The organism is Rothia sp. P4278 (genome assembly GCF_048512945.1).
GTDB lineage: Bacteria > Actinomycetota > Actinomycetes > Actinomycetales > Micrococcaceae > Rothia.
This window is the reverse complement of sequence record NZ_JBLXXU010000001.1, coordinates 749729-807399: the sequence shown is the minus strand read 5'-3', so window position 1 is coordinate 807399 and position 57671 is coordinate 749729. Positions and strand designations below refer to the sequence as shown.

The 57671-nt window shown below is 53.7% G+C and carries 51 protein-coding genes and 1 other RNA gene (1 of these 52 cut by a window edge); 34 read left to right on the top strand and 18 right to left on the bottom strand.

Annotated elements, in window-relative coordinates:
- Both ppgK and map read right to left on the bottom strand, forming a co-directional pair.
- Positions 1–238, bottom strand: partial view of a polyphosphate--glucose phosphotransferase gene (ppgK, locus tag ACN085_RS03650; protein ID WP_419110634.1) — the start only. The gene continues 605 nt to the left of window position 1, outside the view; the window shows 238 of its 843 coding nt (coding positions 1–238); it begins with the start codon at positions 236–238; its stop codon lies off the left edge, out of view.
- A gap of 25 nt (positions 239–263) precedes the next feature.
- Positions 264–1169: a type I methionyl aminopeptidase gene (map, locus tag ACN085_RS03645; RefSeq protein ID WP_419110633.1), complete on the bottom strand. Its 906-nt coding sequence runs from the start codon at positions 1167–1169 to the stop codon at positions 264–266.
- Between the two features lie 266 nt (positions 1170–1435).
- On the opposite strand from map, the gene ACN085_RS03640 reads away from it, so the two are divergent.
- Complete coding sequence (locus tag ACN085_RS03640; RefSeq protein WP_419100079.1) at positions 1436–1642, top strand: SPOR domain-containing protein; 207 nt, start codon at positions 1436–1438, stop codon at positions 1640–1642.
- Between the two features lie 57 nt (positions 1643–1699).
- On the opposite strand, the gene panB is transcribed toward ACN085_RS03640, so the two are convergent.
- On the bottom strand, positions 1700–2590 hold the full coding sequence (panB, locus tag ACN085_RS03635) for a 3-methyl-2-oxobutanoate hydroxymethyltransferase (RefSeq protein WP_419100080.1): 891 nt from the start codon (positions 2588–2590) through the stop codon (positions 1700–1702).
- Between the two features lie 216 nt (positions 2591–2806).
- On the opposite strand from panB, the gene glnA (ACN085_RS03630) reads away from it, so the two are divergent.
- From glnA (ACN085_RS03630) to ACN085_RS03620, 3 genes are all read left to right on the top strand, one after another.
- The gene (glnA, locus tag ACN085_RS03630) at positions 2807–4150 is read left to right on the top strand and encodes a type I glutamate--ammonia ligase (protein ID WP_419100081.1); all 1344 of its coding nucleotides are present in this window, start codon (positions 2807–2809) and stop codon (positions 4148–4150) included.
- A gap of 89 nt (positions 4151–4239) precedes the next feature.
- Entirely contained in the window at positions 4240–7413 is a 3174-nt protein-coding gene (locus tag ACN085_RS03625) for a bifunctional [glutamine synthetase] adenylyltransferase/[glutamine synthetase]-adenylyl-L-tyrosine phosphorylase (RefSeq protein WP_419110632.1), read from the top strand.
- Between the two features lie 157 nt (positions 7414–7570).
- Positions 7571–7777, top strand: coding sequence for a hypothetical protein (locus ACN085_RS03620; RefSeq protein WP_419110631.1), 207 nt, complete (start codon positions 7571–7573; stop codon positions 7775–7777).
- On the opposite strand, the gene budA is transcribed toward ACN085_RS03620, so the two are convergent.
- Together budA and glnA (ACN085_RS03610) are read right to left on the bottom strand one after the other, a co-directional pair.
- Positions 7778–8530, bottom strand: a complete 753-nt coding sequence (gene budA / locus ACN085_RS03615; RefSeq protein ID WP_419100084.1) for an acetolactate decarboxylase — start codon at positions 8528–8530, stop codon at positions 7778–7780.
- Between the two features lie 115 nt (positions 8531–8645).
- On the bottom strand, positions 8646–10070 hold the full coding sequence (glnA, locus tag ACN085_RS03610; protein ID WP_419110630.1) for a type I glutamate--ammonia ligase: 1425 nt from the start codon (positions 10068–10070) through the stop codon (positions 8646–8648).
- A gap of 281 nt (positions 10071–10351) precedes the next feature.
- Between glnA (ACN085_RS03610) and ACN085_RS03605 the strand changes: the two genes are divergently transcribed.
- Together ACN085_RS03605 and ACN085_RS03600 are read left to right on the top strand one after the other, a co-directional pair.
- Positions 10352–10813 carry an RDD family protein gene (locus ACN085_RS03605; RefSeq protein WP_419100086.1) on the top strand — a complete coding sequence of 154 codons (462 nt, stop codon included), beginning with the start codon at positions 10352–10354 and terminating at the stop codon, positions 10811–10813.
- 50 nt (positions 10814–10863) lie between these two features.
- Entirely contained in the window at positions 10864–11544 is a 681-nt protein-coding gene (locus ACN085_RS03600; RefSeq protein ID WP_419110629.1) for a hypothetical protein, read from the top strand.
- 58 nt (positions 11545–11602) lie between these two features.
- Here the strand turns inward: ACN085_RS03600 and ACN085_RS03595 are convergent, their stop codons facing one another.
- From ACN085_RS03595 to lipB, 3 genes are all read right to left on the bottom strand, one after another.
- Positions 11603–12340 carry a DUF4191 domain-containing protein gene (locus ACN085_RS03595; protein WP_419110628.1) on the bottom strand — a complete coding sequence of 246 codons (738 nt, stop codon included), beginning with the start codon at positions 12338–12340 and terminating at the stop codon, positions 11603–11605.
- Positions 12341–12499: 159 nt separating this feature from the next.
- Entirely contained in the window at positions 12500–13507 is a 1008-nt protein-coding gene (gene lipA, locus ACN085_RS03590; RefSeq protein WP_419100089.1) for a lipoyl synthase, read from the bottom strand.
- Between the two features lie 82 nt (positions 13508–13589).
- Positions 13590–14261: a lipoyl(octanoyl) transferase LipB gene (gene lipB, locus ACN085_RS03585; protein ID WP_419110627.1), complete on the bottom strand. Its 672-nt coding sequence runs from the start codon at positions 14259–14261 to the stop codon at positions 13590–13592.
- A 182-nt stretch (positions 14262–14443) separates the two neighbouring features.
- Between lipB and ACN085_RS03580 the strand changes: the two genes are divergently transcribed.
- Complete coding sequence (locus tag ACN085_RS03580; protein WP_419110626.1) at positions 14444–16069, top strand: protein kinase domain-containing protein; 1626 nt, start codon at positions 14444–14446, stop codon at positions 16067–16069.
- Positions 16070–16169: 100 nt separating this feature from the next.
- On the opposite strand, the gene ACN085_RS03575 is transcribed toward ACN085_RS03580, so the two are convergent.
- The 4 genes from ACN085_RS03575 to ACN085_RS03560 all read right to left on the bottom strand — a co-directional run bounded on the left by ACN085_RS03575 (position 16170) and on the right by ACN085_RS03560 (position 21797).
- Positions 16170–16553, bottom strand: coding sequence for a hypothetical protein (locus tag ACN085_RS03575; RefSeq protein WP_419100092.1), 384 nt, complete (start codon positions 16551–16553; stop codon positions 16170–16172).
- 203 nt (positions 16554–16756) lie between these two features.
- Entirely contained in the window at positions 16757–18463 is a 1707-nt protein-coding gene (gene sucB / locus ACN085_RS03570; RefSeq protein WP_419110625.1) for a 2-oxoglutarate dehydrogenase, E2 component, dihydrolipoamide succinyltransferase, read from the bottom strand.
- 90 nt (positions 18464–18553) lie between these two features.
- Positions 18554–19930 (bottom strand): dihydrolipoyl dehydrogenase, encoded by a 1377-nt coding sequence (lpdA, locus tag ACN085_RS03565; protein WP_419100094.1) that lies wholly within the window; start codon positions 19928–19930, stop codon positions 18554–18556.
- 352 nt (positions 19931–20282) lie between these two features.
- Complete coding sequence (locus ACN085_RS03560; protein ID WP_419110624.1) at positions 20283–21797, bottom strand: leucyl aminopeptidase; 1515 nt, start codon at positions 21795–21797, stop codon at positions 20283–20285.
- Between the two features lie 320 nt (positions 21798–22117).
- Between ACN085_RS03560 and ACN085_RS03555 the strand changes: the two genes are divergently transcribed.
- From ACN085_RS03555 to ACN085_RS03545, 3 genes are all read left to right on the top strand, one after another.
- A complete protein-coding gene (locus ACN085_RS03555; protein WP_419100096.1) occupies positions 22118–23071 on the top strand; it encodes a proteasome assembly chaperone family protein in 954 nt (317 codons plus the stop codon).
- Positions 23072–23265: 194 nt separating this feature from the next.
- Positions 23266–24684 (top strand): DUF4192 family protein, encoded by a 1419-nt coding sequence (locus ACN085_RS03550; protein WP_419110623.1) that lies wholly within the window; start codon positions 23266–23268, stop codon positions 24682–24684.
- A gap of 196 nt (positions 24685–24880) precedes the next feature.
- Positions 24881–26272, top strand: a complete 1392-nt coding sequence (locus ACN085_RS03545) for an RNA polymerase sigma factor (protein ID WP_419110622.1) — start codon at positions 24881–24883, stop codon at positions 26270–26272.
- A gap of 68 nt (positions 26273–26340) precedes the next feature.
- Here the strand turns inward: ACN085_RS03545 and ACN085_RS03540 are convergent, their stop codons facing one another.
- On the bottom strand, positions 26341–26841 hold the full coding sequence (locus ACN085_RS03540) for an Rv3235 family protein (RefSeq protein WP_419100099.1): 501 nt from the start codon (positions 26839–26841) through the stop codon (positions 26341–26343).
- 22 nt (positions 26842–26863) lie between these two features.
- Positions 26864–27736 (bottom strand): LysM peptidoglycan-binding domain-containing protein, encoded by an 873-nt coding sequence (locus ACN085_RS03535; protein WP_419110621.1) that lies wholly within the window; start codon positions 27734–27736, stop codon positions 26864–26866.
- A gap of 141 nt (positions 27737–27877) precedes the next feature.
- On the opposite strand from ACN085_RS03535, the gene ACN085_RS03530 reads away from it, so the two are divergent.
- Positions 27878–28435, top strand: coding sequence for a hypothetical protein (locus ACN085_RS03530; protein WP_419110620.1), 558 nt, complete (start codon positions 27878–27880; stop codon positions 28433–28435).
- Between the two features lie 16 nt (positions 28436–28451).
- On the opposite strand, the gene ACN085_RS03525 is transcribed toward ACN085_RS03530, so the two are convergent.
- On the bottom strand, positions 28452–28685 hold the full coding sequence (locus ACN085_RS03525) for a helix-turn-helix domain-containing protein (protein WP_419100102.1): 234 nt from the start codon (positions 28683–28685) through the stop codon (positions 28452–28454).
- A gap of 218 nt (positions 28686–28903) precedes the next feature.
- On the opposite strand from ACN085_RS03525, the gene ACN085_RS03520 reads away from it, so the two are divergent.
- Genes ACN085_RS03520 through ACN085_RS03510 form a run of 3 tightly spaced genes read left to right on the top strand, consistent with a single transcriptional unit; the run spans position 28904 to position 32496 of the window.
- On the top strand, positions 28904–29548 hold the full coding sequence (locus tag ACN085_RS03520; RefSeq protein WP_419100103.1) for an SAF domain-containing protein: 645 nt from the start codon (positions 28904–28906) through the stop codon (positions 29546–29548).
- Complete coding sequence (locus tag ACN085_RS03515; RefSeq protein WP_419110619.1) at positions 29545–30924, top strand: AAA family ATPase; 1380 nt, start codon at positions 29545–29547, stop codon at positions 30922–30924. The genes ACN085_RS03520 and ACN085_RS03515 overlap by 4 nt, the downstream gene beginning before the upstream one ends.
- 30 nt (positions 30925–30954) lie before the next feature.
- Positions 30955–32496: a sensor histidine kinase gene (locus ACN085_RS03510; protein WP_419110618.1), complete on the top strand. Its 1542-nt coding sequence runs from the start codon at positions 30955–30957 to the stop codon at positions 32494–32496.
- A 68-nt stretch (positions 32497–32564) separates the two neighbouring features.
- On the opposite strand, the gene ACN085_RS03505 is transcribed toward ACN085_RS03510, so the two are convergent.
- Positions 32565–32813, bottom strand: a complete 249-nt coding sequence (locus tag ACN085_RS03505) for a WhiB family transcriptional regulator (protein ID WP_135013289.1) — start codon at positions 32811–32813, stop codon at positions 32565–32567.
- A gap of 385 nt (positions 32814–33198) precedes the next feature.
- Between ACN085_RS03505 and ACN085_RS03500 the strand changes: the two genes are divergently transcribed.
- Positions 33199–33477, top strand: a complete 279-nt coding sequence (locus ACN085_RS03500) for a hypothetical protein (RefSeq protein WP_419104279.1) — start codon at positions 33199–33201, stop codon at positions 33475–33477.
- Here the strand turns inward: ACN085_RS03500 and ACN085_RS03495 are convergent.
- Positions 33464–36721, bottom strand: coding sequence for an FtsK/SpoIIIE domain-containing protein (locus tag ACN085_RS03495; RefSeq protein WP_419110617.1), 3258 nt, complete (start codon positions 36719–36721; stop codon positions 33464–33466). The genes ACN085_RS03500 and ACN085_RS03495 overlap by 14 nt on opposite strands.
- Before the next feature lie 730 nt (positions 36722–37451).
- On the opposite strand from ACN085_RS03495, the gene glf reads away from it, so the two are divergent.
- From glf to ACN085_RS03400, 19 genes are all read left to right on the top strand, one after another.
- On the top strand, positions 37452–38639 hold the full coding sequence (gene glf / locus ACN085_RS03490; RefSeq protein WP_419110616.1) for a UDP-galactopyranose mutase: 1188 nt from the start codon (positions 37452–37454) through the stop codon (positions 38637–38639).
- 9 nt (positions 38640–38648) lie between these two features.
- On the top strand, positions 38649–40679 hold the full coding sequence (locus tag ACN085_RS03485; protein WP_419110615.1) for a glycosyltransferase: 2031 nt from the start codon (positions 38649–38651) through the stop codon (positions 40677–40679).
- Positions 40676–41557, top strand: coding sequence for an ABC transporter permease (locus ACN085_RS03480; RefSeq protein WP_419110614.1), 882 nt, complete (start codon positions 40676–40678; stop codon positions 41555–41557). Before ACN085_RS03485 ends, ACN085_RS03480 begins: the two co-directional genes overlap by 4 nt.
- A gap of 5 nt (positions 41558–41562) precedes the next feature.
- Positions 41563–42339: an ABC transporter ATP-binding protein gene (locus ACN085_RS03475; RefSeq protein WP_419110613.1), complete on the top strand. Its 777-nt coding sequence runs from the start codon at positions 41563–41565 to the stop codon at positions 42337–42339.
- Positions 42340–42657: 318 nt separating this feature from the next.
- Entirely contained in the window at positions 42658–43899 is a 1242-nt protein-coding gene (locus ACN085_RS03470; RefSeq protein ID WP_419110612.1) for a CpaF family protein, read from the top strand.
- On the top strand, positions 43899–44753 hold the full coding sequence (locus ACN085_RS03465) for a type II secretion system F family protein (protein WP_419110611.1): 855 nt from the start codon (positions 43899–43901) through the stop codon (positions 44751–44753). Before ACN085_RS03470 ends, ACN085_RS03465 begins: the two co-directional genes overlap by 1 nt.
- Positions 44750–45685 (top strand): type II secretion system F family protein, encoded by a 936-nt coding sequence (locus ACN085_RS03460; RefSeq protein ID WP_419110610.1) that lies wholly within the window; start codon positions 44750–44752, stop codon positions 45683–45685. The genes ACN085_RS03465 and ACN085_RS03460 overlap by 4 nt, the downstream gene beginning before the upstream one ends.
- 50 nt (positions 45686–45735) lie before the next feature.
- Positions 45736–45945, top strand: a complete 210-nt coding sequence (locus ACN085_RS03455) for a hypothetical protein (protein WP_419110609.1) — start codon at positions 45736–45738, stop codon at positions 45943–45945.
- Positions 45946–45958: 13 nt separating this feature from the next.
- Positions 45959–46348, top strand: a complete 390-nt coding sequence (locus ACN085_RS03450; RefSeq protein WP_419110608.1) for a TadE/TadG family type IV pilus assembly protein — start codon at positions 45959–45961, stop codon at positions 46346–46348.
- Positions 46326–46820 carry a hypothetical protein gene (locus tag ACN085_RS03445; RefSeq protein WP_419110607.1) on the top strand — a complete coding sequence of 165 codons (495 nt, stop codon included), beginning with the start codon at positions 46326–46328 and terminating at the stop codon, positions 46818–46820. Before ACN085_RS03450 ends, ACN085_RS03445 begins: the two co-directional genes overlap by 23 nt.
- Positions 46817–47377: a pilus assembly protein TadG-related protein gene (locus ACN085_RS03440; protein WP_419110606.1), complete on the top strand. Its 561-nt coding sequence runs from the start codon at positions 46817–46819 to the stop codon at positions 47375–47377. Before ACN085_RS03445 ends, ACN085_RS03440 begins: the two co-directional genes overlap by 4 nt.
- A 589-nt stretch (positions 47378–47966) precedes the next feature.
- Positions 47967–49091 carry a peptide chain release factor 2 gene (prfB, locus tag ACN085_RS03435; RefSeq protein WP_419110605.1) on the top strand — a complete coding sequence of 375 codons (1125 nt, stop codon included), beginning with the start codon at positions 47967–47969 and terminating at the stop codon, positions 49089–49091.
- A gap of 3 nt (positions 49092–49094) precedes the next feature.
- Complete coding sequence (smpB, locus tag ACN085_RS03430) at positions 49095–49586, top strand: SsrA-binding protein SmpB (RefSeq protein ID WP_419100518.1); 492 nt, start codon at positions 49095–49097, stop codon at positions 49584–49586.
- 24 nt (positions 49587–49610) lie between these two features.
- Complete coding sequence (locus ACN085_RS03425; RefSeq protein WP_419104292.1) at positions 49611–50306, top strand: DUF4190 domain-containing protein; 696 nt, start codon at positions 49611–49613, stop codon at positions 50304–50306.
- A gap of 141 nt (positions 50307–50447) precedes the next feature.
- Positions 50448–50823, top strand: a transfer-messenger RNA (tmRNA) gene (gene ssrA, locus ACN085_RS03420).
- Between the two features lie 336 nt (positions 50824–51159).
- Positions 51160–51615, top strand: coding sequence for a hypothetical protein (locus tag ACN085_RS03415; RefSeq protein WP_419110604.1), 456 nt, complete (start codon positions 51160–51162; stop codon positions 51613–51615).
- Between the two features lie 163 nt (positions 51616–51778).
- Entirely contained in the window at positions 51779–54565 is a 2787-nt protein-coding gene (locus tag ACN085_RS03410; protein ID WP_419110603.1) for a GNAT family N-acetyltransferase, read from the top strand.
- A gap of 95 nt (positions 54566–54660) precedes the next feature.
- Positions 54661–55242 carry a DUF5998 family protein gene (locus tag ACN085_RS03405; RefSeq protein ID WP_419110701.1) on the top strand — a complete coding sequence of 194 codons (582 nt, stop codon included), beginning with the start codon at positions 54661–54663 and terminating at the stop codon, positions 55240–55242.
- A gap of 1 nt (position 55243) precedes the next feature.
- Positions 55244–56467: an alkaline phosphatase family protein gene (locus ACN085_RS03400; protein ID WP_419110602.1), complete on the top strand. Its 1224-nt coding sequence runs from the start codon at positions 55244–55246 to the stop codon at positions 56465–56467.
- 76 nt (positions 56468–56543) lie between these two features.
- On the opposite strand, the gene ACN085_RS03395 is transcribed toward ACN085_RS03400, so the two are convergent.
- Positions 56544–57560: a hypothetical protein gene (locus ACN085_RS03395; RefSeq protein WP_419104296.1), complete on the bottom strand. Its 1017-nt coding sequence runs from the start codon at positions 57558–57560 to the stop codon at positions 56544–56546.
- Between the last annotated feature and the right edge of the window lie 111 nt (positions 57561–57671).

The window sequence follows — 57671 nt, the reverse complement described above, 5'->3', positions numbered from 1 at the left end:
CAGAATCTGAGAGCGGTGCCAGATCGCGCCCCTGTAACTCTTCAACGATCTGGGCTACTACACCTGCACAGGCCTCTGGTGTTGCTGGCTGGGGAGTCGGGATCCGGAAACGGTCACCGACCAGTAAACCGGTACGAATGTCTACAATCCCGCCTTTCATACCGGTACCACCGATATCGATACCGATGACCAGGTCAGCCGGGGTGGGCTCGGGAATCTGGTGGCCTGCTTCTGCCATGTCCTACTCCTTGAAGGTGATGAGGCTAGGGAAGAGTTAGAATGTCGATACCGTCGGCGGTAACAACCATGGTGTGCTCAAACTGGGCGGTGCGCTTGCGGTCTTTGGTGACGACGGTCCAGTCGTCATCCCACATATCCCACTCGATGGTGCCTAAAGTCAGCATGGGTTCGATTGTGAAAATCATGCCTTCTTCGATAAGGGTGTTGTATGCGGGGGCGGCATCGTAGTGGGGAATGATTAGGCCAGAATGGAACTCACGGCCCACACCGTGGCCTGTAAAGTCCCGGACTACACCGTAGCCAAAGCGGGCTGCGTATTTCTCAATCACTCGCCCAATAACATTGATTTCTCGTCCCGGGCGGACAGCCTTCATGGCACGGTTGAGGGCTTCTTCGGTGCGTTCAACAAGCAGACGCGATTCTTCATCAACATTTCCGACCAAGAGTGTACGGTTGGTGTCGCCGTGCATGCCATCGAGGTAAGCGGTGACATCGAGGTTAAGGATGTCTCCGTCTTCAAGAACGGTTGAATCGGGGATTCCGTGGCAGATGACCTCATTTAATGAGGTGCAGACACTCTTGGTGTAACCACGGTAGTCAACGGTTGAGGGGTAGGCACCGTGGTCGCAGATGTACTCGTGCACTAAAACATCGATGTGGTCTGTGGTGGTTCCGGGAACCGCAATTTTTTCGGCTTCTACGATTGCCCCGGCGGCAATCTTGCCAGCGGCTCGCACCCGCTCAATTTCTTCGGGCGTGTAGAAGTTGGAGCCTTTACCTTCATCGGCTTCAGGCTTGCCTACATATTCAGGGCGTTCAATGCCTGCCGGTACCGGGCGCATGGGGGTAACTGTGCCGGGCACCAGGCAACCAAGAGGTGCTTTGCCGGGCTGAGCGGGAAGATTATGGCTAGAAGAATTTGTCGACATGTTATAAATCGTAGCCCCTCTCCTGATGCTCGATGGGGTCTGATGGGTGCCAGGCAAGGAAACTTTTGCCACACTAGGTCGCGTCCAAGCTTTTCTCTTCACTCTTGGAGGGTTTACTGGCATTCCTTGCTTTCTCTTAAACCGCTTTGGTGGCTTACTCCATGGTGTTTCAAAGAAGTGTGACTCTTGCCAAGGGGCCAGGGCCTTCATAGGATGGTTGGGAAGCAGAACGATGCTCTCGTCTGTCACTACATGTAGAGGAAGACATGTCACTTGAGAATGTAACACCTGGTCCCCATGCCACGGAGTTTTACTACAATCTGCGTACCGGGCAAGTAGAAGAGGGCCAGCAGTCAAAAATCACTGAGCTGTGGGGCCCCTTTGCTACACGCGAAGAAGCCGAGCACGCTATGGAAACAGCTAAAAAACGTAACGAAGCCTGGGATGAAGGCAAAAATTCTTGGGGCAAGTAAAACCATAAAAGTCGGGGCCGGTAGCCTGTGCTACCGGCCCCTACACTTTAAGTAAAATCACTGGTCGAATCTGTGCTCGGGTGCGGGATAGGCCCCTGAGCGCACGTCCTGGCGGTAGGCCTGGGCACCTTCCAACAGAGTGTCGTACAGGTTGGCGTACTGCTTAACAAACCGAGCCATCTTGCCCTGGCGTAGCCCGAAAGCATCCTGCCAGACCAGAACCTGACCTGTTACATCAGATCCTGCACCGATGCCGATGACCGGAATATGGACTGCGCGGTCAATCTGTGCCGCTATGTCTGACCGCGTCATCTCAATGAGTAAGCAGAAGGCACCGGCCTCAGTAAGCGCAAGCGCGCTCTCTATGAGCGCTTCTGCGCTATCACCACGCCCTTGCACTCGATAGCCACCCAGGGCATGCTCAGACTGGGGCGTAAAACCGATGTGCGCCATGACAGGGATACCCGCCGCAACCAGGGCCTTAACATGCTCGGTGTGATAGCTAGTTGCCTCCATCTTGATGGCGTGCGCACCGCCTTCTTTCATAAAACGCACTGCGCTAGCAACCGCCTGTTGCGGTGACTGTTCATAGGAGCCAAAGGGCAAATCAGCTACCACCAGGGCGCGCTGGGCGGCTGACGATACAGCCTTCACCAGTGGGAGCATTTCATCAACAGTGATAGTGAGCGTGGAATCATGCCCCAGGACGTTACTGCCAGCGGAGTCTCCCACCAGCAAAACCTCAATACCGGCGCGGTCAAAGATAGTAGCGGTGAGCGTATCGTAGCTGGTGAGCATAGCGAACTTTTCACCAGCTTCTTTGGCCTGGCGCAGGTGAACAGTCCGCACCTTTTTAACATCGAGGACACTACCTGCTGAATTCTGCTGAGCAGATGCGGCCGGGGCGGAAGCCTGTGAGCCGTAGGGAGAACTTTCTTCGTTGAGCATACCCCTAACTTTAGTGGCAGGATCGACCGCGCAAACGACCTGAGGGCGCGTATTCTCAGTCGGTGAAAGAAATGTTTAAAACTGGTTACGGTTCCTTAGTTTGTGCGCGTGCCAGGTAGGCAGAGGGAAACACAAAGTTCTAGAGTTGGAAGGTAGCGAATAAGAACCTGCCCACCGGGGTGCAGGTAGCGCTAGCGACACGAACGGATAGGTTACATGGATCGTCAGCAAGAGTTTGTTCTGCGCACTATTGAGGAACGCAACGTGCGTTTCGTTCGTCTTTGGTTCACCGATGTTGTAGGCCAGCTCAAGTCGGTGGCGATTGCCCCGGCTGAGGTTGAGAGCGCTTTTGATGAGGGAATCGGCTTTGACGGTTCATCCATTGAGGGCCTTTCCCGTGTCTACGAGTCAGACATGCTCTTACAGCCTGACCCCTCAACCTTCCAGGTGCTGCCCTGGCGCGGTGACGACGAACCCACCTCACGCATGTTCTGCGACATTCTCACCCCCGACGGCGAACCCAGTGCTTCGGACACCCGCGGTGTCCTTAAGAAAATTCTTTCCAAAGCCGCAGGCATGGGCTTTACCTGCTACACCTCCCCGGAAATCGAATTCTACCTTCTCAAATCCAAGGAACTGGGACCCAATGGCTTCCCCGAGCCTGTGGACTCTGAAAGCTACTTCGACCACACCCCCGGGGGAGTCGTGCAGGACTTCCGCCGCAAAGCGGTCAGCACCCTTGAAGAAATTGGGATTTCAGTAGAGTTCTCCCACCACGAGACCGGGCCGGGGCAGAATGAAATTGATTTGCGCCATGCCGATGCTCTGCAAACCGCAGATAACATCATGAGTTTCCGCACCGTCATCAAGGAAGTCGCCCTGTCCCAGGGTATCTATGCGACCTTCATGCCCAAGCCTTTTACCGAACACGCCGGTAGCGGCATGCACACCCACTTCTCCCTGTTTGAAGGTGATACCAACGCTTTCTTTGAGGCAGGAGCCGAGTACCAGCTTTCACGCACCGCCAAGCACTTCATCGCCGGTGTCTTGCAGCATGCACCCGAATTCACCTCGGTCACCAACCAATTCGTCAACTCCTACAAGAGGCTGTGGGGCGGCGGTGAAGCACCCTCCTATGTCTCTTGGGGCCATAACAACCGCTCGGCCCTGGTCCGTGTGCCGCTCTACAAGCCCAACAAGATGCAGTCAGCCCGTATGGAATACCGCGGTATCGACTCGGCGACCAACCCCTACCTGGCCTACGCCGTTATCCTGGCGGCTGGCCTGAAGGGAATCGAGAACGAGTACGAGCTACCCTCGGCAGCGGTTACGGAAGATATCTCCGCAATGACCAGCGCGGAGCGCCGTGCCATGGGCTACCACGCCTTGCCCTCATCTCTCTACGATGCAATCCACCGCACCGAAGAATCAGAATTTATGGCCGAAACACTGGGCGAGCAGGTTTTTGAGCAGTTCCTGCGTAACAAGCGCCGTGACTGGAACGCTTTCCGTGCCGAAGTAACCCCCTACGAGCTTAAGACCAGCCTCGGTATCCTCTAACAAGGCTGTGCAGGCGTAGCCCCTACTAGGGCGCTACGCCTGCCTTGTTGTATCTAGCAGAACCCCAACAGCCCAAGGAGCAAGACACGGTGACAGCCCCAAAAACTACCTCAGCGCACCCCGATGACGTTACCCGCCGCGCAGAAGAAGAACGCAAGGCACATGTGCGCCTCATCAGTGAGATGGCAGCACTGGGTTTCTACGATGCTGCCAAGAGCGCTCGCTGGCTGGATTCACCCGAACTGGCAAGGGTCGACCGTAATAAACTTTTTGAGGGTCTGAGGTTGGCACCTTCACCTGACATTGCTCTGCCTGCGCTGGTGAGGCTGATTGAGAGAGCGCCGAAGGTAGCAGAACTTGCAGGGCGAGGTGCTGATGCCCCCGCTCTCTACCGCTTACTTGGCGGCTCAGAAGCACTGGGGGAGTTTCTTATTCGACGCCCAGAGCACACAGACCTGCTAGAGATTGAGGATAAGCAGCTAGCCTATGAAGATTTCCCCCGGTCGCTGCTACCGGAAACTGATAATGAGTTCCTGACCCCCATTGCCCCGCTTGACACCGTGTACCGGGCGGACCTGCTCAAGGCCGTAGGAGCGGACCCTGATTCTGATACACCCAAAGCAAGCTTGACGGGAAAAGAGGCTTACACCGCGCTTCGCATAGCCTACCGCCGGCACATCACCGAGCTAGCTATCCACGACCTCACCAGCTACGCGCCGGTCAAATTTATGCCTACTGTGGGGCATGTCTTAGCTGACCTGGCAGCGGGCGCTCTTGAAGCAGCACTGGCCGTTGCTCGCGCCGAGGTTTCGGCAGCGCGAGGAGAGGACACTGTTGCCGCAGTTGAACTGGCGATCATCGGTATGGGTAAGTGCGGTGCACGGGAACTCAACTACATCTCGGATGTTGATGTGGTCTATGCAGTGGCACACGCACCGCTTTCAGACCTTCCAGAGGGATTCACCCCCCTAGATGAGAACACCCTGACACAGGTGGGCCTTGAGCTCGTTCAGGCTCTATCCAAAGCAATTATGGCACCAGCGCCAGAACCGGCCCTATGGGAGGTCGACGCCAACCTCCGCCCCGAGGGTAAAGACGGGGCGCTTGTCCGTACCGTAGAGTCCTATACCAGCTACTACAAACGGTGGGCGGATAACTGGGAATTCCAGGCCCTCCTGAAAGCCCGCCCCATAGCGGGCAACCCTGCCCTGGGGGTACGGTGGGCGAGGGCTATGCGCCCCTTCGTCTGGGAGTCAGCGGCCAGGGACTCCTTCGTGGAATCCGTCCAGGCCATGAGACACAGGGTGACAGATAATATCCCTGCCGCTGAAGTTGACCGTCAGATTAAGCTTGGCCCCGGAGGGCTGCGCGACGTAGAGTTCACGGTTCAACTACTCCAGCTAGTCCACGGTCGAACCGATGAGAGCGTCCGAACTCAGACAACCACCGACTCTCTGAGTGCACTAGCAAAGGCCAGCTATATCAGCCGCAAAGATGCCCTTGACTTCGCCGAAAACTATGCCACCCTCCGGGTCATGGAACACCGTATTCAGCTGCTCTATATGCGCCGGACCCACCTCATGCCCGCCAAAGAAAAGGACCGACGCACCCTAGCTAGGGGTATGAGCTCGCCACTAGCCCCCAACCAGCTGACCGAAGCCGACATGCTCAAACAGTGGGCAAAAATCAAACGGGTGGTTAAGCTACTCCACGAAAGGCTCTTCTTTCGTCCGCTTCTTGCCGCGGTGGCTCACCTATCCAAGGACGAGGTAGCCCTCAGCCCCCAAGCCGCACAAGACCGTTTGGCAGCCCTGGGCTACAAGGACCCCCGCCGCGCTATGGGGCACATCGAGGCCCTGACCAAAGGCCTACGCCGCTCTGCCGAAATTCAGCGAACGCTCATGCCGGTACTCTTGGGGTGGTTCGCCAAGGGAGTAGACCCCGATGCTGGCCTACTGGGTTTCCGCCGTATCAGTGAGTCCCTTGGCGGTACCCCCTGGTATCTGCGTATGCTCCGAGACTCACCCGCCGCAGCAGAGCGTCTATGCACCCTACTCTCCAGCTCACGCTTTATCACTGACCTACTGGAAGATACCCCCGAACCCATTGCTTGGCTTGACCGAGACGAGGACCTCAAACCGCGAGACACCGAGGTCATCATTGGTGAACTACGCTCCCAGCTCACCCGGCACACCGACCCCCTGGATGCCATCCGTGCCGTCCGCATGGCACGACGCCGTGAAATCCTCCGGTTATCTATGGGTGAAGCGCTAGGACTGACCACCACTGAGGAAGTCGCACACGGTCTGTCCGACATCGATCGAGGGGCTATCCAGTCAGCGCTCGCTATTGCCGAACGCGAACTCTACGCTGAGGGCCGAGAACCGCTCACCCATGTAGCAGTCATCGCAATGGGCCGTCAAGGCGGGGCCGAAATTGGCTACGGCTCAGACTCAGACCTCATGTACGTTCATATTCCGTGCCCAGGAGCAGACGAACGTGAAGCCCAAGCAGAAGCCACCGAACTCATTAACCGCATGGTTCAGCTCCTCAAACAGCCGACCAAGCCGCCGATTCGTGCCGAGAAAGTGCTCGAGATTGACGCCGACTTGCGGCCAGAGGGCAAACAGGGGGCTATGGTGCGCTCGCTGGACTCATTCCGGGAGTACTACGAACGTTGGGCCGATACCTGGGAGTTCCAGGCTCTACTGCGTGCCCGCCCCTTTGCTGGTTCTGAGACGGTGGGGCAGGCTTTTGTGGAGCTGATTGCTCCTTACCGTTACCCGTCTACTTTTGGGGCTGCGCAGGTGACTGAGATTCGGCGTATGAAAGCGCGTGTGGAAACCGAACGTATGCCTCGTGGGGCCGATAAAACTCGTCAGCTCAAACTGGGCAGGGGTGGTCTAACCGATGTTGAGTGGCTGGTTCAGCTCCTTCAGCTTCAGCACGCGCACCGGGTTCAGGGTATGCAAACGACCTCAACGTTGGGGGCTTTGGCTGCCGCCGTTGAGGCCGGAATTGTTGAGCAGGACGATGCTCAGCTTCTGAGTTCGGCCTGGAGACTTGCCTCGAAGATCCGTGGTTTGAATGTTTTGAGGACGGGCCGGGCTTCAGATACTTTAACGACAACCCGATCTGATCTTGAGGCCATTGCGCGTTGGTGCGGCTATGAACCGAACTCGGCACGCTTACTCGAAGATGACTACCTGCGTATCACCCGTCAGGCTCGGGCTGTCTATGAGAAGCTGTTCTACCCGGCCTAGACACCACGCGGAAAGAGAAGAAGGTAGTGACTGAGCACAATGGTGTGGCTACTGTACATATCGACCGTCTTGACTCTATGGATGACCGCGTTTTGCGCGCCGGATGGCCGACTGGCAGGCTACACCTTAATGTACCGGCTTCAGGGAAGCGAAACGGTTGAGCAGGATGATGGGCGACTACCGAGGCAAGGGACTGGGCCTTGCTCTAAAGATAGCCAACCACCGTCAGCTTGAGCCTAAGGGCACCGATTTTACGGGGCTGGTGAGTTGGGTTGATCGCAATGATCTTGCAATGCGAGCTATCAACCAGCAACTGGGCTATCAAAGCCTGGAACTATGCCAGATAGTCGAGAAGCAGGGGTAGCTAGTGCTGCTCTGCTTTCGAGATTTGGTCTGCCAAATCTTCGGGGGAGAGATCTGCATTTGAGAAAGCCTCGTTGAGCGGCAGGTGCAGGCGGAGCCCGGTACCCGGGCAGATTTCTACATGCGCACTGCGGAGTTTGAAGTCTACAAGGTGCCCACCCTTATCGCGTTCATCGTTGATAAAGTGTGCATGACACCCGGGCACACCGATACCCTGCTCGTAAATAGGGGTGCGGAACCCAACGATAGTGCCGGTAACATCATCAAACTGGACGATGTCCTCGCCTTCTACCGCATCAACCATCTTGGGGTAGGGCTTGGACTGCTTCTTGACGGTTCGGGTGCGTACCCACTCAAAGTCGCCCACAATTTTGATGGCATACATGTAGTTATCTGAGAGAGTGAAATCATCAAGCACCTGGGCTGCTCGTTGACGGAGAAGATTGCGGGGTAAATCCCGCTTAATTGCCGGAACAAAGTTAGTAATCACCGCAAAGGGTGTCTTCTGGTCCAGGTCCGCTAAGGACACAGAGCCGTCAAAGCGCATCTGGTAGCAGGTTCCATCGAGCACAACCATCTCACCGTCAAGACCGTCAAAGGTGCCCACCCCAAAATTGCCGTGCCCCAGGAGCTCACCGATTGTCATATCGCCGTCGTAGATACCGTCTAATAGCTGGCTCATGAGGCCGGTCTGGAAGACTTCGTTCCGGTAGATGGTGCTACGTCCTTCAAGAATTGAACTCTGCTTGCTCATGTTTTCATCTCTTCTGAACTTATCGGTCTTTACACTCAAAAGCCGCGCCCCACACCCACAGAATCTGTGGATGTGGGAGCGCGACCCTGGGCTTATGGCACCAGTTTACGGCAGATTAGACACCGTAGTACAGCTGGTACTCCAGCGGGTGCGGCACCAGTGAGAGGGGCTCCAGCTCCTTGGTGCGCTTATAGTCAATCCATGCCTGGATGAGGTCCTCGGTGAAAACATCGCCGGCGAGCAGGAAGTCGTGGTCTGCTTCAAGAGCGGCCAGGGCTTCTTCGAGGTTGGCAGGAGCCTTCTTGATATCTGCTGCTTCTTCAGAGGGCAGCTCGTAGAGGTCCTTGTCAATCGGCGCTGGGGGTTCAATGCGGTTGCGGATACCGTCTAGACCAGCCATGAGCTGGGCAGCGAAAGCCAGGTAGGGGTTTGAAGAGGGGTCCGGTGCACGGAACTCTAGACGCTTAGCCTTGGGATTTGAACCGGTGATGGGGATGCGGATACCGGCTGAACGGTTACCCTGCGAGTAGACCATGTTCACGGGTGCTTCGTAACCGGGAACCAGGCGCTTGTAGGAGTTTACGGTGGGGTTGGTGAAAGCCAGAACTGATGAGGAGTGCTCAATCAGACCACCGATGTACCAGCGGGCAAGGTCGGAGAGGCCAGCGTAGCCACGCTCATCGTAGAAGAGGGGCTCGCCGTCGAGCCAGAGTGACTGGTGGCAGTGCATACCTGAACCATTGTCACCGAAGACGGGCTTGGGCATGAAGGTGACGGTCTTGCCCCAGGCATCGGCGGTGTTCTTGATGACGTACTTAAACTTGAGCAGGTCATCTGCAGCCTGGGTCAGGGTGGAGAACTTGTAGTTGATCTCTGCCTGGCCGGGTGCGCCAACCTCGTGGTGAGAACGCTCGACTTCGAGGCCAACTTCATCGAGGGCTACGCACATGGCATCGCGTAGGTCGGCCTGCTTATCGACTGGAGAGACAGGAAAATAGCCGCCCTTGGTCAGTGTCTTGTTACCCAGATTACCGCCATCTTCGGTCCTAGCTGAGTTCCAGGGAGCTTCATCGGAGTCGATCTTGAAGGAAACAGACTGGGGGGTCACCTCGTGCTGGACGTTCTCGAAGACGAAGAATTCAGCTTCTGAGGCGAAGAAAGCGGTATCGGCAATACCTGTTGACTTGAGGTATTCTTCAGCACGCTCAGCAACACCTCGGGGGTCACGGTGATAGGGCTCTCCGGTGCGTGGGTTGACAATGGAGCCGGTGATGATCAGGGTCTTCTCAAGACGGAAGGGATCAACATAGGCACTGGCTACATCGGGAATGAGCTGCATATCGGACTCAGCGATACCCTGAAAGCCCCGAATAGAGGACCCATCAAACATCTGGCCTACTGTGAAGAAATCTTCATCAATGGATTTTGCGGGCATGTTGAAGTGCTGCTGGACACCGGGAAGGTCGGTGAAGCGGATGTCAACAAACTTGACGTCTTCCTTGGTGATGAAGTCTATGACTTCCTGTGAGGTTGTGAACATAATTGGGTGTTCTCCTTGAGATATATCGACCCCGGGGCCCCATGGGTGGGCACCTGGATGTTGTATCTAGCCTAGAGCTAGTTTTTTGCCCTCAAGTGTCGCCTTTGTTTCGCTTGTGTAACAGCCTGAGCACCAAGTTGCAGGCGTGTTAAGGGCTCCTGCAGCTGGCTAAGCTCTCTTTCATTCTAGGAAAGCGGTCAGTGCTCTTGGGTGACCGTGGTATCTCATAGATGACTTTTCTGGGTAGGGGAGTTGCTCTTAAGCCGGTAAGGTTAGATGTTGTGGTATCAAGAAAAGATTTAGGTTCATGGCTTGACGGTGCCCCCACCCATATGGATTACCCGGGGCAGGATATGGGGCGCCCCCGTTCTGGCAGGGGAGCAATTGCCCGCCCTTTGAGCCGCTTGATTGCGTTTTGTATGGATTGGTACCTCATTAAAGGTATTTTCTTCCTCCTGGGGAAGTTTGTTTTCCCCGGTGCGAACCTAGCCTCTCTCGATATTGCCCAGCTCATTTTTTTCTGGCTTTACATGGTTTCTGCCGTTGGTTTCATGGGGCATAGCATAGGTCATTTTGTCATGGGAATGCAGGTTCAGAGCCTTGACGGTAAACCTGCCGGGTGGCTCTCTGCTCTCGTCCGCCAGAGCATGGTGATGCTGGTTCTTCCTGTCCTGATCATGGACGCTGACCAACGGGGGCTTCACGACCGTGCACGTCATACCATTTTGGTTCTTATTCGTTAGATGGTGTAGATATGTCAGATGATTCCATAAGGGAAGACAAAAACCCTAGCATGCAAAGAGAACATGACCCAGCTCTGCCCCCTTTCCTGACTTCCCCAGGCAAGGTCGATAAGATTCTGCTGTCCCTACTGGGATTCATGACGATTTTCTCCCTGGCGATTATACCCACTCGGGCTTTCTTGCTGGTTGAGCATCCCTGGGTTCTGTCGCTCTTGACCGGCTCCGGTTTGGGAGTTCTGATTACCGCCGCCCAGAATCCCCACCAGTACCTTCTATGGGCTGTGTTGGTTACGGTGACAGCTCTGAGCCATATCAAGTTCATGGCCGTTTACTTTTTTATGGGTAAGCATTGGGGCCAAGACTTTATCAATTGGATTTTCGCCAGCCATACACCGCTCTGGTACCGCAAGCTGGAGGGCTTTGTGGAACGGCACCTACTGGTGAGCCTTCTCCTGGGGTTTATCCCTTTTTCGCCTATTCCCGCTACCTTGCTGGTAGCTATAGCCGGTATCCGCAAGATCAAGGGTATGGTCATCGGTGTCTATATCTATATTCTCGCCCTGCTGAATAAGTGCTTCTACCTGTACCTGGGCGTTACCTTTGGTGAGGGAATCCAGCCTATTCTCAAAACCATTGATCGCTACATGATGCAGATAACCCTGGCGCTGTTGCTCTATGTCTTTGTGGTCAACTGGTGGAAGGGCTCCAAGAAGCAGAAAGAAGATCGGTAGGTACGGTAAAGGCCGGGTTCTTAAAGAACCCGGCCTTTATATATCAAGCCAAATGGTGCTAGCGCATGCCCTTACGGCTGGGGCGCATACGCAGGGGATCAACGCCCTTGGGGATCGCACTGAGCATATTGTTGTGCTTGGAGATGGAATCAATGCGGTTAGAAACCTGGTGCATCTCCTGCTGAGTCAGGTGCTTGGGTAGCTTGTTCATTGCCTTAGTGACCTGCTTGAGCTCTACCTGACCCTCCGCGGTACCTGTGTTGATAACGTGAACGGGTACGGTAGGAACAATCTTCTTATAGCGGAGCTTTTCCTTCTGAACCAGGCCGTTGACGCGGTTAGTGGGGCCCTCGGTCACCAGAACGATGCCGGGGCGTCCAATAGCGCGGAAGACAACATCCTGTGACTTATTCACTGCAACGGGCTGCTGCTCAAAAATCCAGCCGCGGCGCAGGGTTGAGAGAGCAGCGCCTGCGCGGCCGGGGCGGTCCTCAAGCTGAGCAAAGGCGGCCTTTTCTGCGCGGCGAGAAAGAACAATCACTGCGAAGAGGATGCCGAAAGGAATACCGATCAGAAGGAAAGTAATCCAGTTCTTCAGCAGAATACCGATGAGCAGGAAAACAAGGACGGTTGCACAGAAAATCAGCGCCAAAATCCAGGGGATATTGGGGTCTTGTTGGCGGGTCACACCATAGACCTGCTTCATCTGGGCAAACATGCCGGGGCCACGCTTAGCGCGGCGCTCTGCGCCTGCCTTTTTCTTTTCTTCGCGGGTGTTGCCACGAGATTCAGCCACTGTGTATCCTTCGTGAGTCGAGAACCGGGCGCCCTAGCTATCTAAGTGATAAGAGCGCCGTAACTTACCCATTCTATACGGCAGGTGCCCGCCGATAAAGCCGGCAGGCACCCAAATGGGATGATAAAGCTAACGGCTGGGGAGACCCTGAAGCCTGGTTTACGCGCCAGCTGCTACCAGTGAGCTTGCTTCTTGCATGGCAAAGCCTTCATCGTCGATGTGCGAGAGGTGCTCAGGTATCTGGCGGCCGTGCTTCTTCATGGCGCGGGCCCAGAGCTTACCGGCACGGTAGGAAGAACGAACCATGGGCCCAGCCATGACACCGGAGAAACCGATTTCCTCGGCCATTTGGGAAAGTTCAAGGAACTCGGTCGGCTTGACCCAACGCTCGATGGGGTGGAAAAGCGGGCCGGGGCGTAGATACTGCGTCAGGGTAATAAGGTCTGTTCCTGCATCGTGTAGGTCACAGAGGGCCTCATAGATTTCCTCGTTAGTTTCCCCCATACCCAAAATCAAGTTGGACTTAGTGATCAGGCCGGCTTCTTTGCCCTGGGTTATGACATCGAGTGAGCGCTCGTAGCGGAAAGCGGGGCGAATCTGCTTGAAAATACGGGGTACTGTCTCAAGGTTGTGAGCAAAGACTTCGGGCTGGGCATCAATGACCTGCTGGACGTCTTCTTCTTTGCCTTTGAAGTCAGGGATCAGTATTTCGACACCTGTAGTGGGCGATACCCTGTGAATCTGCCTGATTGTCTCGGCGTAGAGCCAGGCACCACCGTCTTCAAGGTCATCGCGGGCAACGCCGGTGACGGTTGCGTAGCGCAGGCCCATCTTTTTGACATTGAGGGCTACCTTAATTGGTTCCGTGCGGTCAATAGCAATCGGCTTACCTGTATCAATCATGCAGAAGTCGCAGCGACGGGTGCACTCAGAGCCGCCAATCAGGTAGGTCGCTTCACGATCTTCCCAGCACTCATAGATGTTGGGGCAACCTGCTTCTTCGCATACTGTATGCAGGCCTGAACCGCGGGAGAGGTTAATCATCTCCTGATATTCAGGGCCTACTTTAGCCCTGGTTTTAATCCATGAGGGCTTCTTCTCGATAGGTACTTCTGCATTGCGCGCTTCAACGCGCAGTAGCTTGCGGCCGTCAGGCTGGGCGCTCATGTGGAGGAATCTCCTTTGTAGATTGGTCTCATCGTTAAGTCTATGTGGGGGCTTAAGGTTTTGAGGGGAACCCCTTTGAGGGCTAGGTGGCGGGAACGAAAGATGCCGCTAGCTGGTTGGCGTAGCGGTCGAGTTCCTTTTCAACCTGCTCAACAATATCTGCTGGAGAAATATTCCGCCCGAGCTGTTCACTAATCGTGGTGACCCCGGCATCTGTAATTCCGCAGGGAATGAAAGCCCCGAAAGGGTCAGTGGGGTTATTGCAGTTGATGGAAAAGCCGTGCATGGTGGTGTTTTTTGAGACTCGAATTCCAATGGCGGCTATTTTCTTGTCTGGTAGCAGTGCCCCGTCACCCCGGACCCAGACACCAGAGCGACCTTCCATTTGCTGGCAGGTGATACCGAGCCCGGTAAGGACCTTGATGAGGACCTCTTCTAAGACTCGCACGTACCTGACCACGTCAATGGGTTCGGGCAGCTGGACGATGGGATATCCAACGAGCTGGCCGGGGCCGTGCCAGGTCAGTTTGCCACCACGATCAATTTTGATCACAGGAACTCGATTGTCGCTAGGGTACTCATGGTCTTCGGTTCTTTTCCCAGCGGTAATAACTTCCTGGTGCTCTAGGAGCAGGACGGTGTTTTGTTGTTGGCCGGTAGCGACTTTTTCGTGTGTCTTGCGCTGGTATTGAAGCGCCGTCTCATAGTCAATGTACTGGGGTGCAAAGCCGACCCGCTCAAACAAAAGTGCCATACCCTCTAGGGTAGTCCTTTTAGTCAGACTCTAAAAATAGCTAGCCTAAGTGTGGCTTTAAGTTTTTGGTGACCAACTGTGAATTTTTATCCACAGCCAACTAATGTATCTCTGACTAGTATAAATGTCTGTTCTGTGGATAACTTTTTAATGGGTTCTTGCATGTGAGGTATGTCTAGAACATGAAAAGCCAAGCATCTCTTCACCCACAAGACGCACCATCTCACCCTGAGCAGGAACCCCTTGCATCTGACAGCGCGCTCAAGGGCCTGACCGATGTCATCCTCCGATATCGCCTTGAAAGCGGGCCGACCCACTCTACCTGGATTGCTGACTGTGGCTATCAGACAGCAGGACAGCTTGAGATACAAGCAGGGCCTTACACACTGACTCAATATTCAAAGAGCGCAACCGCCGCAATGAAAGCAGCTGAGCGGCTCTGCTCTTTACCTACCCACCCTGCCGTCCTGAGAGTAGATGCAGTAACCAGCTCACCTAGTGCAGGTCATATCTGGTATGAGGCAGCTGAAGCAGGTACTCTAGCGGATTATTGCAGAGCCCGGGGCCAGCTTCCACTTGCCCAAGTTACCACCGTAGCTAAGGCCCTGACTGCGGCATTAACATATCTCCACCAGCAAGAGCTTGCCTACCGAGACCTTAGGTTAGAGCACTGTGTTTTCACTGTTAAGGGGGAGCTTAAAGTTCTAGCGCCCGACCTTGATCTCAGAACTTCACCCGATACTGCCAAAGAGGCCAAAAAGGCAGAGGATATTGCCGCCTGTGCCGCTATTCTCTGGTTCTGTCTTACGGGCAAGGAACCTAAGGCACAAAGGCTCCGGGCGCCACTTCTATTGAGCCTACCTCAGGCCAGCGACGCTCTTGCTCAAACACTTGAAGATGCTATTGACCTGAGAGCAAATCAGCCGAGCCTGACCGATCTTGCCGCCCTATTTGACCTGACTGCGGATTCTGCCCCCTTAGAGCTCCATCTGAGTGCCAACGAGAGCGTCCTAAGCCGGCTCCCTGCCTACACGGCGACTGAGACTGAGCCGATGACCAACAAGCCTAAAACCCGCATGAGGAGGGCACCGAAAGTCTACGGGCAGCCCCAAACACTGAATAGACGGTCCTCATCAAGGGCTGGTATCACCTTATGGAAATCGGGGAAGCAGGGGGTTGCTATAGCGCTTCTGGCGGCTATCGTTCTTGCGCTGGGGGCGTGTATATCTGTTTTCTTACCGTGGATCCAGGACCGTCTCAGCGCTAGCCCGCAAGAACAAGCCGCAGAGGAAACTCAGTCACAGGAAATGTCACTACCGACTAGCCCATCCACGCTATCACCAACAAAGGAGCCAGAATTACAGAAACCTTCCGAACCGGTGAGTGGTATCAGCGGTGATCGCCAGGAAGTAATTACCCAACAAACAGCCGAACTCATCCGCCTGCGAAGCCAAGTTCTATCTTCTGGCAATAGCGATCGCGTTCAGGACTATGCCTTACCCGGTTCTGAATTAGAACACAATGACCGTAATATGCTGACTCAAGAAGGAGCAAGAGATCTCAGCCAGATGTCGTCCCAAGTAGTGTCCGTTGAGGAAATTTCTGCCGGTCAGGAGGGTAGCTACACAGTAATAGCGGTTCTTGAAGCTCGCGGCTACAACCCTAAGGGGAGCGACGAGGAACTAGCGCGGTTAGGTATGACCCGAGATGGAGAACGCATTATGCAGAAAGTCAGCTTGTCACTACAGCCCTCTAGTCAAGGGCTAAGAATAGAATCAGCAAAACCTATTACTGCCAACGAAGGCTAGGCTTCAAGCACTGTAAGCGAATAAGAAATAGAGCGGTACACAGTTGATGCGTACCGCTCTAGTGGCGAATTCGATATGCCCTTAGATTACAGGCAGTGATTTAGATTTGTGGGTACTGGATAAAAATTGCGATAGCAATATTAATCAGCGCAAGACCGCCAACGGTGTGGGCAAGAGCAATGTTCTTACCTGATTCAGGAGTACCAAGAGCAAGAGCGGCCTTGTACTTCTTCTGACCTACGAATGCAGCGGCAGCGATCACCAGGGCAATCACCATTTTTATGCCAATCATCATGTGGTTGAGTTGCATATTTTCTGCCATCTGCATGAAGTAGAGAGCGAAACCGGTAACAAGCTGCAAGAGCGCGGCATGGAATTGGCCGGGCAGGACGACAGCTTTCTTAAAGTTTGCTACCCAAAGGCCAAACACTAGTGAAGCACCAATAATGTGCAGAAACAGAAGAATTGAAAAAGCAATAGACATGTTCTTTAGTCTACGGAATACCGGGCTCTTTATCGACAGTATGTCACAGCAAGGGGTGTGTTGGTCGGCACCTATGTCAGTTACCCCAGGAAAACAGGGGGTATACAAAAGGTGCTCCCTCATCATGTGATGGGGGAGCACCCTCAAACAATAGCTGGGCGAGTAAAGGGGTTAGATGTCCCTTACTCAGTCACCACCTGTTTTTAGAGGCCGACCTCAGCCTCAAAAGCGGCTTCTTCAAGTCGCTGCTTGAGGAAAGCCAGGAAGCGACCAGCATCTGCACCGTCCACGACGCGGTGGTCGTAGGTGAGTGAGAAGTATGCTAGCGAACGAATTGCGATGACATCGTTACCATCAGCGTCCTGGATCACAGCGGGGCGCTTGTTGGTTGAGCCGATACCCAAGATAGCTACGTTGGGCTGGTTGATGATCGGGGTGAAGAAGACACCGCCGGTTTGGCCGGTTGATGAGATGGTGAAGGTTGAGCCGGAGAGCTCCTCAGGCGCAACCTGACCGTCGCGTGCACGCTTGGCTACATCATTGATCTTCTTTGCGATACCGGCAATGTTGAGGTCACCGGCATCCTTAACAACGGGGACAAGCAGACCCTTGGGGGTGTCAACTGCTAGGCCGATGTTCTCGGATCCGTGGTAGGTAATTTCCTTGAAGTCATCACTCATTGAGGAGTTGAACTGGGGGAACTGCTGCAGAGCTTCGGTAACTGCCTTGGTGAAGAAGGGCAGGAAGGTCAGCTTGGTACCCTCACGAGCCTCAAAACCAGCCTTAGCCTTGTTGCGCAGAGCAACCAGACGGGTGAGGTCAATTTCCTGGACAGTGGTCAGCTGAGCTGAAACTGCCAGCGACTCAACCATGCGCTTGGCAACGGTCTGGCGGATACGAGCTGTCTTCTCGGTGGTGCCACGCTTTGAGGAGACTGCAGGCTTGGGGGCAGCAGGGGCCGTAGGAGCAGCAGCTGGCGCAGCTACGGGAGCGGGTGCTGCGGCGGGGGTTGCAGCAGAGCCCTTCTTAGCCTCGGCAGCAGCCAATACGTCCTGCTTGCGGATGCGGCCACCAACGCCGGTTCCCTTGATGGTTGAAAGGTCGATACCTTCCTGCTTCGCCAGCTTGCGTACAAGGGGAGTGACGTAGGCTTCGCCGTTCTCGCCGGAGGGAATTTCGACAGCAGGAGCCTCAGCAGCCTCATCCTGTGAAGAAACAGCTACAGGTGCTTGCGCCTGATCAGCTACCTTGGCTTCGTCGGCTGCAGGGGCCTGAGGCTCATCAGTTGAGGCGGCGGGGGCAGCAGATGAAGCGCTACCGATGATGGCCAGAACCTGGCCGACCTCGGCATCCTCGTCTTCCTGGATGCGGATTTCAAGCAGGGTACCGGTAACGGGTGAGGGAACTTCGGTATCTACCTTATCGGTGGAAACCTCAACCAGAGCCTCGTCAACGGCTACTTCTTCGCCAACCTCTTTGAGCCAGCGGGTGATGGTGCCTTCGGTAACTGATTCGCCCAGCGCGGGGAGGGTAACCTCAACGCCTTCAGCGGAGCTTGCAGGGGCTTGAGCCGCAGGAGTGGGTGCAGGTGCAGCGGATTCAGCTGCGGGAGCGGATGTTGCTGGAGCTTCCTGGGCAGGTGCAGCTACAGGAGCAGATGCGCTTGCGCCGGAGCCGTCACCAATGACGAGCAGGGGAGCACCTACTTCGACATCCTGGTCTTCTTCAACGAGAATCTGTTCAACAACACCGGCAACGGGTGAGGGAACTTCGGTATCAACCTTGTCAGTTGAAACTTCGACGATAGCTTGGTCGACAGAAACTGTTTCGCCAACTTCAACGAGTAGGCGGGTAACGGTACCCTCGGTTACTGATTCGCCCAGTGCGGGCAGTTCAACGGTAGTGGACATAGTCCTTCGTGGTCTCCTTGTACGTGATGGAATATTGAAAGGGTAGGTGGCGCTTCACGGGTGCGGAGCGACCACCTACCTGAAGCTTATTTAGCCGTGCAACGGTGCGCCAGCCAAGGCCATTGCTGCTTCACCGAGTGATTCGTTCTGAGTGGGGTGAGCATGGATAAACTGTGCAACGTCTTCGGGGAAAGCCTCCCAGACAACCCACATCTGTGCCTCACCAATTTGCTCGCCCATGCGCTTGCCAACAGCGTGAACACCGATGATAGGGCCGTTCTTTTCACGGACAACCTTGACCAGACCGCCGGTACCAAGGATAGAGGACTTACCGTTACCGGCCAGGTTGTACTCTGTAACCTCGATGTTTTCCTTGCCGAACTTCTCTTCAGCCTTGGGCTGTGAGTAGCCGATTGAGGCAATTTCGGGTTCGCAGTAGGTGACCTTGGGGATATGGAGATCCTCAACCACCTGTGGGTTCAGGCCAGCAATCTCTTCAGCAACGAAACGGCCCTGCTGGTAGCCACGGTGCGCTAGCTGGACACCGGGGACGATATCGCCAATAGCGTAGATGTTGCCTACCCCGGTGTGCAGTCGCTCGTTAGTAATGACAAAGCCACGGTCCATGGTCAGGCCCTGTTGGTCGTAACCAAAGCCCTCGGTGTTGGGGCCACGGCCTACAGCAACGAGCACGATATCAGCTTCAAAGGTGGTGCCGTCTTCGAGGGAGACTTTAGCGCCGTTGGCATCCTGCTCAACAGTTTTGAAGAACTTGCCCAGTGAGGATTTGATGCCCCGCTTCTTGAATTCGCGCTCAAGAACCTTAATGATGGAGGGATCTTCGTTGGGTACTAGGTGGGGTAGGCCCTCGATAATGGTGACGTCAACGCCCATTGAGTTCCACATGGAGGCGAATTCACACCCGATAACGCCACCGCCCAGAACGATTGCGCTCTTGGGGAGGTAATCCATCTGCAGCGCTTCGGTTGAGGTCAGAACGCGATCGCGAATCTCAATACCGAAGGTCTTGGAAACAGAACCGGAGGCCAGGATAATGTGCTTACCCTTGTAGGCGGTGCCGTTAACGCTGATGGTGTCTTGGCCGGTGAGCTTACCTTCACCTTCGATGACGGTGACCTTCTTCATCTTGAGAAGACCGGTTAGGCCCTTGAACTTACCGGCAACGATGCCGTCCTTGTAGTCACGAACCTTGGCCATGTCAATGGATTCAAGGGTGGTGTTAACACCGTACTGTGAGGCGTGCTTTGCCTCAGAAGCGAGCTCTGCTGCGTGCAGGTAAGCCTTGGTGGGAATGCAACCGGTGTGCAGGCAGGTGCCACCCAGATTGCTTTTTTCGATGAGACCTACGGAGAAACCGAGCTGTACAGCTCGAAGTGCAGCTGAGTAGCCTGCGCTACCGCCACCGAGGATGAGGATATCGAATTCTGTTGTTGCCGAGTCGGCCACGTTGACGCTCCCTTACATGGGTTTGCGGAGACACAATGCCCCCTTATCTACTGTCATTTTCTAGCTTATCGCTTGTCGGGGCACAGCTCCACTATTGCGCCGATGAGACTTATGTGCCCCGTGACTAAAACTGAGGGTCCTGATGCACCCAGGGAGCTAGCCTTTTGCTCTAGGACCCCTTGTAGATAGCCTTTCGGGCCTCTGCTGAGCCTTTGAATGGGCTATGAATCTCTGGGGGCAGGGGTAAAGGCTCATGTTCATATTATGGTGGACGCCACGTCATGAGGTGTTAACGATTACATCCCGGTTACCTTTGTGAAGGGTAACCGGGATGCTCAACGATACTTACCGCTTAGGCGTAGGCCTCAATAAATTTGATGAGGGTTGCAACGGAATGGCCTGTACCTTCCTTAGGTGTGTACCCATAGGGTGCTTCTTCGTTGAAAGAAGGCCCAGCAAAATCGAGGTGAGCCCAAGGAATCTTGGCGCCATCTTTCTCACCCACGAATTCTTCAAGGAACTGGCCTGCAACAAGCATTCCGCCGTACCTGGAACCGATGTTCTGAAGGTCAGCAACGGGGGACTTGAGGGACTTTCGCAAATGCTCGGGCATGGGCATGGGCCAGTAGTCTTCGCCAGCGGCGCTAGCTGCTTCAACTACCTTGGCCCGGATATTATCGTGGCCCATAACTGCTGCGGTACGCACACCGAGAGCAATAAGCTGGGCGCCGGTTAGGGTGGCAATATCCAGAATGACGTCGGGCTCAGATTCAGATGCCAGGGCAAGGCCATCTGCCATGACCAAGCGTCCTTCGGCATCGGTGTTCATGACTTCAACGGTGTGGCCACTACGCATGGTCAGGACATCCTCGGGGCGGATCGAGTTGCCACCGGGCATGTTCTCGGCCAGACAGAGATAACCGCTGACTGCCACCGGAATGTTGAGTTCTGATGCGGCAGCAACCACGTTGAGGACTGTAGCTGCACCTGCCATATCTGATTTCATAGTGGTCATAGATGTGGGGGGCTTGAGGGAAATACCGCCGGTATCAAAAGTAATACCCTTGCCTACTATTGCTACGGTTTGAGTAGCGCCCTGTGGCACATATTTGACCTCAACCAGGCGAGGCTTGCGTTCTGAGCCCTGACCTACACCTGCGATTCCGCCAAAGCCTTCTGCTACCAGCTGGTCGTAGTCCCAGACCTTTGCGGTGACATTTTCCAGCCCTTCAATACGCTCTAAGGCTCGCTCAACGAAAGTTGCGGGGTAGAGGTGGGATGGGGGAGTATTCACCAGACGGCGGGTATGATCTACAGCTTCGCCTAGAATCAGGGCACGGGTGAGTGCCGGCTCGGCTTCTGCAGGGTCAAGATCGGTGACAATGGTGATGTCCTCTACCGGTGCCTTGACCAATTCTGCTGTTTTTGCTTTCAACTGAGCATCTGAAAAGGCTCCGTAGGCGGCACCTTCAGCCACGGCGGCAACTTCATCAGGGGTGGTGACGCCTAGGGCAAGGGCAATATTCTCGTTGCCAGCTAGCTGGCGAACTGCTGAACCTGCGGCATAGCGGAGGCTGTTCAGCTTTTTAGCGAGCTGGTCGTTTTCTACCCCAAGCCCGATGAGAGCAACAAGGTCTGCTCCAGCTTCATCAAAACCGGGTAGGCGAACGAGTTCGTCCTGGCCCCCGGTCACCCCCAGGTCCTCAAGGATTGCTTCGAGACCCTCAGCGGTTTCTTCGCCAAGAGGGTTGGATGCAAGAACCGGGCCTTCCTCAGAGGAATAGACGCCGAGAACTAGAACATTTGCCTCGAGCGCATCAAGGTCGGTTGAGGAAACGGAAAATGACAAATCATGTGATTGGCTCACAGAATTCTCCTTTAGATATTGGGGTGAGAACATAGAGGCCGCGGGAAAAGCGACTTTTCTTGTGCTCCTTCAGTTAATAAGGGTAGGCAAAAAAACCGTCAATGTGTACCGTGGATAACCCGCTGGAGATACCGTGGAGCCGGCTAACAGCTCTGTCGGTTGGGGCGATTTGTGACATTTTTGTGAAATGCTGGTGTGGATGAGGAATATCTCTTCACCGACAACAGTTATTACTGCAAGATACACAGCCGGTATTAGAGAGGCTGGAGTACTATAGAGTCTCAACACAAGAATGGACCTTTAGGCGAAGGGGGCAGAGCATGAGACACGATGAGCGGCTATACATAGCCCACGCTGGAGTATTTGAGAACCAGCGCCTTAAAGGCCTGCCCCTGGTGGTTGCCCTATCACACCCTCAGGACGCCGGTGGAACAGCGGGGCACCTGGGCGAAGTCCTTCTGCACGAACTTGATAGCCTTCCCGTCATCGAGTTTGACGCTGACAGGCTCCACGACTACCGCTCCCGCAGACCTCGCATCACCTTTAAGAAGGACCACTATACCAACCCTGTTTTGCCCGAGCTCAAGCTCTATGTTGTAGAAGATCGGTTGGGTAAGCCATTCCTGCTGCTGACCGGGACCGAGCCTGATTTTCTCTGGCAGAGGTTTACCTCAAATATCGTTGACCTTGCTCAGCGACTCGATGTTTCGGTCGCGCTATCTGTGACTGCATTCCCTATGCCGGTCCCCCACACACGCCCGATTCCTGTGACAGCCCATGGCTCACGCAAAGATTTGACTGCCGGCATATCCTCCTTCCAGCCTGAAGCTCTCGTCCCGGGTTCGGTGTCAAGTCTGCTCGAGGTAGCCTTGACCGAAGCCGGTATTGGTACAGCAGGTTTCTCTGTGAATGTTCCCCAGTACCTTTCTGAATCTGAGCTTCCCCAGACTGCTCTGGTCGCTATGGAACACCTTTCGCTTGCCGCCAAGCTGAGCCTGCCCTCCGACCGCTTGCGGGAGCTTTCACTTAATGTGCAGGGCCAGATTGATGAACAAGCAAGTGCTAACCCTGAAATTCAAATGATGATTCACCGCCTAGAAGAATCTTACGATGCCAACGCGTCCAGGGGTTTCAGCGCTTTACCTTTGTCTGAGCGAGCGGCCGGGCGCGTTCCTCCCCGGGATGAAATTGGCGCAGAAATCGAGGCCTACCTGGCGCAGCTGAGCAATGATTCTGGTCATGAACCAGGTCAAGGCCAGCTGGGGCCTCTCTAGGGAACTTATGCCAGGTACTGTGCGAGCTGTGGATTGCGATGTCCACGCTCTTCATAGGCGCGACATTGGTTCATTCTTTTTCTGTGGCTTCTCTATTTGCACATCGGGGCAGTGCAGGGGAAACCCTCGATGAGCTTTTCCACAGACTGTTTGAGGCTTCTTCTGTACCATGTATAACACTGACACTGGGGGGCATGAACAGTTTTTCTCACATAAGCAGTTCCTCAGCCTTAACTTCTCGTATTCGGACTGAGAGAGACGTCGTTGCAACCTGTGTTCACCTTCTAGGGTATTGGCCTAAGGACTCCCTGGTTCTCATGGTTGCAGAAAGCTCAGGGGTCGGACCGCTGATAAGGGTCGATATGGCCGACCCGTTTGAAATGCCAGCGGAGGACTATTTAGATACTCTCTTCAGCTCTATTCCAAGGCTGAATGCTCTCAACGAGCGCCTTCAGAGGATCTTTGTTCTGATGTTCGGGGGCTTGCTTAGCACATGCCCAAGCACTCCTTTAACCCAGCCTGCTGGGCCGATAACTGAGAGTGATCAAGAATTATTTGAGCGAGCTATTTACTACCTTGAACCCATTCAGAGCACTGGCTCGAGGCATAATCTTGAGGTGCTTGATGTCATCGCGGTGGGGCGAACTGTCTACTGGTCGGTCAACCCTGAAACCGGTGGCTTGGAGCCTGTAGGGTGGGCAAACGATATCTTTTCTAGCCCGGTCTATGCAGAACTTGTTTCACGAGGATCCCTTGTATCCAGTAGCTCGCATGAAGCTTTTAGCCTCAAAAAATGGAACCCGTTAGATACTCAGCATCCACACACAACAGAACTGTGGCTGGCCTCTGCAGAGGCTGCTGCTGTGCGGTATGTCGAGATGAAGCAAACCCTTAACCCGCTGGAGCCTTTTCAAGCAGAAGCAGAGCTGATGCTCTGGGATAGCCTGCTTGGAACTGTCGCTGATTCTGTCCGCTTAGAGAAAGAGAACAATTTACTTCCCTCCACTTTAGGCGATCGTATTCGAACAACGGTTCCGCCTGATGCAGCCGGCTATCTTGTAGCTTCGCTGACGAACTCAGCCACCTTGCATTACTTGGTCTACCTTGCCTGCACAGATCTATCGCACACTCTCGCAGCACTGGGTCTGATGGAGGGATATATTCAATTCTTTCTTGATGATGCAGGCAAGAGTAGCAGAAGGCTGTTACCCTCGGCGCAGACTCTGTCAGCCTTTGATCTTGAGAGAATAAGCCCTACCCTCAGCGCTCAAGGCATGCGTGAGCCTGCCGACAGCAACGAAGCAGGGGCCCATTTTGCCGGGGTGCTTTCAGGATCCCTTGAAAGGCCCCCTCATTGGTGCAGGCTAGAAGCTCTGGAGCGGCTGTGCGCCCTTTTCGAAAATATCGCTTGCCATAAGTGTGAATCTATGCTGATTGCGAGCCAAGCCTGGGTTAAATGGCTCCGGGGGAACTCGACAGAAGCCTCTTACCTTCTTGAAAGTGCAGATCAAAAATACCTGGAGTCTTCCCCGCTTCTTTTGAAGAGCCTGCTGGGCAGCAGCACTATTCCTATGTGGCTTACCCAGCCTGGGGGAGCGCCCCCTGTTCGCTAATACAAGAAATCTGCTGGTAAGTATCGCGCCGCTTAGCTAGTAGGGCTAAAACATGTCATACTTGACTATTGACCCCGCTTGTAGTGTGGCCGCATGATTCAAGAAAATATATTGGAATAAAATCCAAAGGCATTCTGTTGAAGCTAGAGATATTTTTGTAAATCTACCGGACCTACTTGACAGGGTCTTAGGTGTTTTGACCGCGAACACCGCATCACACTCGCTACGGTCAACTAGCTCAGAAAGGTTTTCTGTGTCACCAGCCGCACGCAAGAAAGCAAGCAGCGACACCGCTGCAACCAAGGCCACCGCTAAAAAAACCTCTACTCGCGCCAAGGCAAAAAAGGCTGATGAGCAAGCAGAGGCCGTAGAAAATAACGAGGACGATGTTCTTGTTACCACCACGGCAAAGCCCAAAAAAACTGCAACTAAAAAAGCAACAACAAAAAAGGGCAAGAAGTCTGCTGACGATGATGACCTTGTCTTGGATGATGATATTGCCCTTGACGATGTCGCCCTCGGTGATGACCTCGACGAAGAGAACGACGAGGATGATACCGATTCAGTGACTAAAGAAGAGAAAAAGGTAGCGGAAGAAGTTGCTGCTAAGGGGTCCGGATTCGTTCTGACCAACAACGACGAAGACGATGCCCCGGCAATCCGTGTCGTAACACCCGGTGCTACAGCTGACCCGGTCAAGGACTACCTTAAGCAGATCGGTAAGGTCGCTCTGCTCAATGCAGAGCAAGAAGTTGATCTTGCCATGCGTATTGAAGCTGGTCTTTACGCTGAGCACAAGCTCAAAGAGAACCCCGATATGGACCCCCAGCTTAAGAAAGAACTGCGCTGGGTTATCCACGACGGACGTCGTGCCAAGAACCATCTTCTTGAGGCTAACCTCCGTCTCGTTGTTTCGCTGGCTAAGCGCTACACCGGGCGTGGCATGCTCTTCTTGGACCTCATCCAGGAAGGTAACTTGGGCCTGATTCGTGCGGTAGAGAAGTTTGACTACTCTAAGGGCTTTAAATTCTCGACTTACGCAACCTGGTGGATTCGTCAGGCTATTACTCGCGCTATGGCTGACCAGGCACGTACTATCCGAATCCCTGTACACATGGTCGAGGTCATCAATAAGCTCGCCCGTGTTCAGCGTCAGATGCTTCAGGACCTGGGCCGTGAGCCCAGCCCCGAAGAGCTTGCAACTGAGCTAGATATGACCCCCGAGAAAGTCATCGAGGTCCAGAAATACGGCCGTGAGCCTATCTCGCTTCACACCCCTCTGGGTGAAGACGGAGACTCGGAATTTGGTGACCTCATTGAGGATTCCGAAGCTGTGGTACCCGCCGATGCTGTTTCTTTTACCCTCTTGCAAGAGCAGCTACACTCGGTTCTTGATACCCTGTCAGAGCGCGAAGCTGGCGTTGTTGCTATGCGATTTGGCATGACTGATGGGCAGCCCAAAACCCTTGATGAGATTGGCAAGGTCTATGGTGTGACACGTGAGCGTATCCGCCAGATTGAGTCTAAGACCATGTCCAAGCTCCGCCACCCCTCCCGTTCACAGGTTTTGCGGGACTACCTCGACTAACACTCAGGCCTACTGAAAAGCCCTGGCACTCCAAGGAGTACCAGGGCTTTTGTTATAGGGGAAATATATTAGGCAATGAGCAGGGTACTAATCTTCCATTGTCCACGTTTCCGTTCCGCCCTGAGTGCAACTGCTCTTGTGCGACAGCCATCGGTTACCAGGAGGCTAATCTCGTAAGCCTGTGGAGATACTTTCTGGACGATAACTCTCCGGGGGCGGATCAAAGCTGGAGCGCGGTGGGGTTCGATGGGAGGGTAGTCCTTAAGCTTTTGAGCTATTGCAGGCTGTATTCTGGAAAGATTCTGAGAGATGGTTCGGTAGCATCCTGCTGTCATCCACGGTGAAAGATGGTGTAGCGGACGCCTGCCCATGAACACTTCAACACAGGCTGTGCCGATGCGAACGCCTAATCGTTCAACGGCTGATTCTTCTTCACTGATGTAGGGAAGGTCTTGAGAGGGTGTAGCGGCTCTACCTTTCTCAAAGTAGTGAGCATAATTTTTTGCGTAATCGCTGGCCTCAAGCACAATGAATTGGGGTCGTTCACGATCTGGGAATGCTGTTTTCATGGTCTTACTCCTTAGCTGAGGGTTATCGGGGAAGTATTATCTCTTGGCCTGGGAAGATATATGAGTCAAGGGTTGGAATCAGATTGCTGTTGAGGCCTTGTATCTCATGAACGCAGTGGAGAATTTCTGCTCCGCTTGCTGTCTTTGGCATATGGTTTTCTGCTATTGACCATAGCGAGTCACCCGGTTTGACCCTGTAGTGGCTAGAGCCAGCATTTGCCTTGCCGTTTTGTTCTGGTGGGGAGGTCTCAGTTTGCTGGCTGGTCGATGTCAATCCACCGAAGAGCGGTGAGATTGTTTGCCTGGAGTGACTACTGGCCAGGGTAACCGCCACAGGCTTTGGGGGTGTTGAAGAGGCAAACAGCGGTGTTATCGATGATGAAGGAGCGCCGTGCTCAGATGCTGAGTATGCGCCTTCCCCATATTCTTCTGGCATAGGTGGAATATTGTCCTGCCCTTCAGCGGAGATAATAGCTGGTGTGGTTTCAGCGGTTTGGCTAACACTGATGCTTGAGTCATCGGCTGTTAAAGCCTGCGCCTGTTGGGGACCAGCGATGAGGCTGACGCTGAGTGAGCCACTGATGAGTACCTTAAGCGCTGAGGGTGCCCACCGAGGAAAGGAGGGGGCGCGAGTGCTGATTCTCAAGTTAAAAAGTATGAGCCGGTAAATGTAGAGAAAATAGCTACTAGACCACCACAGAGCAATCAAGCCGCAGGCAAAAGTGCTCATCAAGGTCATGAATATCTGGGACCAAGTCTCTGCAGTAACTGCTTTTGCCGGTACCTCGGCCGCTTCTATAAATGTGAAAAACAGGTAGGAACCGGTCAGTGCCCCTGTCATCGAGAGCAGAGGTACCGCCGCTGCCAGCAGATGGCGAAAACCATAGGATCTCATCACTACACCCCAAATCATGTCATTTGATGTCATTTGATGAATTATGATTTATCTTACTGATGTTTTATGTTCAGGCAAGAGTATTCGCAAATTTTTTCACTATATTTCTGTTATGACCTGACTTCGGGATATCCTCGGTACATGAACAGCCTGGATCGTTTATTCCGAGACTTTGAAGTGCAGCTACAGGCACAAAGAGTGCGCGACTACGAGGCAGATGCGCGTGAACTGAGCATGATGGAGCGCTCAAAAGTTACCTGCGCAGATAGATTGGCTGCCCAGCTGGGGGTTGCCCTGTCTGTGCACGGTGGCACGGGAGATACGTGGCGAGGGCAACTCATCGGGCTTGGATTGGGGTGGATTCAGCTATCAACCGACACAGGTGATCTGATAATTCGCACTCAGGAAATTGTCTGGTGGGAAGGTGGCGATAATAAGTCCTATGTTGAGGCTGAATCTGTTTCTCGAAAACTAACAATCGGTTCAGCCTTGCGGGCTCTCGCTAAAGGGCATCGTGAGGTTATCGTGATACACAACGGATCTGCCGGTCTGACCACGGAGGGGCACATTTCAGCTGTGGGGGCAGATTACTGCGAGCTCTTTGCTACAAGGGCTCAGGCATCAGGAAAGAAAGTCTCGTTTGTGCGGACTATTCCATTTACATCAATTGCGGCGGTGAGGGTAGCTGCTGGTAGCTAACCCTTTAGTGCAAGCTTTAGAGAAGCTGGTCCTCCTGGGCCGGTTGCCCGGAGCGTATTGACTCTTCCGTCATGGCATAGCGTTCCTTGATGTACTCTTCCAGCATTGATTTTTCAACTCGCCACTGGTTTCGCCCACCAATCTGAATTGCTTTAAGCTCCCCTGAGCGAACCAGCGCGCGAGTCTGACTAGGGGTGATGTTGAGAATCTCGCCTACATCGGTCAGGGTGAGAAAGCGTTGCTGAGCCATGGAAGAGAAACCTTTGCGCTAGGTGCCAACAGAATGATGTCTTTGATAAATTTTAGTGCATTTTGGGGTATCTAGGGGTGAAAAGCAAAGGCTGTGGAAAACATCTTATTTTCTGCGTAACTTTGAGGTAAAAACCCTTCTGAACTTTGTTTTATACCTCTGATTAGTAAAACTACTGTCATCAATAGATTTCGTACCTAGCTGACGGAGGTGGCCAGATGGCTCATGAACAGACCGCTCCGCGTTTTAAGAAACCTGGCTTGAGAGATCCCCGGCTACTTGTTGGTGTGCTCATCATAGTGCTTTCAATTCTAGCTACAGTAGGCCTTATCCGTGCTACCAACCAGACTGAACCTTACTATGCCGTGAGTAAAGACTTGGGCATAGGTGACCGGATTAGTAGGGAGAACGTGCAAGTCGTTCAAGTTCGGTTGGGCGATGCCGCACCTCAATATATTTCAGCTGAGCAAGATTTGGCTGAGGGGCTTGTCGCCACACGCCCTCTGAAAGCCGGTGAAATCCTTTCGCCCAATGCCGTCTCCTCTGAAGTCAGTGAGGGGCGGCGACTCGTGACCCTTTTGCTCGATCAGTACGCTGTATCTGGCTTTTCTGCAGGCGACAGAGTTGATATCTGGGTATCCCGCAAAGAAGAAGGCTCAAACTCTTTCGGTGATCCGGAACCTATTGTCGAGGGGGCTGAGATTCATTCTGTCACAGCCCAAGAATCAATTATCGGAGGCACCGGTCGCTCTGCCGTCGAAGTATGGGTCAATAACGAATATCTCTCGCAGGTGCTGGGAGCCTCAAACGATGGTTCTGTCATTAACCTGGTTCCTTCGGCCTATGAAAGCGGCCGCCAATGATGCAGATTCCGATTATCGTCGTAGCGGATGAGGGCGGCAGGTTTATCTCAGCCATCGAATCCCAGCGAGGCCACGTCAGTGTAGTGCGACACGTTCATGATATGGGCGAGATGCTGGGCATTGCACAAAGTGGAATAGCTCGCGCTGTCTTAGTCGTTACCCAGGCTCATGAGATGACCCAGTCCCTGATCAGCTCATTGCATCAGATGGAACTATCAGTGTGCATTGTTGCAGATACTCATGCGCCGCCCTCCCTAGATAATGTAACTATCGTTGACTCTCTGGCAGATACACAAGAAATAGTTGAAGCAATTGAGCGTTCTGTCAAAATCCTGCTGGAAGAAACCGAGGCCCCACAAGCTGACTGCCCCCCTGAACAAGTCAGAGACTTGACCCAGGCACCAGGGGCACAGGCTCAGATAAGGGAAGAGGCGGGTAGCGAGAGCCTGCCAGGGAAGCTTCTCACCGTTTGGGGCCCGCTCGGTGCTCCAGGGACAACAATGCTTGCCACAAATCTGGCAGCAGCCTACGCAGAAGCTGGCTATAAGACCTGTCTTGTGGACGCCGATACCTACGGTGCCTCAGCCGGTGCAGTATTAGGGCTCACCGATGACTACTCCAGTCTCGCTCAGCTTTGCCACCAGGCAGAGAGAGGGCCCGTTAAAGAAAGGCATCTCAAGGAACTGGTCCAAACGGTCCGCCACAAAGATTCATACTTCGACATTGTTACCGGCATCAACAGGGCAGACCGGTGGGCTGAAATTAGAAGAACCAGCCTTGCCAAGGTCTACGAAACCCTCTTGCAGAAGTATGACTTGGTCATCGCCGATACAGCCTTTTGCCTGGAAGAAGACGAAGCGCTTTCATTCGATTCCATCGCTCCGCAACGCAACGAAGCAAGCCTAGTAAGCCTTCAAGACTCTGACGGAATTGTGTTGGTTGGCTTAGCAGATGTTGTGGGTGTACCCCGACTGATTAAGGCCTATGACCAGCTCATCCAAACTGTTCAACCAGAAAATCCTCAGGATATTTCTATTGTCTTCAACCGTGTTCGCTCAGAAGCCATAGGACCTTCTGCGCGCCTAGCGTTAGACCATTCATGGCAGCGATTTGGGCCAGCACACCCTATCGACCTTGTGATTTCTGAGGATGCTGGCACAGCCGATAAGGCCCGTCTTTCCGGCAAAACGATTCTTGAGGTGGCCCCGACTTCTCAGCTCGCCAAGGAGCTCCATAACCTGCAAGCAATTACACGGGCACGCCTGGGGCTTAAACCAGGGCCTACCCCTGACGAAAATGGGGGTTCCTCACAGAACGTGGTAGAAAAGAAGAGATTATCTTTTAGGTTCCCAAGCCGTTCGCGCTCCAGCTCGTAGGCTTTGACCCAAGCCAGGAGGCCACACAGCATGTCATTGACAGAAACCCTTGAACGGAGTGGTGCCTATGGGCCAGGTGATATTGAGTGGCTTCATCTGCTCACAAACGAGTGGCAAATCATCGCTGATACCGGTTACTGCGACCTCATGCTGTGGGTCCCCGATCCTGAGAGTATTGAAGGATTCTTCGCGCTCTCACAGTCTTTACCATCTGAAGCAAGCTTTGTTAGCCTCGCTCAAATCAGACCATCCACCACGCATACCGTCTTTCATTCAGATCTGGTAGGCAGGTCCCTCCACAAGTCACTTTGTGAACGGGCAATAGCGAGCTGGAATAGCCAGACCCCCAAAACGCTAAACGATGAAAACAACCTGACCGATATTGTTCTTGAGACTGAGTTCATCCCACTGATTAGAAATAACCGCCCGGTGGCTTTGCTCTCTGTCCACAGGGAAAGCCTGGGTACCCGCAAACGCCAAAAAGCTGAGCGGGCCTATCGTGACGTATCGCACCATATACTCCAGATGGTGTCGCGAGGTGCCTGGCCGGAGTTCTCAGCCCCGGTCGGTACTGCACACGGTAACCCTCGAGTCAGCGATGGGCTCATGATGCTTGATACCGACGGGAGGGTAAGCTACGCATCACCTAACGCCCTCTCGATATACAAAAGACTCCAATTCTCGGGCGACATGATTGGTAAAAGCCTTCTAGAGGTTACTCGTTCGCTCTTACCAGCAGGAGAAAAAGCAGACGAAACCTTGCCTCTGGTTCTTACCGGCCGAATGCCCTGGCGGGCTGAAATTAAAGCGCACAGAAAAAATGTCAGTTTCAGGGCGATACCCCTTCGGCGCTTTTCACGGCTGGGAGAGGAACGTTATGGGGCGGTTCTGCTCTGCCGAGACGTCACCGAGCTAAGAAGCCGTGAGCTAGAGATGATGTCAAAGGATGCAACTATTCGAGAGATACATCATCGGGTAAAAAATAACCTCCAAACCGTCTCTGCATTGCTTCGTCTCCAAGCTCGTAGAATGACCAGCCAAGAAGCCAAAGAGGGGCTGGAGCAGGCTATGCGTCGCGTGGCAACTATTGCCCTCGTACACGAAGCCCTCTCTCAGGGGCTTACGCAAGACGTTGACTTCGATGATCTCATTGGTCGTCAATTCCGGCTGGCCGCTGAGCTGGCATCCCCCGGACAACAGGTAGAAACACTTGTCAAAGGGCCCTTTGGGCGGTTACCGAGCCAGATCGCAACTCCGCTTGCCTTGGTTATCAACGAAGTAGTAGCAAATGCCGTCGAGCATGGGCTGGCTGGAGAAACTGGAACGGTTACTTTGCGCTGCCAGCATCACTACAGCGATAACCAGGAGCACCGGCTAACTGTAACTGTCGCAGATACGGGTGCAGGTATCAGCGGCGCAAAGATTAGGGAACTTGAAGAAGGGGCCAGCACAACGGGGCTGGGAACACAGATTGTGAAGACTCTGGTATCTAGTGAGTTAAACGGTTCGATTCACTGGTCGCGCCTACCTGAGGGAGGGACACAGGTGACTATCACCGCTCTCATCTCCTAGCGGGCCAAAAAATTCAGGGGAAGCCGTCAAAGGCTTCCCCTGATAGGTTTTCTTGAGTGCCAGAACCGCTAGGATGCCCTGCGGGCCCGGGCGGCACGACGTTTCATGGCACGTCGTTCGTCTTCACTCATACCGCCCCAGACACCAGAATCCTGGCCAGTCTCGATAGCCCACTGCAAGCATGTATCCATGACAGTGCAGCTGCGACAGACGTTCTTGGCTTCTTCAATCTGAAGTAGAGCGGGCCCGGTATTTCCTACTGGGAAAAAGAGTTCGGGATCTTTCTCGAGACAAGCAGCACGGCTTCGCCAATCCATTAGCATGCTCTCCTACAGGGTGTACCGGAATATGCTGGTTGAACCACCAGCTACTAAACAATAAATTTGGCTCCTTAGGTTAAGGAGCCAAACGTGAACCTCAATAACTTTCCCACGATATAGACCGTCAGACAAGAGGTTGTTGGCGAAAATAACAGTGATGAGCTGAGGTAAATCTCACAGAGAGCTCTGAACTGGTGTTGCGGCGTGAGGGTAAACACTCCTGCCCGCCTATCCTAGATAGAAATAGTACTTACCAGATCAGCCATGAAAGTCTCACAGCATGAAACAGCTTCTTCACGGTGCACCTTTGAGCGTGAAAATTACCCTTGCAATATCGTTGGGACAGGTGATCTATTTTCTTGCTAGGACTGGGCTAGGAATTATGGATTCAGCAGATAGGGGAACCACGCTAGTTATCGCCGCTTTCTACCTAATGGTTACCTTAGCGCTGGCAGTAGGGGCATATGCTCTCCTACAGGGGCGTAGATTCGGGCAACCTCTCGTCCTGGTCTGGCAACTGTTTGCCTTTATCATCGGAATACAAACCGCTCTGGGCGGTCAGCTACTCATCGGGGCTGGGGCGGCTATCTTGAGCGGTGTGGTTATTCTTGCGGTATGCGCAAAATCCACCGTTGATTATGTGACTGTTACCCCTCGGTAAACGCAACTTGGACTGGGTAGCAGTCTGAGTACTCAATAATAACGGCTCTACCCGGTGGCACCTTTCCCATCGTTTTGAGGTCAAGAGGCAGGTCATGTCCAGGGTAGAAGCTAAGGTCTGTAGCGATTTCGGGTTGTAAAACGATGCCTGTGGCAGTGCCATTAAGGGCAGATAGGATGGGCGAACTACTCCATCGGGGCCAGGGCGTGTAGGCCACGAGTACCAGCTCAAAATCTTCCTTTCGTGAGAGTACGAGATGCTGGACATCGTGGCTAAGCTTGTCGATGTCATCAATGAGCAGTACTGGGTGTCTCTTGGAGTCCTCGAATCTATCGATGGTCTCCCTAAGAATGTCGACCTTGATGCTTGGTCCAGCGGGGATGTACACCATGGGGTAGCTACGGTTGAGCGTAGCGAGGGCCTTGAGGCAGGTTGTCTTACCTGATCCCCGAGGACCGCTAATAGTCATGAAACCTCCTCGCGTCTCTGGTAGAGTGGCGACTTTTCCCCAACGATCCAGACCTATCGCGAGCCTCTTCCTGGGCTTATCGGTTTTGAGACTTACATCCGCGACAGTGCAAAGAGTTGGGAGCTGTTTCCAGCGGGAGGAAAGCCCGGTTGATAAAGCGACAGTAGCCAACCTCTCCTTTCCACTTGGTGCCAGTGACCAGCACAGCGTCCCCGCTTCCACCTTCGGACCACCGTGTTGTTCAATAAGAGGCCCTTCAAGAGCAAACTGCCCTGCGGTTGGAAGGCTGTATGTTTTACTGGTGGAACGGGTAGGGTCATTTTTTACCGCAGATTGAGTAAAAGCGAGGTAGGGGAAGAGGGCTTGCCATTTTCCTCGAGGAACAGCAAGGGAAGTGCATAAGGTCAAAATCTGGTGATGTGCTGCCTGCTGCAGAATCTCAAGGAGATGAGATTCAGAGAGCGGGTAACGAATAAGACTCTCAAGAAAGCTATCTAACCCGTCAATAACGAGCAGGGTTCTGTGCGGGAAATTTTGGGCCATATCGGCCAAGATGAACCGAATAAACTCTAAATCTTGAAGCGAATAGATACTGATTGCCTCAGATGAGCCAAGGGCTGTACGCAGCTCTTGCGCACCTTGCTCAGAAGCAGTGCAACAGACGATGGCGTATCCTCTATCCGCCGCCTGGATCAAGGTGCTTTTCAGGTGTTCAGCCCGATCAATGGGGTTGCCCACCATCAGGAGAGGGCCGTCTTCTGAGGACCACCAGAACCGGCCTTGGTAACTGCTCTCTGGTATCTCGAAAGTTCCCAGGTCAACACCAAAAAGGTTTTGGTGATCGGTTTCTGGTGGTGTGGTCGGGGTAAGTTCGGGAAGCACCGGTGTATAGGCAGAAGAGCCATAGACCTGCTCTAGTTGTGCATTGAACTGACTCAAGTTTTGGTCTGATATGGGACAGGCTCCTGTGTATGCCCCCTTATTTTCTTCCAGCACAAAACTTGCTGAGCAGTGCGCTCTACTGTCAGGGCTGTAAAATCCGGTCAGCAACGGTGCTTGGAAGGCGATGAGCCTACTTTCCGAATCTTTTATGAAGCCCCTGCCAGGCTTACTGGCTGGCAAAGTAGCAGCATCATCAGACTCAAGAATGTTGTAAGAATCTTGACTGGAATTCACCCGGAGACAAAGAACCGTTGAGATATTAGTCCGGATGTCCTGTGAGATAGCGCCCTGAGGGCGTTGTGTTGCCAAGATGAGGTGATAACCCAGGGAACGTCCGATGGTGGCTATGCGCATTATTTCATTCATAATGTCGGGAAAACTGTCCACTAACATTCGAAATTCATCAATACACAGAATGACCTCCGGGAATTCTGGGTACTGCTTTTGCCCAAACCGTAAAGATTGGTAGTCCTCGTATGAGCTCACTCCAAGAGAACGAAAAAGCTTCTCACGTTTTGTGAGGTCAGCTTTCAGGTACTTGAGGGACCGCTGGAGAGCCGCTGTTTCTAAATCTGAGATAAAAAGGCTGGTGTGGGGCAGATATGCGAGCGGTCCAAGACCGGCACCGCCTTTAAAATCTATCAAGACTAAAGACAACCGTCGTGGGCTATTGCCAAGGGCTAAGGACCAGAGCATAGTACGGAGTAACTGAGACTTACCCGATCCCGTCGTACCAGCGCAGAGAAAATGAGGCCCATGTCTTGTAAGGCCTAGCGCAAGATCTTGGTGGGTATCGAGGTCTTGACCAACATACATGGATAAATCTTGGTCATGAGTCGGAAAGCTCTCAGGCAGATTTCTTTGGCAGGCAGGGGGCGCAAAAAAAGGTATCTCTGAGGTTGCGGAGTCAGCTGTCTGGAGGGCCCGTGAGGCAGTAGTTCTACCAGTGGATTGGGAGAGAAGTGCGGTATATGTTTCAGTAGAAATCCCGTCCAAAAATAGCTTGTCCCAGCCGGGCACTTGTAGGATTCGGGTGCTAGCTTGGGGCGTTAGAACAAATTGCATAAGACCGTCAGACGTATCAGGAACAGGAGTCGAACAGATAAGCAAACCATTCTGTAGCCCCGGCAGCTGACCCGAATCGATGAGCTGGACGTGTTCAAAGGTAACTAAGGGCTCAACCAAGCGGAGATACTCAGAGTTTTCTTGTCCTCTTATCAGAACATAGATCGGTAGGCCTGTCTTGATCAGCTGACATAGAGCCAAGCGTTGGGTTGCGGTAGGTAGCGACCCCGCTACATCACTGAGCTGTTGTGCAGAACATAGCCAGGGGGTGCTCGACAGGAGGGGAACAGCCGCTATATCCCGGTGTTTTCCTTGAATACGTGCTTTCCTGGTTCCTCTGCCCAGGGCGATACCTGAGCCTTGGGCTAGGTACCTGACGCCACGAAACTTTTGGATAGCTGCCTGCTCATTGGTGACCGCTTCGGCAACTAGCCGGCGAAACTTGCCGCTCTCTTTCCCCTGTGACAAGGCATGAATCCCCATGAGGAGCGAAGAGCCGCAGGCCATCAGTAGAATAAACCAGAGTTTTGTGAACCAAGCAATGAGGCAACCTATTCCGATGGGCAGAACAGCCATGAGGACCAAGGCTAGTTTGGAACGGGGGGCAGGAACATCTAACTCGACTTCCTCCGGGTCCCGGAATAATACGGGTTGCTTATCCCAGGGGTCTATCGAACAGATGCTGGAGCCTAGCTGAAATACTTCTCCGGGGTTTATTTTCTGCTCAAGGTGATCGGCTCGGTAGACGATACCGGTACTTTGAACCAAAAAATATCCCTCGATAGGGGAGAGCGCAGGATCCTGGATTCTCAGGAGCGGAGCCTGGCGACCTACTGGCCACTTCCCGCGTGTGAGAGGGAAGGTTGTTTGTGAATCTGGGCCGTGCAGAACCCTAAGCTCAAATAGAGGAGCTTCAGCATCTGGGGTAACTTCGCTCAAATTTGCATGGGGTGCTGTTGTCAGTACAGCTCGGTTGATCAAGGGCGGCTGGCCAGGGATCAGGTCACGTATATCTTTACCCGCAATGAACCAGGTGGCTTGTTGAGAGCTCCCCCAAAGGGAGGCAAGGCCTCTGCGGCAGTCTTCGCCAGTCACCTTCCCCTCGCAGTGCAAACGGATAACTCTGTATCTGTTTCCCTGAGGTTGCTGAACATGTAATAAAAGCTCCATGGCTCCGTATAAAACACCAGATTATGTGGCATGACAAGGAAAGAAAACAGAGAAACAACCCGCATCAATTGTTATGACTCCCCGCTGCATAAAAAATTTTTCGGAGCCAGCCATCTCAGTCTCACAGCCCCATGCGGTGAGAATGGGGAATAATCACACAGACTTCCCAGCCTGTTTGTGAGCGAGACAGACCGCTATCCGGTAATTTTGTAAGTGACTGTATTTACCCAATAATCGGGTTGGTACGACCAGTACGCTTCTACGCTGTAGTAGCAGAGCACGGTTCCACTGTCACCAGACAGTGCAGCCCCTAACAAGGAGTATGTAAGTGAACGCTGATCTTGTAGTCGTAGGCTCGGGTCTCTTCGGCCTGACCATCGCAGAGCAAGCTGCAACCGAACTCGGTCTTAAAGTAGCCCTGTTAGACCGTCGCCACCACATCGGTGGTAACGCCTATAGCGAGAACGAAGAACGTACCGGTATCGAGGTTCACCGCTACGGTGCCCACCTCTTCCATACCTCCAACGAGCGCGTCTGGGAATACGTCAACCGATTTACTGGATTCACTAACTACACCCACCGTGTCTACACTAACCACAAAGGTATCGTCTACCCCATGCCCATCAACCTGGGTACTATCAACCAGTTCTTCAATGCAGCGTACTCGCCGGCAGAAGCTAAGGCACTCATTCAGGAACAGGCAGGCGAACTAGCAGGTACTGACCCCAAGAACCTCAACGATAAGGGCATCTCCCTGATTGGTCGCCCCCTCTACGAGGCATTCATCAAGCACTACACTGCAAAACAGTGGCAGACTGACCCAGCTGACCTTCCTGCCTCAATCATCTCCCGTCTACCGGTGCGGTATAACTACGACAACCGTTACTTCAACGATAAGTATGAGGGCCTGCCCGTAGACGGCTACACCGCCTGGCTCGAGCGCATGGCAGCTCACCCCAATATTGAGGTTCACCTCAATACTGACTTCTTTGAAGAAGGCCACGAATACTCACGTTCTAAGGTACTCGGCCAAGTACCCGTTATCTATACCGGCCCGGTCGACTGCTACTTTGACTATGCAGAGGGCAACCTCTCCTGGCGCACTATTGACCTCGAAGAAGAAGTGCTCGATATTGAGGACTTCCAGGGCTGTTCTGTAATGAACTACCCCGATGCAACCCATCCCTACACCCGTATCCACGAATTCCGCCACTTCCACCCCGAGCGTGATTACACCAAGGAAGCTACCGTCATCCACCGTGAATACTCACGTTTCGCTGAAAAGGGCGACGAACCCTACTACCCGATTAACACCAACGCTGACCGCGACATGCTTCTGCGTTACCGTGAACTAGCTGGCGGCGAGCAGAACGTCCTCTTTGGCGGACGCCTGGGTACCTACAAGTACCTCGATATGCACATGGCAATCGGCGCAGCCCTCTCCATGTTCGACAACAAGCTACGTCCCCACTTTGAAAAGGGTGAAAAACTGGTTTCTGGCGGTATCGACGCCTAAGATAAAACGATGATGACAACTACTCAAATTTCACCTACGCAGTTGCGTGTTTTGCAACGGGTAATTCTACCCGAGGCTGTTCAAACCGATGTTATCCCGCTCTACATCGATAGTGGCGGCGCAACCGGCGTTCAGCTACCCACCCGCCTAGATGGTGATGCCAGCAAAACAATTGCTCAAGCTACAGCACGGCAGGATCAGAATACAGGGGCAAACTATGGTTCTGCCCAAAGCTCTGCTCCGGATATGCTGAGCCGTCGTTCGACCCATCTGGGCGCCGGTAAGACTGTTTCATTCGGTACCTATTTCAATGCTTTCCCGGCTTCTTACTGGCGCCGTTGGACACCGCTCAAATCGGTGACTCTGCGCCTAGAAACTTCCGGCCAAGGCATGGTTGTGGTTTACAAGTCCAACGCCCGAGGCGTCATTCAACGTGTTGACGCTAAGGTTCTCTCTGGTCCTGAAAAGACTGAGTTTGAACTGTCGCTTGCCCCCTTTGGCGACGGCGGCTGGTACTGGTTTGATTTGAGCGCAACCACAGAAGACCTCACCCTTGTTGAGGCTGAGTGGTGCGGTGCTATTACTCCTCGTTTGGGAGAAAACGGCGGTAAAGCTACCGTTCAGATTACGACCATGAACAAGGTCCAGTACTGCATCGATAACATTCGCTCACTGGGCGAAAACCTTGATGCTCTTGAGACTGTTCAGGAAATCTTGATTGTGGATCAGGGCACCGAAAAAGTATCAGATCACCCTGACTTTGAAGAGGTCGTCAAGCCTCTGTCCGGTAAGTTCCGCATCATCAACCAGGCTAATCTGGGTGGTTCTGGTGGATTTGCCCGTGGCATGTTTGAGTCTGTCAACAATGGCAGCGATTACGTCATGTTACTCGATGATGACGTTGTGGTGGAGCCTGAATCTATCCTGCGACTTATTACGTTTGCAGACTACTGTAAGAATCCCACCATTGTGGGTGGTCATATGTTTGATATGTATGACCGCTCTGTTCTGCACGCTTTCGGAGAGGTTGTTAACCCCTGGCGAACCTTCTACGACAAGCCGCACGATGACATGTCCCTGGGACATGATCTGGGCAAGAGCAACCTGCGTAGCACCCACTGGATGCACCGTCGCGTAGACGTTGACTACAACGGTTGGTGGATGTGCCTCATTCCTACCGATGTTATTAAGCAGATTGGGCTGTCGCTTCCCCTCTTCCTCAAGTGGGACGATGCCGAATACGGTCTTCGTGCGAAAGCAGCTGGTATCGCAACCGTATCCTTCCCCGGTGCGGGCCTTTGGCATGTTTCGTGGCAGGATAAGGACGACTCTGTCGGCTGGCAGGCTTATTTCCACGAGCGTAACCGTTTGATTACCGCTCTGATTCATTCACCTTTTGAAAAGGGCGGGTCTGTTTTGCGTGAGTCCCTCTTCTTGGACGTCAAGCACGCTCTTTCCATGCAGTACTACACTGAGGAAGGTCGCCTGATGGCCATTGAGGATCTGCTATCTGGACCCGAGCATCTGCATCCCTCACTGAGCGAACGTCTGCCTGTTATCCGTGGCAAGGTCAAGGAGTTCAGGGACGCGCAACTTAAGTCGGATTTTGATGATTATCCTCAGCCCAAGACCACTAAGCCTCCCTTCAAGGGGCGTCGTAACTTTAGCTCACCGGGTTACCAGAAGCTGATCCCTTGGACCATCTCCACGGTTGGTCGTCAGCTTTTCAAGCCGGTTGATGATTTAGCTAAGAAACACCCGCAGATTCAGCTGAACTACTCAGAGAACCGCTGGTGGACTGTTTCTAAGTTTGACTCCTTGCTGGTAACCAATGCTGAAGGAACCGGTGTGTTCTGGTATCAGCGTGACCCCAAGAAGCTCCGGGAGAATCTTGCCCGAGCAACCAAACTGCATGCCAAGCTCTTTAGCGGCTGGGCTGAGCTCAGTCGACAGTACCGTGAAGCTGCTGACCGGGTAGCGTCCTATGATGCCTGGGCTAAGACCTTTGAGAAGCATACGGAGTCTGAGCTGACCCGATGAGTGATATAAAGACTGTTCCCCTATCGCCCCCCGGGCGCGGGAGGGGACTACGAGATGTTTTCCATAACCGTTATCTGCTCAAACTCCTGGTTGATAAGGAAATTCAGGTCCGTTACCGAGGCTCCGTTCTCGGCATCCTGTGGTCCTATATCAAACCGGGTGTACAGTTCGGTGTTTTCTATGTTGCCATGGGCCTTTTCTTGGGGCTTGAGCGGGGCATGGAGAACTACGCTATCTACCTGTTCTCAGGCATGATTGTTATCAACTTCTTCTCGGAGGGCTTTAGTAACGGTGCCAAGGCAATGGTGGTTAACGGAGCTCTGATTAAGAAGATTTATCTTCCGCGTGAACTCTTTTCTGTTTCGACGGTCTGGGTAGCGCTGATTCACTTTGTGCCTCAGATCGTGGTCCTTCTAGCTGCCTGTTTCTTCGCTGGGTGGAGCCCTGACATCAAGCAGATTGGCGCCGCTTTCGTGGGTATGGCTATCATCATGCTGTTCTCAGCCGGGCTAGGCCTTATTTTCGGTGTCGCTAATGTATTTTTCCGCGATTCAGAGAATATTGTGGATATGCTCCTGATGGTGGCAACCTGGTTCTCACCGGTGCTTTACTCCTGGACCATGGTGCGAGATAGCCTCTATCCCTGGGTCATAAACGTCTACCTGATGAACCCGCTCACTGTTGCGGTGGAGCTGTTCCATTACGCCTTCTGGATGCCGACCTTATCGGCTGACGCCGCGCAACTGCCAACCTCCCAGATTCCCCCGCACCTGCTGACTTTCTGGGTTCCTATAGCACTTCTTATTTCACTGGTTACCCTGTGGATTGGCGATACGCTTTTCCGCAAGCTTGAGGGTAACTTTGCTCAGGAGCTCTGATTCATGTGGATGTAAGTAAATTTGATTTGCCACCGGTCGCTCCTGACGCCCCCGTTGTGATTAGAGTCGATTCGCTGGTTAAGCGCTTTGTCTTAAGGCATACCCGCTCCATGAAGGAGGCCTTTATTTGGCTGATTAAGGGCCGTAAAGGGGACCTCAACGAGAAGTTTAATGCTCTCAACGGGGTTTCGCTGGAGGTCCGTGAGGGTGAGCGCATAGCTTTGCTGGGCTATAACGGTTCGGGTAAGTCGACTCTGCTCAAGCTAATCTCTGGGGTGATGCACCCTGATGAGGGTAGCATCTTGGCTGGGGGACGTATTGCTGGCCTGATTGAGGTAGGTGCTGGTTTCCACCCGGATCTGACCGGGCGAGATAACGTCTACCTGAACGCCGCTATCCTGGGCATGAGTAAGGAAGAGATTGAAGAGAAATTCGATCAGATTGTTGCCTTCTCAGAGATTGGTGACTTTATTGATACCGAGGTCAAGTTCTATTCTTCGGGTATGTATCTGCGCCTAGCTTTTGCTGTGGCTGTGCATACGGACCCTGAGATTTTCTTGGTTGATGAGATTCTTGCGGTGGGTGATGAGCCTTTCCAGAAGAAGTGTATTGCCAAGATTAAGGAGCTCAGTGACGAGGGTAAGACCCTGGTGGTTGTCAGCCATGACCTTGATTTGGTGGCTAAGATTTGTGAGCGCGGTGTCGTGCTGGATCACGGTACTAAGGAGTTTGACGGCCCGATTGACCAGGCTATTGAGTTCATGAGAGCCAAGAACCAGTAGCTCGACTGCCCTGGTAAAGGTGCCCGCAGGATCTATGTCCTGCGGGCACCTTTCTGTGTTGTTACTAGTGAGTAACATATTGTGTGCCAAAATATTACGTCACACACAAGGGATGGCGCGGGCGGGAGGCCTGACTAGCTGAACCGCGAGTATCACCTAGTCAGCTACGTCTTACAAATTTTAATTGCTTTCCTAGGACTGTGCCTGATGCGGGTTATCCACAGGTGAGCTGAGAAATGCTTTGGTTGTTTACACTAATCAACTGTATCTTGTTGATGAACGTAGCAACGAGTTGCAAGGAAGCGCAGGTGATGGCTCATGGGTCTCACAGAAGCCGAGCGTCTGATTGAGTCTGATGTGCGTGAGCTAATCCGCAAGAGCAATATCGACCCGCTAGCCCAGCAGAATGAAGCGAAAGAGCTTATCTACAAGGCGCTGCGGTCTTATGAGCAACAGATGGTGCGTGGGCTGGTTCCCCGGATTGAAGGAACTGACCAGCTTGTTAATACCCTGTTTGACCGTGTCTGCGGTTTTGGTGAAATTCAGCAGTATCTTGATGATCCGTCCATTGAGGAGATTTGGATTAACTCACCAACTGAGGTCTTTGTAGCCCGTGCCGGCGAATCGGAGCTCACCGGGTTGATCCTCAGCGAAGAACAGATTAGGGCTTTGGTTGAGCGGATGCTTAAAACTTCTGGGCGCCGCCTAGACCTTAGCACTCCGTTTGTTGATAGCTCTTTACCAGATGGCTCCCGTTTGCATGTTGCTATTCCTGATGTCACCAGAAAACACTGGTCTATCAACATCCGGAAATTTATTGCCCGGGCGACTAGATTGACTGACCTGGTTAAGCTGGGGTCTTTGAGCCCTGACGCTGCTAAGTTTCTCGATGCGGCAGTTGCTAGCGGCCTTAATGTCCTGGTCTCTGGGGCTACCCAGTCTGGGAAAACGACCATGCTGAACTGCCTGGCTGCTTCGATTGGTATGCGCGAGCGCGTTATTACCTGTGAGGAAATCTTTGAGCTAAAGATTCCGCTACGCGATGTTGTGAATATGCAATGCCGCCAGCCAAACCTCGAAGGCCAAGGGGAGATTCCGCTCAGACGTTTGGTTAAGGAAGCACTGCGTATGCGACCTGACCGGCTGATTATTGGTGAAGTCCGTGAAGCCGAATCACTCGATATGCTCATAGCATTGAACTCAGGTCTACCGGGTCTGTGCACGATTCACGCAAATTCAGCACGCGATGCAATTACCAAGATGTGTACGTTACCTCTTCTTGCGGGGGAGAACATCTCAAGTTCCTTTGTCGTTCCGACCGTTGCATCCTGCTTTGACCTCGTTGTTCACTGTACCCGAGACCTGCATGGTAAAAGGCAGGTCCGGGAAATTATCGCAATTGGTAACCGTGTTGAGAACGGGGTTATCGAAACAACTACTCTGTTCAAACGTGATGGTGACAGACTGATATGCGTGGCCTCTGAGGTTCCTTCACCCGAGAAGTTCCACTATGCGGGTTTTGTGCCTGACCAGCTTCTTAACTTTGAGGAGGCAGACTGATGGGTGTTCTTCTCGGTATCTGCCTTGGGTTTGGCGGCTTGCTAACCTATATGTCGTTTTGGGACCTGCCGCCCAAAGCCAAAAAGCCTCGTCCAATCCCAGCTCTCGTGCAGCTCCTACGGCAGGCTGATCTTGAAAAGGTAACGATGAGCATGTTCTACTCGCTCTCCACCTGTTCAGGATTTCTAGGTCTTGTTCTTATCTTTGCGCTCACCTCACTGATTCCCTTGTCTCTCTTGGCAGGGCTTGTGGGATTTTTTGCACCTCGCATGATGGTCAAGCACCGGGCAAATAAGCGCCAGGCCCAGCTCCGTGATCTCTGGCCCGACGCTGTGGATCATCTCCGGTCCGCTATTCGCGCCGGTATGTCACTACCAGATGCCCTTATGCAGCTTCAGTATCGAGGCCCAGAACCTTTGCGTCCAGCATTTGCTTCTTTTGCCTCTGACTATCGTGCAAGTGGTGAATTCCTGCCAGCTCTCAACCGTTTGAAAGACCGGCTGAGTGACCCAACAGCTGACAATATTATCGAGGCACTCAAAGTAACGCGTGAGGTGGGCGGTACCGACCTGGGTAGATTGCTTGGAACTTTATCTAGCTTCTTACGTGAGAATAGTAGGACGCGTTCTGAGCTTGAAGCTAGGCAATCGTGGACAATCAATGCGGCGCGTCTAGCCTGTGTTGCTCCGTGGGTGATTCTTTGTCTGATGGCAACCCAGCCCAGCACTATCCGTATCTATAACAGCTTTGCCGGTTTTGCGGTGCTGGGTGGGGGCCTGGCTCTGACAGTTATTGCCTATCGCTTGATGATGAGGATTGGCGCTCTGCCTGAAGAAAAGAGGGTTCTACTATGAACTCCGCACTGCTTCTAGCTATGCTGCTCGCTACCGGAATGTGGCTTGTGTATTCAAGCGTTACTAGGCACCGAACTGAAGATTTTTCTGATCGTATTGCGCCACAACTTCGGGCTGCCGAGCTACGCAATAACCGGGGCTCTGAACCCTATGCGACATTACCTGAGGGGCTGTACGGTGCAAGCATGAGCTTGCTGGGGCCTTGGGTTGAGAAAGCCTATAAAGCTGTCGGCAGCTCAAGCTTTGACCTGGCCGGTCTAGAAAAGCGAATAGATCAGCTCGGGGGTGGCCTTACTATCGCTGAATACCGGGTTCAGCAGGTACTTTGGTGCCTTTCTGCTCTCATGATGGGCACATGTCTTGTGGCCTTGGGGGCAGCACAGGGGAAAATCGGACTTATCCCCGGTCTTATTCTTATTGCTTTGGCAGGAATGAGTGGCTATCTTGGCCGGGACTACTGGCTAAGTCAGCAAATTAAGAAAAGGGAAAAAGCGATGCTGGCCGAATTCCCAGCACTTGCTGAACTTATGGCCCTCTCCGTTACTGCCGGTGAATCAGCACTAGGATCACTTGAAAGAGTGGTGAGGAGTTCCAACGGAGAACTTGCCCAGGAGTTTAAAGAGATTCTTGCCATGACTCGTACGGGGGAGCCTCTAGTCTCTGCACTACAAAACTTTTCTCAAAGAACCTCAGTAGCCGCTCTTGCCCGTTTTGTAGATGGGTTGGTTGTCGCTATCGAGAGAGGCACGCCGCTTGCCGATGTGCTGAGAGCCCAGGCTCAAGATGTCCGCGATAACGCCAAGCGGGAGCTCATGGAGACAGCTGGGAAAAAAGAAATCGGCATGATGGCCCCAGTTGTTTTCCTTATCCTCCCCCTCACTGTACTCTTTGCCATGTTCCCGGGGATATCACTCCTGAACCTTAATTTTTAGACCTTATCCACCAGTTGCCTATTAGGGCAGACCCATAGAGGAGAAACACTATGAAGAAGCTACTCACCGACACCTACATCAAGGCTCTGCTTGCAGTATTTGCGCCCCTTGACACCAAGGATGGCACTGAACGCGGCGACGTTCCGGGCTGGGTCATGGTTACCATGATGACCGCAATTTTAGTTGCAGCTATCCTGGTCGTCGCTCAGGATGCCTTGATCAGCATGTTTAATAATGCTATGGCCATGATGAATCGCTAAGGCCGCGCCTACCATGTCATCGCTAGCTCGAGAGAAGGAAAGAGGGAACGCCCCTGCTGAATTCGTGATGGTTTCAGCTATGGTGCTCATGCTCTTTTTGGGTGTTCTGCAAATAGCTTTTGCAATGTTTACCAAAAACGTGGTGCAGGACGCCGCCTCTCAGGGCGCACGGTATGGTGCCATGCTTGACCGCACCCCAGGTGATGGTGAAGAAAGAACTCGCGAGCTTCTCTATAGCGTTTTACCTGAGAGCTATTCCACAAGCGTGACTAGTTCTGTGACCCAGTGGCAGGGGGCAGATGCTGTAGAAATCAGAGTTGCTGCGCCAATTCCTGTGATTGGACCTTTCGGTTTGGGCGGGACATGGGAGGTGACCGGACATGCTGTTCTTCAGGGTGACTGAATGTAGGCGCCGTGTGGAGCGAAGGTTAGGCCTGCTAAGAGAGGGCTGTTGTGCTTCTGGACCTGAGCGCTCCCATGAAGCCGGCAATGCACTGATCGAGTTCATCATGCTCGGTGCCCTGCTCATGGTTCCTACTGTGTATTTTCTACTGTCCGTTTTTGCCATGCAGTCAGCAGCTTTTGCGGCCTCTAATGCCAGCGCCCAAGCACTTCAGGTCATTCAGCAACTGCCTCCTGACCAAAGAAGTCAGGGCACCGCTAGCTCAGTTGCCGTCATGGCAGCAAGTGACTTTGGGCTGGACGGTAACCACATCACTACTAGGCTGGGCTGCGAAAACACCTGTGCGCAGGGCGAACGAGTCACGGTTGATGTTACGGTTCAAGTTGATCTGCCCTTGATTCCTTGGGCAGGGGCACCGACTATGGCTAATATGACCTCTCGGGCCATTAGCTGGGGAGGAAACTACTCATGATCGCTCTGCGCACTGTCAAAGTCTTGACCAGGGCAGCTTTCTGCTCAGGTAAGACCGGGGGCTCAGAAGAGGGGCATAGGGCACTAGCTCAGTATTTTCCATTTGTCAGAAGCACCAGATCGGAATCTGAGCGGGGGAGTGTTCTCATCTTTATCGTGGGTTTATGCTTGGTTCTGCTCCTGGTGGCCTCAACTGTGGTGGGGGTAAGTTCTGTCTATTTGGAGCGGCATAGACTTCAGTCTTTGGCAGATCAGGCTGCAACGTCGGCGGCTCAGAGGGTTGAAGGGATCTCTGCGGCCTCGGAATCCGAGGCGCTTATCCACCTTAACAGCGCTACTGTCACCAGCACTACTCAGACCTTCCTCACCGAGAGCGGAGCGGCCGGTGATTTTTCTAATCTTGCGCTGACCCCCGGTACCGGTGTATCGGGTAACAACACAGCTGTGGTGGTTCTCTCCGCAAGTGCCCACCCACCCTTGCTCTCCATTGTTGTACCCGACGGAGTGAATATAACGGTAACTGGTAAAGCGCGGGCACGAGCTACCCAAGGGCAATAATCTATGAGGACTACTCATAAGGTATACCGGGCTTATGCTCTTTCTTGACCCTCTCCTCTGGTTCGCTGGTGCTCACAAGGCACACCAGTCCTAAGCCAGCAACTTGGCTGTGTGACGGTCTGACCTACCCCTGATGAATAAGCACCAATAAGTAATAGACCGGGAGATAAATACCATCTGACCCCGCCAGCAGATTTTTATGGCCCTGTTCAGAAAAGATAAACGGCATCTGGGAGATTTTCTGGCAAAAACACAAGTTCAAATGGGCGTTGAATAAGCTTTGGCTCACCCTACCTAACAGCAGATAAATTCTAGGAACAGTGATCAAGTTCGGTGGCGGTATGACAGTCAGCTGGGGTTGTGACTTTTGGTATAAGCCTCGTACTACTGAGCCAAAGCAAGGGCAAAGAACCAAAAGCCTAGTTGAACACCCAGACTGGGTAAGGCAATGGAAAAGGAGCCGGAAGGTTCAGAGTAGCTGATAAGAGGTAGCAGCTGATAGGTTTTAGGCTCTGAGAAAGCTAGCCTTTTGCTACAAACTAGCCCCAAACCAAGCGCCCGTTCAGGGTTTCCGATATTGTTAATAGCCATGGCTACTTTAGACTTCTCTGCCCAGATCAAAACCTTGCGCTCAACATACGCCTCCATCGAAGAGGTCAGCGATGTTGAGCACTTGCGTGCAAGCATCGCAGAACTCTCCCAAGCCGCCGGCGCACCCGAACTCTGGGACAACCCAGAAAGCGCCCAAAAAATCACCTCAGCCCTATCCCACAAACAGGCCGAACTCGATAAACTCATCAACCTCAAACAAGCCATTGACGACCTAGAAATCATGGTCTGCCTAGGCCAAGACGAAGAAGACGCCGAAGTCCTGGCCGAAGCCGAAACAGAGCTGCGCGCCATTGAAAAGAAGCTCAAAGAGCTCGAAGTTATCACCCTGCTATCGGGGGAGTACGACCAGCGCGAAGCCGTTATTACAATCCGCGCAGGAGCTGGCGGAGTTGATGCCGCAGACTTCGCTGAAATGCTCATGCGCATGTACCTGCGCTGGGCGGAGAAGAACGGCTTTGAAACAGCAATCATGGATACCTCCTACGCTGAAGAAGCCGGCCTGAAATCAGCGACCTTTGAGGTCAAAGCTCCCTACGCTTTTGGGCGGCTATCGGTTGAGGCAGGAACCCACCGACTGGTTCGTATCTCGCCCTTTAATAGCCAGGGCAAGCGTATGACCTCCTTTGCCGCTGTTGAGGTTATCCCGCTGATTGCCCAGACCGACCACATCGACATCCCTGACTCTGAAATCAAGGTTGATGTGTTCCGGTCATCGGGCCCAGGCGGCCAATCGGTGAACACCACAGACTCGGCTGTGCGCCTGACACACATTCCCACCGGAATCGTGGTCTCTATGCAGAATGAAAAATCACAGCTCCAAAACAGAGCCGCGGCTCTACGGGTGCTGCAGTCCCGCTTGCTCCTGCTCCGCAAAGAGCAAGAAGACGCCCAGAAAAAAGAAATGGCAGGGGATGTGAAAGCAAGCTGGGGCGACCAGATGCGCTCCTATGTGCTCAACCCCTACCAGATGGTCAAAGACCTCCGCACCAGCTACGAAGAAGGCAACCCCAGCGCTGTTTTTGATGGTGCCTTAGACGGTTTTATCGATGCCGGAGTGCGCTGGCGCGCCGGGCAACGACAGACACGAAAGAACGAAGAGTAAGACGTGGCAAAAAAGAAAAAAGTAACCAAAGAAGACCCCAATAACCATACCGTTGCCTCCAACCGCCGGGCCCGCCATAACTACAACATCGTAGAAACTTGGGAAGCTGGCCTAGTGCTCATGGGCACCGAGGTTAAATCTCTACGCGATGGCGGCGCATCAATCACCGACGGCTTTTGCCAGATGTACGGTGATGAGCTGTGGCTTGAAGGCATCCATATTGCCGAGTACGGGCGGGGCTCTTGGACCAATCACGCAGCCCGCCGCCGCCGCAAGCTCCTGCTTCACCGCAGCGAGATTAACAAGATTGCCCAAAAATTGCGCGAGAGCGGCTATACCGTGGTACCCCTCAAACTCTATTTCAGCAAGGGGCGGGCTAAAGTAGAAATAGCTCTAGCCACCGGTAAGCGAGACTACGACAAGCGCCAGGCTCTCAAGGAACGCCAGGATAACCTGGAAGCCCAGCGGGCTATGCGCTATAAAAACCTCGGCTAAAGAAAACATATTGGAGAGAACACCATGACAACCGGAAACAACAACAATTACAACCCCTACGGCCAGTACGGCAACAGCCAAGGCACCAACGGAGCTGACGCTGAACTCAATCAGCAAGCTACCAGCCAGCCTGCAACTGACTATGGTCAGCAAGCCAGTGGGGGGCAAACCTCCTCAGATAGTTATGGCCAAGCTCAGGCCAATGCACAGGGGGATACCGGCTACGGATCATCCCAGCCCCAGTACGGTAATACCTCGGCAGCCAACCAGCAGCAGCCCAATTATTCTGCTCCGGGATATGGCTATTCACAGTACCCTGCCGGTGGCTATCCTACGTACGCTGCTGCTGAGACCAATAAGCCAAAAGGGCTAGCTATCGCCTCTATGGTGCTGGGTATCATCGGCTTTATCTCAGGGTGGGCAGTAATCGGTGGCATTTTTGCTTTGGTGGCTATTGTCTTGGGTATTGTGGCCTTGGTCAAAACCAAGACCGGGGGTGGAGGAAAAGGGTTTGCAATTACCGGTATTGTTACCGGAGCCCTAGGTCTTCTCATCTCTATTCTCATGCTTATTCTTTTTGGGTGGATGTTCGCTGCCATCGGACCAGCTATGGAGAATTGCTCGCAGTACACAGATAATGAGACCCAGCTAGAGCAATGCCTCAATGAACAGCTGGGTCTTGAATTCGACTATTCTAGCGGTGAATATCAGAACTCCTAGCATTTATCGAACCTTTACAGCGAGGTAATACCAGTGATAGTATGAGGACCCTGAGATCGGTGGCCTGTCATCGCTCGTATGGGTTGCGGCCCGAGCGAGGAGCGGGAACATCAAACTTAGGGTTCTTTGATAAAAGAATATGGGGATGATCGGTTTCGACGATGTGAGTTGAGATGGATGAAGCGTGCCGAGGATGCAGGGTTATCTCGTAAACGCCCTCTGCAAAAAAATAAGTGCAGAATCTAAGCGCACTGACTTCGCACTCGCTGCCTAATTAACCCAGCGATGCAGTCTGGTAGCCTGAGCCTGCCTTTAGCTCAGTCCCTACCATCAGTTTAAAAGGCCACTGCTGGTAACTCTCTTCGTAGGGGTTGCCGGGACTTTTATACGAATAGGTTAGGCCTTGTAAGTGTTTGCGCAAGCAAGGTAGCCGAAAACACCGATTTCACAAACTGCGCACGGAGAAGACCCGTTGACGCCACATCGGACCGGGGTTCGATTCCCCGCATCTCCACCATTTGTACTACAAGCAAAAAGTTTGGGTACAGCTGAAGCCCTTGAGCTAGGTTTTATGCTGACAAGCATTTGCCTAGCTTGAGGGCTTTTCTGCCCTGTGCTAGCGCCCCGGTGCTAGATTTTTACCTTCATTTCTAAACTGTCATGATAGCCAGGGTCTCAGCCTAGCTGGCCGCTACAAAAGACCGCTGTCATAAACTGCAGAGCTGATAAGCTAAGTATGCCGGTATAACCAACCCGCGAAAGCGAGAAGCAAGCTGTGACTACTCAGAACCCTGCACCGAACTTGCCCCCACGCCCGGGAGCAGTAGGGAACCTTCCTCCACAGGTACCGCTTGTGCCCGCTTTCGATCTTGTGACCCCCGGCGAACCCCAAGAGTTTTTGGTCCCACCCCAATTCCGCAAGCCCTACGGTGCTCTCGTCCGGGACAAGAGAGGCAAAGGCTACTACCTTGCGGTGATGTCTTTTTCTGCTGCCGTTACCAGCTATCTGGTTGTTTTCCTGGCCGGGATCCTGGCTCTTGCTGCCCTGATTCCGGCTGTGGGCGCTATCGTCCTGGGGATCCAGGCCCTGCGGTCTAAATCCCGCTCACCCCAGACGCAGTTAGCGGGCCAGACCTCCGGGTTCGCATGGGGCGGTATCGCCCTGGGTGCTCTTTGCCTGCCACTTACCGTGGGCATGTTCCTGCTTAATTCCTGGTTCCTGAGCTCAGCTGAGGCCGCTAACTGTGAATACATCTACCGAGGCGACGAAGCAGCTATCCAGCGTTGTATAGAAGCTAACACCTATTAGAGGTTAAGCCATCTTGACAAGGGCCTGCGCGGTCCATTGCCCCAGGGGCGCTAGGGAAAAGATTTGAGCCTGTGTGATAGAACTCATTCGGGTTAGTATAGGAGATAAGCTGGCCCTATGACAGCGGGGCTAGAAGCTGACATGTACCCACCAGGAGCGCCCCATGACTACCAGCAGTGGCTTTACCCCTCTTGACCCTGAGCACCCTACCACCGATGAGATCCCCTTCATCTACCCGGCACACTGGGAAGCGGATGTGGTGTTGCGGGACGGTGCCACAGCTAACCTCCGGCCCGTGCTACCCACAGACCGTGATGCCCTTGAGAAGATGTACGCAGGGCAGTCTGAGCGTACCATCTACCTTCGCTTCTTTACCCATAAGCCCAAACTCAGCGACAAAGAACTTACCCGCTTCACCACGGTAGATCACAATAACCGGGTCGCTTTTGTGATGATGCTGGGCGAGGAGATGATAGGTATCGGGCGGTACGACCGCACCAACGACCCAGCTGAGGCTGAAGTTGCCTTTATGATTTCCGATGCTCACCAAGGCCGGGGGATCGGGTCAATCCTCTTGGAACACCTGGCCGCTGCGGCCCACGAACGCGGGATTGATAGGTTCAGCGCGGAGGTCTTGCCGCAAAACCGTAAGATGCTTAACGTCTTTACGGATGCTGGTTACGAGATTACTCGCGAGTTTGAAGATGGCCTGGTCATGGTTCACTTCAATATTGACCCCACAGACCGTTCACGAGGTGTCATGGAAGCCCGTGAACACCGTGCAGAAGCCAAATCCATTGCTGAGCTTTTAGCACCCCAAGTTCTTGCTGTTGTGGGTTCTGCCGATAACTGGGAAAGAACCGGGCACAAAGTTCTTAAGACGCTGGTCAAAGGGGGCTTCAAGGGCAAAATTTACGGGGTCAACGAAGCCGCACACCCCGCCGGAGATATCCCTGTTCTGGAGAGCATCACCCAGGTACCTGAGCACGTGGACCTAGCCATTATTGCTGTGCCCATCAAAGATGTGCCGACCGTAGTTGAGGCCTGTGGCCAGGCAGGAGCCAGGGGCGTACTCATCTACACTACCGGCTATGCAGATGATGGCGTGCGTGGCCGTGCCCGCCAAAAAGCCCTGGTCAAACTGGCTAGGAGCCACGGGATGCGGGTTATTGGCCCTGCTTCATTTGGCCTGCTCAACAACAACCCCGCTGTTCAGCTAGATGCCACTATCAGTTCACAAGATCCAGGCCCGGGGAGCCTGGGGCTCTTTAGCCAGTCCTCAGCTATCGGTGCCGTTCTTTCTAACTCCGCAGTGCGGCGTAACATCGGTGTCTCGTCACTGATTTCTGCAGGCAACCGGGCAGATGTTTCTGGCAATGACATTATGCAGTACTGGGAAGATGACGACGCCACCGGCGTATGTGCGCTCTACCTTGAATCCATTGGCAACCCCCGAAAGTTCTCGCGTATTGCCCGAAGGCTCTCACGGGCCAAGCCGGTTGTGCTCGCCAAAAATGCGGTAACCGGCCAGCAACTGCCGCCCGGTCACTCCGGACGCACCGCCATAACACCACCCTCCGCCTTGGACTCTATGTTCAAGCAGGCCGGTGTTATCCGCGCTGAAACCATTGAGCGGGCGCTCGACGTCACCCAGATTCTGGTCTCTCAGCCTTTACCTGCTGGCAGGCGGCTAGCTATTCTTTCGAATGCCTCAGCCCTGGGGCAGATTGTCGCTGACCGGGCCGAAGAGCTGCGTATCGAGGTTACTCTCACCGAAACTATGCTCAGGCTAACCGATGAGGCAGAGGATGGCCTTGAGATTTTGGAGGCCGTGGCAACCAGCGCCCTTGAATCTGCTGAGGTTGATGCTGTCATCGGCGTGTTTATTACGGGTGAATCAATTGACCCGCAGGACGTGGCGAGAGTACTTCATCGGGCAGGTCAGCAGAGCGGTAAACCTATCCTGGCTTCTTTCCCTGGAGCACTGAGCGATCAATCGACGCTACGCGGCATTTGGAGTGAAACAGCCCACAGCCAAGAGCAAGAGTCCGAAGGGGAGGGTACCGCCTGCCTGCAGGAAGGGCTTGCCTGCTTTGAATCACCGGGTGAATCAATTCTGGCGCTCGGTGCGGTTATGGATTATGTGGAATGGCGAGATAAAGAAACCGGTGCTCTGGCGGTGCCCGAAGGTATCAGCCCCAAAGCCGCTGCCGCAGATATTGCCACCCACCTACAAGCTGAAGCTGGGGCAGGCAGCTCCGGACCGGTAACACTTGATGACCTTGCGGCTACCCGTTTACTCGGGCACTACGGGATTAGCGTTCTTCCGGAATACCGCTTTGATACCCCAGAGCAAGCAATTGCTGCTGCGGCCCAAGCCGGCGGCTACCCCGTAGTCCTCAAAACAACCGATAGCTTCCTGCGCCACCGGATTGACCTGGGAGGGGTAAGACTCGGCATAGAAAGCGACGAAGACCTGGTAAGCGAAATCGCCCAGATGCACAGAACACTTGAACCCTACGGACATTTTGACCTAGCCCTCCAAAAGCAGGTACCCGCAGGCCAAACTGCCGTCCTCAAAGCTGTGGAAGACCCGCTGATTGGCCCGGTTGTTTCTTTTGGTATGGCTGGTGATGCCACCGCCCTTCTCGATGACTGGGCCCACCGTATCCCACCTTTGACCGAGCGGGACGTCTACAAGATGGTTCGATCGCCCAAAGCCGCCAGTAAGCTATTTGACCCCGAGAACAGGCACACCGCGAGAACCGACTTGCTAGAGGACCTATGCGCACGGGTAGCGCTACTCAAAGACAACCACCCAGAAATTGCGCACCTGGAACTCAACCCAATTCTGCTGTCACCCGATACGATGACGGTAGTGGGTGCCAGCATACAGCTTGCCCAGTCTGCCCAGCGTACCGACTCAGTACGGCGTGCCATGAGTAGCTAAAAACGGTCAGCCCTCCGACGACTGTATAGCTGGCATACCCTAGAATAGGGGGAGCAGGAACTAGGCTCACTGGAATAAGGACCACCGTGAATGATATGAGGGGTGCAACCGCGCTCACCCAAGATATTCAGAAGGCAGGGTTTTACCCCGAGCTTGTACTCGATACTGTTTCTGAAGCACTTGACGGACTAGAACCTACCGCCCACCTGGTGCAGGTGGAAACCCACTTCGATCAGAACGAAGTCCACCGGCATATTACGGTCTTAGTGGTTGCGGGGGAGCACCTACTTGTTGCGCATCTTGATGATCAAAACCTCGATGATGAGGGGCAACAGGTACTCGCCCACGTTTCGGTTGAGACCCTTCACATCAGCAAACTGACCACCTTGACGGTCAGCTACAGCTACCCCCAGCCCCAAGACTATGCACCTGGGCACCCTGTCTCGGAGGTATCACTCTTAATTGCATGGACGGGGTCGCACAGGCTGGATATCCAACCCGCCGAATGCGCCGAGCCGAGCTGCGACGCTAACCACGGCTACACAGGTTTAGTGCCTCGAGAAGATATGCTCATCCGCATCAGCACTTCAGCAGATGGGGCAGAAGCCACCGAAAAGGCTCGGCGCTTCGCGCGTACCCTGCGTTCAGCCCACCTGAACCTGGGAAGGAGGCGCTAAGGTGAAAGATTTTTGCGGCTATGAGTTACCCCCCACACCGGGCTACAAAAGCCACAACGTGGGCGACCTCTTCGAATCATGCGGCAGCCTCACAGGCCAGGGCTCCTTCCAACCTGATGACCACCCCCTCTACGGTCCGGGACGTCATGACTTATTGGGCCTTGCTGACCGCCTCAAAGCTGCAGGGGCAGACCCAAACCGTTACCGGAGCGTCTGCCTGGTTATGGTTGATGGGTTGGGTCAATCCCTGCTGAACCGCTACGCTTCCTACGCCCCCTTCCTTAAAAGTGCTAGGCAACTTGGGCCTCTTCACTCAGCGGTTCCCTCAACAACGGTGGCTTCGCTGACCAGCTTAGGCACCGCATGCCCACCTGGCTACCACGGTATGGCAGGCTATGAGGTCAAGAACCCCTCAACCGGAAGGGTGATGAACCAGCTTTCTGGCTGGGATAAAGCTGTTTCACCCCGCGACTGGCAACCCTACCCCACAGTTTTTGAGCGCTACCAGAACCACCTTGACGTTGCTACGGTATCACTCAGCAAATACGCCGGATCGGGCCTGAGTGAGGCGGGGCTACGCGGTGGGCGCTTTGTGCATGCCGCCGGTTACGCGGCCCGCACCACCCTAGCGGCAAGCCTGCTGAACTCTCGCAAGCCGTCCTTGGTCTATCTCTACTGGGGAGAAATTGACCAGGCCGGTCACAAATACGGTACAGACTCTACCCAATGGCTTGAACAGCTTGAAGAGCTGAATCTAGCACTCAAATCCTTAGCCCGCCGCCTGCCACCCCACGTCCTGCTCTTACTCACAGCAGATCACGGCATGGTTGATATAGCACCAGAAGCGCGCATCGATTACTCGGGGGACAACCAGCTCCTTGAGAATATTGAACTGACGGCGGGGGAGCCTCGCATGGTTCAGCTCTATCTCAAAGATAAGAGCCCAGCTGCAATCCAAGATACACTCGGGCGTTGGGGGGAATCTTGGGGAGAAAAAGCCTGGGTGGTTGAGACAGAAGAGATGTTCCAAGCCGGTTACTTTGGGGAGACTATCAGCGACACCGCGCGGGCACGTATTGGGGATATTGTGGTAGCAGCCCGGGAGCCCATTGCTCTCTACGATATGCGGCACTATAAGCCACACGCCCTGCAGATGGTAGGGCAACACGGGTCACTTACAGCAGAGGAAACACAGGTGCCTCTGCTTATGCTCCCCACCGGCTAAAGCTCCTACCAGAGCGCAGTAAAGCCCCGTCCACCCCTAGCGAGAGGACGGGGCTTAATTCTTTTGGCTTTACACACTAAGGACTAGCAATCACAGTAGGTTCTTCCAAAGACGCCGCTGCAGTGGGGGCTTCAATAGGTGCGGTGGAGGGAGGCGGTAGCGGTGTCTCATCAATGACCTTGCCAGCGTCTGGGCCCGGCACCGTGGTCTCGATGGGGCGTTTGGGCTCATCGATAGGCGAAGCGTCGGCCGGAGGAGTAATCTCCGCTGGATCACTGGGGGACTCAGTAGGCTCTAAGGTAGCCTCTTCCGCCTCGGTGGGAGCTGGCTCAAGCGTAACAGGGGGTTCAGGCGCGGTCTCCTGCACTGTAGCCTCGGCTACAGGCTCGGTGGTTGCGTACTGGACGGTACCGGGAGGGACAGCGTTTTCCTGAGCTTGCTGCTCAGTGACGGTTGGTTCCTGAGTATTAAAACTGGGGGTCGGTGCCGGGTAAGTACTGGTAGGAGTTGCGGGTGCCGAGGTCGTGGGGCTGTCACCGCTGGGGGCAATCGAGGTGCCTGAAGCCGGCTGCGAGCTGCTACCCTGGCCTGGCAACAGCAAAGCAAAAGCAAGGACCGCGGCGGCAGCGGTGAGAACCGCAGAAGCTACAAAGAAAACCTTGGAACCAAGCTTTCGCTGAGCGGGCTCCTGAATCAGAGGACCCACCGGGGCTAAACGGTCCCGCTCGGCGGCAAAGGCAAGCTTCTGCTGTTCCTTCTCAGCCTGCTCAAGGGCCGCTGCGCGCTCAGCAGAGCGGTCAGCACGGCGCTCGCGCCGGGTTAGCTTCTCGAACTCATCACCGTTCTTCATGAGGCCGAGGGCCAGTGAGTCGTCTTCAATATCAATTTCTGTACGCTGTGAGCCGCTGTCGGCCGTGACGTATTCGTAGCCATTGGCTAGGGTCAAGACATCAGTAGCGTCACCCGATGCAGCTGGCGGCTCAGAATCAAGACTCGGGGTAGTCTCACCAGGGTTTTCAACCTTGGGCAGAGGTTCGGTGATGCTATCGGGCTCACCGGCAGTGCTGGAATCTTTAGGATATGAGTTAGGCAAATTTTCCTCATCAAATATTTATGCCCCACCGAGCGCCTAAGTTGGGGTATGGGTGGCGTCGGGCGAACTCTGGGTACGGGTGTCTATATAAGTCTACGTTGTCTTACGGGT

What these genes read in the sequence shown, in the direction of transcription:
- map (WP_419110633.1), bottom strand. Translation starts at nt 1,169, where the DNA reads ATGTCGACAAATTCTTCTAGCCATAATCTTCCCGCTCAGCCCGGCAAA.
- ACN085_RS03640 (WP_419100079.1), top strand. Translation starts at nt 1,436, where the DNA reads ATGTCACTTGAGAATGTAACACCTGGTCCCCATGCCACGGAGTTTTAC.
- panB (WP_419100080.1), bottom strand. Translation starts at nt 2,590, where the DNA reads ATGCTCAACGAAGAAAGTTCTCCCTACGGCTCACAGGCTTCCGCCCCG.
- glnA (WP_419100081.1), top strand. Translation starts at nt 2,807, where the DNA reads ATGGATCGTCAGCAAGAGTTTGTTCTGCGCACTATTGAGGAACGCAAC.
- budA (WP_419100084.1), bottom strand. Translation starts at nt 8,530, where the DNA reads ATGAGCAAGCAGAGTTCAATTCTTGAAGGACGTAGCACCATCTACCGG.
- glnA (WP_419110630.1), bottom strand. Translation starts at nt 10,070, where the DNA reads ATGTTCACAACCTCACAGGAAGTCATAGACTTCATCACCAAGGAAGAC.
- ACN085_RS03600 (WP_419110629.1), top strand. Translation starts at nt 10,864, where the DNA reads ATGCAAAGAGAACATGACCCAGCTCTGCCCCCTTTCCTGACTTCCCCA.
- lipA (WP_419100089.1), bottom strand. Translation starts at nt 13,507, where the DNA reads ATGAGCGCCCAGCCTGACGGCCGCAAGCTACTGCGCGTTGAAGCGCGC.
- lipB (WP_419110627.1), bottom strand. Translation starts at nt 14,261, where the DNA reads ATGGCACTTTTGTTTGAGCGGGTCGGCTTTGCACCCCAGTACATTGAC.
- ACN085_RS03580 (WP_419110626.1), top strand. Translation starts at nt 14,444, where the DNA reads ATGAAAAGCCAAGCATCTCTTCACCCACAAGACGCACCATCTCACCCT.
- ACN085_RS03575 (WP_419100092.1), bottom strand. Translation starts at nt 16,553, where the DNA reads ATGTCTATTGCTTTTTCAATTCTTCTGTTTCTGCACATTATTGGTGCT.
- sucB (WP_419110625.1), bottom strand. Translation starts at nt 18,463, where the DNA reads ATGTCCACTACCGTTGAACTGCCCGCACTGGGCGAATCAGTAACCGAG.
- ACN085_RS03555 (WP_419100096.1), top strand. Translation starts at nt 22,118, where the DNA reads ATGAGACACGATGAGCGGCTATACATAGCCCACGCTGGAGTATTTGAG.
- ACN085_RS03550 (WP_419110623.1), top strand. Translation starts at nt 23,266, where the DNA reads ATGAACAGTTTTTCTCACATAAGCAGTTCCTCAGCCTTAACTTCTCGT.
- ACN085_RS03540 (WP_419100099.1), bottom strand. Translation starts at nt 26,841, where the DNA reads ATGAAAACAGCATTCCCAGATCGTGAACGACCCCAATTCATTGTGCTT.
- ACN085_RS03535 (WP_419110621.1), bottom strand. Translation starts at nt 27,736, where the DNA reads ATGAGATCCTATGGTTTTCGCCATCTGCTGGCAGCGGCGGTACCTCTG.
- ACN085_RS03530 (WP_419110620.1), top strand. Translation starts at nt 27,878, where the DNA reads ATGAACAGCCTGGATCGTTTATTCCGAGACTTTGAAGTGCAGCTACAG.
- ACN085_RS03525 (WP_419100102.1), bottom strand. Translation starts at nt 28,685, where the DNA reads ATGGCTCAGCAACGCTTTCTCACCCTGACCGATGTAGGCGAGATTCTC.
- ACN085_RS03520 (WP_419100103.1), top strand. Translation starts at nt 28,904, where the DNA reads ATGGCTCATGAACAGACCGCTCCGCGTTTTAAGAAACCTGGCTTGAGA.
- ACN085_RS03515 (WP_419110619.1), top strand. Translation starts at nt 29,545, where the DNA reads ATGATGCAGATTCCGATTATCGTCGTAGCGGATGAGGGCGGCAGGTTT.
- ACN085_RS03510 (WP_419110618.1), top strand. Translation starts at nt 30,955, where the DNA reads ATGTCATTGACAGAAACCCTTGAACGGAGTGGTGCCTATGGGCCAGGT.
- ACN085_RS03505 (WP_135013289.1), bottom strand. Translation starts at nt 32,813, where the DNA reads ATGGATTGGCGAAGCCGTGCTGCTTGTCTCGAGAAAGATCCCGAACTC.
- ACN085_RS03500 (WP_419104279.1), top strand. Translation starts at nt 33,199, where the DNA reads ATGGATTCAGCAGATAGGGGAACCACGCTAGTTATCGCCGCTTTCTAC.
- ACN085_RS03485 (WP_419110615.1), top strand. Translation starts at nt 38,649, where the DNA reads ATGATGACAACTACTCAAATTTCACCTACGCAGTTGCGTGTTTTGCAA.
- ACN085_RS03480 (WP_419110614.1), top strand. Translation starts at nt 40,676, where the DNA reads ATGAGTGATATAAAGACTGTTCCCCTATCGCCCCCCGGGCGCGGGAGG.
- ACN085_RS03470 (WP_419110612.1), top strand. Translation starts at nt 42,658, where the DNA reads ATGGGTCTCACAGAAGCCGAGCGTCTGATTGAGTCTGATGTGCGTGAG.
- ACN085_RS03465 (WP_419110611.1), top strand. Translation starts at nt 43,899, where the DNA reads ATGGGTGTTCTTCTCGGTATCTGCCTTGGGTTTGGCGGCTTGCTAACC.
- ACN085_RS03460 (WP_419110610.1), top strand. Translation starts at nt 44,750, where the DNA reads ATGAACTCCGCACTGCTTCTAGCTATGCTGCTCGCTACCGGAATGTGG.
- ACN085_RS03455 (WP_419110609.1), top strand. Translation starts at nt 45,736, where the DNA reads ATGAAGAAGCTACTCACCGACACCTACATCAAGGCTCTGCTTGCAGTA.
- ACN085_RS03450 (WP_419110608.1), top strand. Translation starts at nt 45,959, where the DNA reads ATGTCATCGCTAGCTCGAGAGAAGGAAAGAGGGAACGCCCCTGCTGAA.
- ACN085_RS03445 (WP_419110607.1), top strand. Translation starts at nt 46,326, where the DNA reads ATGCTGTTCTTCAGGGTGACTGAATGTAGGCGCCGTGTGGAGCGAAGG.
- ACN085_RS03440 (WP_419110606.1), top strand. Translation starts at nt 46,817, where the DNA reads ATGATCGCTCTGCGCACTGTCAAAGTCTTGACCAGGGCAGCTTTCTGC.
- prfB (WP_419110605.1), top strand. Translation starts at nt 47,967, where the DNA reads ATGGCTACTTTAGACTTCTCTGCCCAGATCAAAACCTTGCGCTCAACA.
- ACN085_RS03425 (WP_419104292.1), top strand. Translation starts at nt 49,611, where the DNA reads ATGACAACCGGAAACAACAACAATTACAACCCCTACGGCCAGTACGGC.
- ACN085_RS03410 (WP_419110603.1), top strand. Translation starts at nt 51,779, where the DNA reads ATGACTACCAGCAGTGGCTTTACCCCTCTTGACCCTGAGCACCCTACC.
- ACN085_RS03405 (WP_419110701.1), top strand. Translation starts at nt 54,661, where the DNA reads ATGAGGGGTGCAACCGCGCTCACCCAAGATATTCAGAAGGCAGGGTTT.